We start from the raw sequence: 52126 nt of genomic DNA, 5'->3' as shown, positions 1-52126 counted from the left end.
GCCGTTATCTTCATAGCTTCCTGCATCGGGGCGGTCTGGGGATTGGGCAAGCTGGCAAAGCAGGGGGCTCTCAAAGAGCGCCTGCTCTATTTAATTCAGGGAGCCTATCTTACCTTTGTGGGGGGCATAAAAGGAGCCCTGGCGCTAGAAAAAATACCCGAAGATATAAACGCTCCTATACCCGAAGATGCCATTCCTTTTGGGACCTGCCTGGCGGCCGGGTTGTGGGTGTTTATGTTTCTGGCTTCATTTTAGCGTGGGAGGTGGTTGAAAATCTTCGGCAGGAACAAAAATTACGGTTCCGGGCGTTCGATACCTGTCCCGGTTATCCTGGCCATTATTTTCGGCCTGGGGGTGGCCGTAACTTCGGGGTTATATTACCAGCGGTACATCAACACCCACCAGGCGATGACCCAGGTTATAGTTCCGGCCCACAACATCAACGCCTACAGCCTGATCAAAGCCGGCGATCTTACCTGGCGACAGGTACCGGTGGGCGCCGTTGAGCCTGGAACGGCGCGAAAACCGGACGATCTGATCGGCAAGGTGGCTTTGGCGGAGCTGTACCAGGGCGAGCAGGTGCGCCTGGAACGGGTAGGAGAAGCTGCTAATGAAGACAGGCAGGTGATCGCCGTCAATATTGACCTGGCCAGGAGCGGCGGGGGATATTTCTCTCCCGGAGACCTGGTGGACGTGTACTTTGCGGAGACGGAAAATGTGCCCGGGGCCATGCTGGCAAGCAACGCCAGGCTTCTCCAGTTAGTAGACGTCCAGGGTAACCCTATTGTTCCCAACCAGCAGGCGGGGCTGCTGCAGCAGGCGGCGCAGGCGCCGAAGACGCCGGCCGTCGCCGTGCTTGCGGTAAACCCTTCAGACGTTGCCCAGGTAGTCCGGGGGGCGGCCACCGGGTCGAAAGGGATTGTTCTGGTCAAAAAAATGAAACCGTGAGGTGGAAAAGATGCTTGGCATTTTTAGAGGCGAGAGGGTTGAGAAAGCGGAGGAAAAAGAGAAGAGACAGGAGTTCAGGCTGGGCAAACGCACTTTGAAAGAGGCTACGAAATTCGTCCAGGACGTCATTACCAACAGCGAGGTGTGGGGAGAAGAAGCCTTCCGGCATAAAGAAATACTTGAAGACGCCCAGGCAGGGCTACCCGGGGCGATAGAAAAGGCCAGGAAGCTTATACAAGAAATCCTGGAAAAGTACCAGGTGGAAGTAGAGGGGATGACGAGGGAGCAACTGGCCAGGGAAATATTCAGCTATGCCTGGGGGCTGGACGTGCTGGAGCCGGTGTACTACGACCCCGAAGTGGACGAGATCCGGGTCAACGGTCCTTCTGCCGTTTTTATCCAGAAGCGGGGTAAAAACTTAAAGACCGGCATTAAATTTAAAGATACCGAGCACGTCAAAAAGATCATCGCAAGGCTCCTGTTCCACGACCGGGGCGTAGCCCTGACGGCCTCAACGCCCATAGTCGAGTCCATCCGTAAGGACGGCACCAGGCTGACGGCCACCTGCCCGCCCGTAACCCGGGAGTGGACCATGGTCTTAAGGAAGCACGACACCTTCAAAATGACCCCGGAAAACCTCATCAGGGCAGGCACTTTGAACCAGGAACTGCTGGACCTCTTGATCACCCTGGTCAAGGGCCGGGCCAACATCCTTATCTCCGGCGGCGTCGGCAGCGGCAAAACTTCCTTGATGCGCTTTTTGATCAACTATATCCCCGAGGCATTGCGATTAGTAACTCTGGAAACAGACGTGGAACTGCGCCTATGCGAGCACTACTGCGGCCGGGACATAATCGAGCTTGAGGAACACGCCGATTTAAACTGCGATATGAAAAAGCTTTTCCGGACGACCCTGCGTTACTCTCCGGACATCATCATGGTGGGCGAGATCCGGGGTATGGGCGAGGCGGTGGAGGCCATCAAAGCCTGCACCCGGGGCCATCACGGCTCCATGGCGACGATCCATTTCAGTTCGCCATATGAAGCCGTGACTGGCTGCGCCAAGATGATGCTGGAGGAAGGACTGAACCTTCCCCTGGAGATAGCCGAGACCTGGGTGGCCGACGCTTTTGATGTGATTATCCAGATGTTCGCCGACACCACCAAAGGGATGAAAAAGATCGTCCAGGTCACCGAAGTGTGGACGGAGAAGGCAGGCGTCAAGTTTCGCGATCTAGTCGTCTGGCGGCCCGGCAAATATGACTATTTTGACGGCGATTGGGAATTTGTCAACCCTCCCAGCGAGCGCTTGAAGGAGAAGCTGCGCATGTTCGGGGTAAACATTTCCCAGTTTCCTGCCAGGGCGGGGGTGGCCTGATGGATTACATGCGACTTGCCGCGGCGACCGTTTTTGGCGCCGGGCTGGGTTTGAGCGCCGGCGTTTTCAGCTACTATATCCTGCGCCTGGCGAAAATTCCGCACCTGGCCCTGCCGCGGCGGGAAAGGGAGGAAATGCCGCTGGTCCTGCGCCGTTTTTTGAGCAAAGAGAATGAGGAAGACGAACTTCCTCCGTGGCTGAAGCGTTGGTCGGAAAGGACAAGCTTTATGCTCAAGCGCTCGGGAGTACGGATCCCAGTGATGCGCTATCTAGTGGGGCTCCTGGTCGGTGGTGTTGGTGGCTTTGTTGCCGGCGTAATCCTGATGAAAAACCTGCCGGCGGCCGTTATCCTGGCCCTGGTCATCGCCCTGGCCCCGGACGTGGTGCTTATCGGCCGGGTGCAGAACAGGCGCAACAAAATCATCGAGCAGCTGGCAGTGGCTGTGAGAATTTTTGCCGCCGAGTTCGGCGACACCCCCCAGGTGCCCCGGGCTTTAAGCATTACCGCCAGGAAGGTGCCTTCTCCCCTGGGGGATATCTTGCGGCAGGCCGACACGGACCTGGCGGCCGGGAAAAGCATAGACGAAGTTTGTCTTTTCCTTATGAAAGAGCTGGACTTTGAATACGGCAGGATGTTCGTCCAGCTTTTAAGGCTTGCCTGGGACGACGCGGCCGTGCGGCCGCTGTTTACCCGCCTGGCCGGGCGGATCTCTAACCTTCAGGGGTTAATCTACAAAAACGCTTCCGGGATGGCCTACAGCAGGTTTATGGGGATGTTCGTCAATGCCCTGATCCTGCCGGAGTTTTTGCTCATGCGTTCCCTGATCCCCGAAACGGGATATTTCCTGGTCTACAACCCCATAGGCAGGCTCTTGGTGGTGGTCTGCTTCCTGTCCATCCTGGTGGGGATGCTTCTGGACCGGGCGTTAAGCGGGGTGGAAACGTGAGCCTTGTTTTACCCGCCTTTTTCGGCGGCGGCATCGGCCTGGCGGCGGGAGCGCTTTTGCTGCTAATTCTTCGCCTGACCCCTTCAGCCCGGCTTAAAGCCCGGCTGTCTGGTCTGGTAGTGGCCAGGAAGCCGGGAATAACGGCTAAAAAGAAGGAAGAAGGCGGCGGCCGCCGGTTTATCGTCCCCACCCTGGGCGGGGCGGTTTTTTCGGGCTTGATTGCCGGCAGGATGCCCTACATGCTGGCTGCCGTGCCGGTAGGAGCGGCCCTTGGTTTTCTGGCCGGCAAGCTGGCCGTCAAGCTGTACCGGAGCCGCACGCATTTCCAGAGACTGCGGGAAGCCGCGGTGCTTTATGAAAGCATCGACCTCTTCACCCGGGCGGGTTTTACTCCCCGCCAGGCCATGGAGCTCAGTTTGCCGCTGCTTACCCTTTTGAGGCCGGCGGTGGAGAGGTGCATTGCCAGTTGGAGCGGCGGCGCGCTTAGGGCCATTGAGCAGCTGGGCAACGACATTAACCTCAAAGAGGCTGATGTTCTGATTGCAGTTTTAATGCAAATAGTGGAAGGGGGGGTGGCGAAACTCACGGGGGTAATGGAAGAAGAAGCGCTTCGCCTGGACGAACTGCGGCAGAGCCTAGGCGAAATGCGGATCGCGGCCAAGCCTGTTTACTCGACGGTGTACATCTTCCTGCCGGTAGCCGCGCTGGTGGGGATGCTGCTGGGGCCCCTGGCCTTCAGGGCCATCAGCATGATCAACAGTTTGCGTGTTGGTTAAATTTTAAAGAGGAGGTATTTTTAACATGCTTAAAGGCATTGTCGAGTTTTTGAAAGGCGAGAGGGGAGCGGTGACTACCACCGAGCTTATCGGCTACAGCCTGATTATCGCTGGAGGGGTGGCTCTGGTGGGCTTTGGCGCCACGGCCCTCTTCCGGGGCAAGGCCGGGGCTATTTTCAATGCTGTAAAGAACATGAAGGCGATGAGCGGGGCGGTGAGTGACACCTCGACTTACAGCGCCACCCTTACTACCGACAGCGCCACCGGAATTGCCACGGGTGCCACTGGAAACTAAACTTAACTGCGGGCCCCTCCCTGAAAAGGAGGGGCTTTTCTTTTTGATGGGAGGTGTTTTCGAGATGTTCAGGGCTGTTAAGAATTTTTTGCTGGGCGAAAGGGGCGCAATTTTAACAATGGAAAACATCATCTGGGCGCTTGTAATTGCAGGGGCTGCCGCGGGAGTGGGATACGGCGTTTCGGCCGCCCTGCGGGGGCTGGCCGGCAAGAACGTGCTGTTCATCAAATGCTCTGATCCGGCCTATGCCAACGATCCGAGGTGCAGCCAGTTATGATCTGGTGGCCGAACTTCATAATAATAGCTGTTGCGGCGACTGCGCTGTATACGGATTTAAAGACCGGCCTGATCAAAAACTGGCTGACCATTCCCTTCTTCCTTGCCGGGCTGGTGAAAGCTGTCCTTATCGGTCCCGGCGTACTACCGGCCCTGATGGCCGGGCTGGCTGCCATCCCGGCCACCTTTATCTTTCTAAACCCTGGCGAGGGTGACATCAAGCTGGCCGCCGGCATGGGGGTTTGGCTGGGGTCGGAACTGATGCCGGTGTATTTTGTAGGCGCTGGCCTGGCGAGATTGGTTACGGCCCTGGCCGTCAGGCTAAAGATTTATGACTGGAATGTCGCGGCCATGGTGAAAGGCACCTGGATCAGCGAAATCCGTCTGGGGTGTGTGCCAGCCCTGGGATATAAGAACTTCAGGGTGTTTCAACAGGCGGGAGAAATGGCCGGGGCCAATACGGACCTGCCTGTGGTCCCGGGGGCGATATTCGTTTTCGGCGGCGCCCTGGCTGTAACGTTGTTGCATATCTATCTTTACCTAGCAGGGGGAATTTAGATGTGGCGGCGCTTAAAAAGTGTAGTAAAAGACAACCGGGGCTTTACTTTGCTGGAAGCTTTAATCATTGGATTGATAGTAGGCGGAGCGGCACTGGCCATAACCGCGGCGTTGAAGGGCCAGCTGGCGGCGACCCACAACTCGGCCGTCAATACTATTCAAAACTTGACGGGCGGCGGCTTTTAAAGGATGTCCGGGGATCTGTCCTGCTGGAATTTTTGATCGTGTTCCTTGTCCTGGTATTCCTGACCTTCGGCGGGGTGGATTACTGGGTCATCCTGACCAAGCACCAGTACGCAGAACACCTGGTCAATTACTACCTTCAGCGTATGGAGGTTGAGGGTTACCTCTCGATTGCCGACGAAAACGATTTAAAGGCCAGGTTTAACGCCTTTTCCTGCCCGGTGCAGGATATCCAGGGGCCGCGGCAGTCCCAGGGCGCGGCCAGGGTGTTGAGGAATCTGGCCGACCTGGACGCCAGTACCCTCTCCCTTCAGGTCACCTGCAGGCCGGAGCCCCAGCCGCTGCTTATCGGCAGGATTATCGGCGGGATTGTGCCGGGCGGGTTTACGATTAAAGTGGGGGGATCGGCTTTAAGCGAGCGGGTCAGCCCGTAACCACGGACGCGATTGGAAGGGGAGTGGCCGATATGCTGAAGCGGTTGTTAAAAGACAGGTACGGCGCGGCGTTGATATGGTTCTTGATCTTTTTACCCCTACTAATGCTGGCGATGGCCTATTTGACCGACTATATCCAGGCGACGACGGAAAGCGACATCGACGTGCAGCGGGCGCTGGAGATGGCCGTCCGGGCCGCGGCCATGCAGGTGACCCCGGACAGCCAGGCGAATGGGCGACCGCGGATAAACACGGCGGCGGCCCACGCTGTTTTTAGAAGAAAACTTGCCGAAAACCTGGGCCTGGACCCCAATACCCTAACACCTTTAAAAGGTTCGGCTATGAAAACAAGGCCGGACTACGTGCTGGTGGTTTATAACGGCGATGATGCTTATGCCGCCGGCGGGGCGCTGGCGGCCTATAAGTATGTTTTCAGCGGCGGCCTAACGGGCGGCGTGATGGCAGCCGCTGGGTTTCCCTATACTTTCGGGATTACCTCCAGCGATGTTTTGCCTGGAGGCGGAGGCACTTTGCAAACTTCTCTGGATATGCCGGGAGTAGTAGCTGTTATCAATACCTCTGTCACCAAGATTTTAGGCAAAAGTTCAATCACGCCGGTAAGATGGGCGGCGGCGAAAATAGTTTGCCCCAATGGAAGATGCAGGCCGTAAAAATTGTTCACTCAAAGGGGGATGAGGTCGTGCGCTTAAGTATTAGCCAGCTTTTACTGTGTATAAGCGCTATATTGACAATTACTCTTAATACATTTTTTAATGGTTTTCTTCATCTGGTTTCATGGCAGCTGTATGTTAATGTCATAAATTCGATTTTTGCCGGTTTATTGTTGGTAGTTTTGCTGGTATTTGGCAAGAAGAAAAAAGCTGCTGCGGTGTTTGCTGTTGCATGGCTAATATCGTCTTTGCCGTTATTGGCGATGAAAATGTTTCATCCGGTTTTTCCCATTTATAAGTTTTTGCTTAGCATCTGCGTGTGTTTTGGGGGGCTAGCAGGCTGGTTTCTTTGGGTTGAGGATTCGTCCTGCAATAAAAAGTGGCAAGCTCTGCCGGCTGCCGCATTTTTAATTTTGGTGGCTTTTTGTGGAGGTTACATACCTACAACAGATACAGCTACTGGAAATCAATCTGTTGATGTTAAACATGGTATAATCCAGGTTTTGCCTGTAATTACGGCGCAGGGTGACCCATTTTCCCTTGATCTGCGCCAAAAACCGGCAATCCTAATTGCGCCTTGGAGTGATGAAAGCGATAAAATTTTGCAGCGTATTGGCAGTATTGATGCAGATAAAAGACCTTATATCGTAGGAGTATATTTGGATCAGAAAAATCTTCATGCAGATATGCAGAAACTGGAAGAAAAAATCAATGATTTTGCTAAAGGTTCGGAAGTGTACTTTATGCTAGAGCCGCCGCCTTTCAAAGGAACGCCGGCCTTTCTTTACGTCTATAACAATGAGCTTATGGCGGCAAACACTGCTTCGTCAGTCAATGGCATGCTGGAGCTTTGGGATAAAGTGCTTTCGAGCGGCAGCCGAGCAACCAAATGAGCGGAAAGGAGTGGTGCTATGAATTTTTTTACCTAAAATTAAAGAAGCTGGCCCGGACTTTAGTTTCTTTTTTTGTTGCTTTACTTTTGCTTTTACAAATGCCTTCTCTCGCCTGGGCTAGTTGTTATCCACCTTCGGTAATGGCTATTCCTCTTATTTTTGCAGACGTTTCTGGACCATCCCGTGCCCATTTTGGAGACAGAATTTCTATGCGTTATTCCTGGGATGTCGAAATAACTATTTATGTGATGCAGTATTGTGAAAGCTGCACTTATAACCCCTGGCTGGGGTATTGGTGCATGCCTTACTTTAATAACTACAGTTATTCTTCACACGGAAAAGATACTTTTAGATATGACCTGGAAGCCAGATGGTACGATGGCAATATGTTTTATTCTTTTAATATGGAAGATAATGGGACCTGTTATGTACCGCTAACGCCCTATGACGCCAGCGGCTGGTGTGATGTTCAGCTTTTAATTCCAAGTTATATGCCTGAAGGGAATTACAGCATTCTCTTTTATTGGGCTGGAAGTTACGATGTCCCATCAGACTCCTATTTTGGGGGCACAGAAACGGAATATTACGACACTTTAGCGGCGACTAATAAGACCATCACAATTTACAATAACGCTCCGACGCTTTCACTTCAGGCGCCATCTTCAGCTTATTCAGGACAGGTTATAAGAATATGGGCTACCGCAACGGATCCGGACGGTGACCCGATAAATTCCTACAAATGGATTATAGATGGCAAAGACACGTCGAGTACCCAAACGCCTTATATAGATATTTCTTGGGCAACGCCAGGGCAGCACAGCATATCGGCTCAGGCGCAAGATATTTACGGCAAATGGAGCTCGCCAGCTAACGCAACAGTGACCGTCACGGCCAACCGCCCGCCCGTGGCAGTGTTGAAGATAGCAACTCCGGCTATATATGCAGGAGGTACGGTCACGACCGACGGCACAGGATCCTATGACCCTGATCCCGGAGACGCCATCGCCGTCGCCATGTGGTATTATCAGAAGCCTGGCGGTAATTGGGTCGGACCGGTGACGCAGAGCGTCCAGGGGTCTTCCGGCCTCACCTGGACGTTAAATCCAGACGTGAGCGGCCAGTGGAACGTTAAATTGATCGTCAAGGACTCGCACGGTACAGAATCTGCCCCGGCCTACGCCTCGTTCGACGTCCTCGACGTGCCGCCGCCCATAATCGATGGTGGAGGTTCGTGCTACACCACGCCTACGCCCAGAATAAGCTGGACTTTCTCACAGCCGCAGAGTGCCTATCAAGCGGTAATCCGTTCGAGTAGCGGTAACGTTGTTTACGACACCGGCAAAGTCATAAGCAGCCAGAATTCCTTCAACGTGCCACCGGGTGTACTCTGGGCCAGCGGCGACTACCGCTTCACCGTCCAGGTGCGGGCGTGGAACGCCGCCGGCTACGCATCAGGGTGGTCGGCCCCGGCCGGGTTCTGCGTTACGGCTTTCGAGCGGCCGCGGGTAGTCGAGATAGTCAATCCTCCGCCCGGGCAAACGGCGCCGACACTTTCCGGCCCAATCTTGATCGCGCCTGGCACCAGAGCCGCAAATCTGCCGAGGATTCAGGCCGGTAGTAAAGTGGGCGTTGAGGTTGACGGCATAGGGATCGATTCCCTTGTCTCGGCTGTGTTCCCATACCTGAATCGGACAGCCGTCGTAGGCAGCGGGACGCCGCGGGTGACGAGCTGTATTGGGACCAATAAGACCTGGCTGATCGAGTTCTGGACGGACGCCAGCAAGGCCGTTGTACCTGACGGGATAATAGTTAAGATGCAGCTTGACGGTCGCGGCGCGGACGGAGGGGCCGTCAATTTCGGGCTGCCGCCTTACGCGGACGGCGTGGCCGTCATCTCAGACACCGCCTACAGTGATTGGTTTGTGGTGCTACAGGGAAGAAATACGTACTAAAATTTTCAAGCCGGGAGATCGAGTTCCCGGTTTCTTTATTTTAGGAGGCCGTTAGATACTTTAAAGGAGCGTGATTTGATGCTTGCAATTCAAACCGACCCTCAACCGGCGGCCCTGGCCATCGACGTTGGCTTCGGTTATACCAAAGCGGTATCTTCAGCAGGCGGTAAAGTTATTTTCCCTTCAGTTGTCGCCCCGGCAAGTTCTCCCGACGCCTTTGACAGGCTGGATAAAAGCGATACCGGCTACCGGGTAAGGATTAAAAAGGGTATAGACGGTCCTGTAGAGGAATGGCTGGTAGGCGAACTGGCCCTGAAGGAGGGGCGGGAGGTGCAGTATTTCCAGGACTGGGAGAAACACAGCCACCCGGCCCATGACGCCGTATTGCTGGCCGCCGCTGTTTTAACCTGGAACTGGCCCCGGGCCGGTAGCGGCATAATGGGGATCAGCAACCCTGCCCTGGTAGTAGGGCTGCCGGTGGATATCTGGCGCGACGAGCTGCAGCGGGAAGGTTTGAAGAAGCACTTGGCGGGATTGGTAGCCGAGGTGAGCGTCAACAGGAATGACCCGGTACGGGTGACCTTCAGCAGGGTTTATGTCTACCCCCAAGCGGCCGGCGCTTTCCTAACCGTCCCCGATCTTCCCGATAGCGGCATCGTGGCCCTGGTAGACGTGGGGCAGAAAACCACCGACAGCGCGGCGATAGAGATTGCGGGCGGCCGGCAGAGGCTGGTGAAAACCATGTGCTTCAGCATCAATAAAGGCATGGCGGCCCTGGTGGAAGCTGTACGGGAGGAATTCCGGCGGCGGACCGGGGCGCCCCTGCCGCCCCAGCAGGCCTGGGAGACGGTAAAAAGCGGTTCCCTCTGGTACCGAGGCAAGCAGGTTGATATGACCCCGACGATTAACAAGGCCCGGGCGGAGATAGCCCGGGCCATAGCCGACCAGGTGCTGGCCGGGTGGGGCGAGAGGGCCGACTTTGTCAGGAAAGTATACCTGGCCGGCGGCGGAGTATTAGACTTGCCGGATTTAGAAAATATGTTTCCGACGGCTGCGGTGCTGCCCGATCCCCAGTGGGCCAACGCCCTGGGGTTCTTAAAAGTAGCGCGGGGACTGGCAGGATAATAGGCCTGTACGTACAGCACAAGTCCAAGTATCTCAATGTTTTAAGCCTTATTTCATGGCTTAAAAAACGTACAAATAGCGGGGGGCTGGCAGGCCGGGTGACGGTGTACGTACAGGAGGGGCAAAAATGGTCCGTGAAGGCATGAAAAGACTGGACATATGGCTTCCGTACAACCATCCTATATGGGATTACCTGCCGGGCTTGAGAGCAAAAAAGGCCAGGGAATGGCTGGACATTGCCGCAATGCTGGAGACGCGCCTGGCAAGGCTGGAAGAAAAAATCGATGCGGTACTGGAACATGGTGCCGGGAACCCGCCGGTACAACAAGCAGTGGAGAAGGAAACAGCTATTGACCCCGGTTTATTTCTAGACTTGTGAGAGGTGGTGGACGAATGTGGGGGAGAAGAACCCGTTTGTGCCGGTACATGTGCAGGTATCGGGGCTGGTCCTTATACCAGAAAGCGAGATTATGGTAATGAAGCTGCCCGGGCAGCCGCCCGTAACGGTTTACTATATCGGTCCCGCCCAGATTGAAAAGGTGGAAGAATACTTTGCCGGCGAACGGAAACTGTACAGCCCCTGGCGGGAAGGCGGTGATTCCTTTGCTCAAAAAAGGAGACGTCGAAGCGGTAATAAGGCACCCCGAAAGGATACGGGTCTACTACCAGCCGGTGGTGAACCTTACGTCCGGGCGGCTTTGGGGATATGAGGCTTTGGTACGGGGTGAGGGAATTCTTACCAAACCGGGGCGGCTCTTTAAAAGCGTCGCGGCCTGGGGGCTTTTGGGAGAGCTTGATACGGCCTGCTTTAAGGCGGTCCTGGCCGGCGGCTACCCGCCGGAGGGTTACTTAAGTGTTAACGTGACGGCGGCAGGGTTGGTTGATATTGACGCTGGCGACTATGCGAACCCCCGCCTGGTCATCGAGTTAACCGAGTATGGCTGCAGAGATATACAGCAATTGACGGGAACTTTGAGCGCCTGGCGGGGAAAGGGAGCAATGATAGCCATAGACGATGTTGGGCCGGATATAGGCCAGCTTAGGGCGGCGCTGCACCTGCGGCCTGATTTTGTAAAAATAGACCGTTCACTGGTGAGGGGTTGCGACTGCAATGCTTCCAACCGCCTGCTGCTGGCCCAGGTTCTGGAGGTATGCCGTTACCTGGGGGCAGAGGTAATTGCTGAGGGTATCGAAAAGCCGGGCGAGTTAAAAGCATTAAGGGACCTGGGCGTAGAGTACGGACAGGGCTATCTATTGGGTAAACCGCAACCTGGCTGGGGGAAGGTTTGCGTTATGGCCGGCGGGGTTTGACGGTGGAACCATGGGGGCCGCCGCAACGTTTACGCCTTTACGGGCTAGCGTAGCGGCGGTCCCGTAAAAGGCAGCAGAGGTTAGCAGCAGGAACGATAGAGCGTACCTGCTGCTTTGATTTAAAGCCTGGCCTTCCGGCCGGCCCAGGCTTGTACCGCCGCCCCGGCCGGTCCGGCAAGGGTCCGGCCTGCGGCATAAACGGCCTCCGCCCCGCCCTCCGGGCGGGTCCCCTCCATTTATTCCTCGGCCCGGCCCTGCGGGCCGCCCTTGCCTCCCGGCCGGGCGGCAAGCTTGTCTGTTAAGGCCGGAAGGCCAGGGGCCGAAGGCCGGATAAAAAATAGGGAGGCGATTAAAATGTTGGCAAGTAAATGGATGGAAGGACCGGGCAGGATGAGGATAGGGGTTGACATTTGCAATACCATTGCCAATGTCAACGCGGAAATTTTGAGAAGCTATGATGTATCCCTGGAGGTATATCCTTTCCCTGAGCTGCCGGCAGGCTTTTTCTCCACCCCAGAGGGGCTAACGCTGTTGGCCCGGGCGAAACCCCTTGCTGGCGCGGTGGAAGTTCTGAAGAATTACGCACTTCATGGACACGAGATTATATACATTACCAGCAGGCCGGTCATAGCAGCAAATATAACCCGAGAATGGCTTGCGGTCCACGGCTTCCCGCGCGGTTCTATTGTTTTCCTGCCCAGGGGATATAAAAAAGTGTTTGCGACTCATTATGGGATAGGACTGTTCTTTGAAGACGACCCTATAGAGGCGGCGGGACTTCAGGAAGCAGTAGGGCAGGTCTATATGCCGGCCTGGCCCTACAACAGGAATGTTAGGGAACGTTACATACAGAGGTTTACCTCATGGAAGGATATGCAAAACCATAGCGATTGCCATCTGCGGCTCCGTATGGTACTATAACGTATGAGGGTGGAAAAATATGTTATCAGTTCGATATGCATATGAGACATGGAAATAGGCAGAGCCATAGCCGGGGCAGTAACGAAGAGGAAGGAGGGATTTTTCGATATGGATGGAGGGGCTGCTTACAGCCAATATCTCAAAAAAGAACTGGACCGCATAAGCGGGATTATAATTGAAAATTGCCGGCCGGAAAAGATTATTCTTTTCGGTTCCCTGGCACGCGGGAAAGCTAATGAGTACAGCGATCTCGATCTAGTGGTTGTCATGGACACAGATATGAGATTTATGGACAGGTTATTGTTCTTGGCGAAACTTACCAATCCCCGGGTAGGAGTAGATTTCCTGGTATATACACCGGAGGAGTACAGGCGGATGCTGGAGAATGACAACCTGTTCTTGAGGGAAGAGGTAGAAAAAAGGGGAGTTGTGGTATATGACAGGGCGGGAACAAGAATACGAAGCATGGCTTAAGTATGCCGACGACGATCTCAGGGCTGCGGCTGAACTTATCAAGGCGGGGTTATACAATTTGGCTTGCTTTCACGCGCATCAAGCTGCCGAGAAATACTTGAAAGCCTTTCTCGTCAGGCATAAAGTTAACCCTCCCAGGATTCACAAATTGCCCACATTGATAAGCTTGTGCCGGCAAATAGCGGGGGAATTTGAAGGGCTTCAGCAAAATGCCCTGATGCTTGATATGTATTATATTCCTACCAGGTACCCAAATGCTCCGGTTGGTAGTTTACCTGAGGGCTTGCCTAATGAAGCCGACGCCCAAAGAGCTTTTGATATTGCCAAGCAAATCCAAGACTTTATCAAATCAAGAGATTGAATATCGTTTTGGGGGGGCCACAATGACTGGCATGTATGGTAAACCTAGCAAGAAAGCTATAGATATTGTTAAACTATATGCAGAAACTTTGAGAAGGAAGAACCTCCCCGTTAAGTCGGTAATCCTTTTCGGCTCCCAGGCAAGGGGAGACTACGAACCGGACTCTGATATTGATGTTCTTGTGGTTACTGAAAAGCTTGATAAAAAAATCCGTGAAACTATCATAGACGAAGCATTCGAAATTAGCCTTAAAGAAGATATACCGGTAATAGCCCTTGTATATGATCTCCAAGAGTTTCAATCTCCCCTGTTCCGGGCCGGGCCCTTTTATCAAAATATAAGCCGGGAAGGGATTAATATTTTATGACCGATAGCGACCTGAAAAAATTATTTGCCCGGGCTAAAATGGAAAAGGCATGGGAAGCCTGAGATGAAGCGGAATGGGCTTTCAAAGGGCGCAGCAGGTAGTCACAAAGTCGGGCGTAAGGAGCAGCAGCCGAAATGAACGAACTGAACATTTGTCCCATATGTGGTGGAACTTTTGAAGAGAAATCTATCCAGCTTGATTTTCGTTATAAAGGCCGGCTAATCGTGATAGAAGGAGTACCGGCCCAGGTTTGTAAAGACTGCGGCGAACAATTAATTTCCGCCAGGACTTCCAAGGATATAGAGGCTCTATTGGATTCGGATATCAAGCCAATTAAACAAATTAATGTACCGGTATTGCCTTTCCGCCATATTGCCCAAGCTTAAGAAAGTAACCTCCTCCTTGCCGGTGGCCTAAAAGCCGCCGGCTTTTTTTATTGCAGGCAGCGGACAAGGAGGGGGCAATTTGGAAAAGACCTTAATAATCGACAGTCCCGTACTCAAGAAAGGCTTTACTTCGGCGCCTAATGCAGTTTTATACGATTCTTCCCTGTCAATAGGGGCGCGATGGCTTTATATCATTCTTTTGTCTTTCGCCTGGCAAGAAAATGAGTGCTGGCCAGGGCACGAGCGGTTGGCCCAGATTGCCGGCTGCCATAGAAACACAATAGAGAAATACCTGAAAGAACTTAGGACCGCCGGTTTAGTAAGCTGGAAGCGGCGGGGGTTAAACCAGACGAATATATATTACCTGCATGATCCCTCTCAAGCCTTGAAAATAAAGGATGCACACGTAGGTGTGCATCCGGATGCACAAGGACTTGTGCATCAAGATGCACAGCAGCTTGGGCATAAAGAATACTCAGATGAAGAATATGTTGTTGTTGTTAAGGCGGCCTCCGGTCAAAACCCGGCTGGCGAGGGAGGCCAACAAGAAATTGCTAAATGCGTTAGTACGGGAACTGGCGTAGCTGGAGGTTCCGGAACTGGGGGGCCGGAGGTTTTCCCCGTAAATGCCGAAGGAACCGAGAAGAAGCCAGAAATTCCCGTCGGCTGCCAAGCTCGGCCGGAAAGCCCGGTGGTCCTGGAAGCGGATGCCAAAGTCAAAATACAAGATTTATTTATAAAAACCGTAGGGTACCCATTGCCTGAAGCCGTACTTAACGAACTGGTAGGTTACCCGCCGGGATACGTGGAGCAGAAAATCAAGATGCTTGAGAGCGGCAAAGAAAAAGCAAATACGGTGGGCTGGCTGCTGGAGGCCTGCCGGGAGGACTATCGGTATTTGCCGGGGCCGAAACCGGTCAGGAAGGGAAAAGGGAAGTTGCCCAGGCCGCCGGGAACCGGCAAAGAGCATGACAAGTACCGGGAATTATACAGATTAGTCTAATTTATGGCGGGAGGTGTAAGGAGGATGAATACCCATCACAAGTTCTTCCTTGGTGATGCCCTGGAGATCCTTAAAGGGCTGCCGGCAGAAAGCGTCAACTGTTGCGTTACTTCCCCGCCCTACTGGGGACTGCGCGATTATGGGATGGAGGGCCAGGTGGGAGGGGAAGAAACCCCGGAAAAATATATTGCTAGGCTAGTAGGTATTTTTTCCGAGGTCAGGCGGGTGCTCCGGCCAGACGGGACTCTCTGGTTAAACCTGGGCGACTGCTACGCCAGCCCGGGTAAAGAGGGAAAGTGGGATGAAAAGAGGTGCCAGAAGGGGACCGGGCGCCGTCTCTATCATATGCAGGCGAACAGGGGCAGGGTTCCTGGTCTGAAAAACAAAGACCTGGCGGGTATTCCCTGGGCGGTGGCCTTCGCCCTCCGCAATGCCGGCTGGTACCTCCGCAGCGATATTATCTGGTACAAGCCCAACGCCATGCCTGAAAGCGTGGTTGACAGGCCTACCAAGGCTCACGAATACCTCTTCCTCCTGAGCAAATCCGAGAGGTATTACTACGACTACGAGGCTATCCAGGAAGATGCCGTCAGCGGGGATCCCGACAGCCCGCGGGGTTCGGCAGCGGTGATAGGCATTCCCCACAACGGCCGCAGGACACAAGCTGAAACAGGTAACCGTCGTTATACCGGCTTCAATGCCCGGTATCAACCCAGGGAAAAGCGCAATAAACGCTCAGTGTGGATTGTACCGACCAAACCTTTTTCGGAAGCCCACTTTGCTGTTTATCCTCTCGACCTGATCAAACCGTGTATCTTAGCAGGTTGTCCCCCTGGAGGCACGGTCCTGGATCCCTTCGGCGGGTCCGGGACCACATCCCTGGCGGCAAAGCAGTTGGGGAGAAACAGCATTTATATTGACCTGAACCCCGCCTACCTGGAAATGGCGGTCAAGAGGATGCAGTTTGAAGTGCAGGAGTTGTTTGCCACCCACACTTACGAGGTGATATGGGGAAAAAGGCTAGAAACAGTTGCTACTTGATCAAAGCCCATGGAGGTGGCGGGACATGGACACAAAAACTGGACCCGGGGGTACTGCAAAGGCTTTACAAGCACCGGGGGCCAAAGTATGCGCTGCCTGCCGGCATTACTGGGGCAAAAAACGCGGACATTGCGAGATTGCATCCAGAAAAGTTAACCCTTACGGGGCAGCCTGCCGGTTTTTTAAAGAGCAAGGGGATAAGGGAGGATAGGGGGCCGCCGCAACGCCTAAGCCCTTACGGGCTAACGTAGCGGCGGCCTTATCATAAAGACAACAGCGGTAGGCAGCAGGAGCGCTAAAGCGCACCTGCTGCCTTGATTTTAAGCCTCCAGGCCTTCCGGCCAACCTCGAATTATACCGCCGCCCTGGCCGGTCCGGCAAGGGTCCGGCCTGCGGCATAAACGGCCTCCGCCCCGCCCTCCGGTCGGGTCCCCTCCATTTATTCCTCGGCCCGGCCCTGCGGGCCGCCCTTGCCTCCCGGCCGGGCGGCAAGCTTGTCTGTTAAGGCCGGAAGGCCAAGGGCCGAAAGGCCAAAAAGATAAGGAGGCGATACGGATGGCTGTAAAACTGGAGGAAAGCAAGGTCAAGCAGGCAGTGAATAGTTTACTGGCCATGTTTCAGAGTGGGGAACTGCCGGAGAAGGCGGCGCGGACCTTTATCAACGCCCGGGCGGGCTACGGCAAACCGAGCGATAAGTGGAGCCTGGGCAACCGGCTGCTGATGCTCATCGCCGGGACGGAGGACGCCCGGGGCTACCAGCAGTGGCGGGAGGCCGGCAGGCAGGTGAAGAAGGGAGCCAGGGCCTTTTACATTCTGGCGCCGATGACCAGGAAGGTTATCCAGAAAGTGATAGATCCGGAAACCGGGGAAGAAAAACAGGAGGAAAAAATAATCGTAACCGGCTTCCGGGGAGTGCCGGTCTTTAGGTACGAAGATACGGAAGGGGAGCCGTTGCCGCAAGCTGATTATTCCCCGCCGGAACTGCCGCCCCTTTATGAAGTGGCCAGGCGGTTCGGGTTAGAGGTGAAATACCAACCCTTTGCCGGCCAGGCCGTCGGCGCTTTCCGGCCCGGGCAGAAGCAGGTAATCCTTTATTCCCACGACGTAGACGTATTCTTCCACGAACTGGCCCATGCGGTCCATAACACCATCCGGCCGCTAAAAGGAGGCCAGCACCAGGACCAGGAGATAATTGCGGAAACGGTGGCCTGCGTTTTATGCGAGCTATACGGGGCGAAAGGGTACCTCTGGCACGGGTGGGAGTACATCAAGCATTACGCCGGCCGGGACCCAAAGGCGGCCCTGAAGGCGATCATGGCAGTCTTAAGCGAAGTGGAAGAAGTGCTGGAGCGCATATTCAACGCGGCGGGCATGGCGGCGGATAAGGTGGCATAAAAAATAGCAGGCCGGACCAAACCCTTGCCTCCCGGGCAAACAGCCTACCGCCCGGGATACAGGGACTAAAAAGGAGGTAGCAACAATGCCACAGTACGAAGTCAAGGCTCCGAGCGGGAGAAAACTGGTTGTGGAAGCCAAGGATTCCAGCCAAGCGAAACGCCTGGCCTGCAAGAAGTGGGGCATCAAGCCTTCAGATTACTGGTGCGGCGTTACCTCCCTTAAAGCCAGAAAGGTTGACAGATAAAGCCGTAAGCAAAGGAGGAGAGGAGAAATGGGAGCGGCCAGGCTAGAGCTAGAGTATGAGAGTTTTAGAAAAGCATCGCGTCGCGAGCCCTGCCCAATATGCGGCAAAACGGACTGGTGCGGGTTTAACAGCTACCTTTGCAGCTGCATGAGGGTAAGCGAAGGAGCTTTTAAACATATCATCCTCAGCAACGGCCAAGTGGCCCACCTGCACCGGCTGGAGCCGGGAAGGGTCGCTCCCGGCAAGCAATGGGAGGAATTTTTAAACCCGCAAGTCCAGCCGGCGCCGGTAGAAGCGCGCGACAGGGTTTACCGCCATTTTTTAAGGCTGTTGGACCTGTATCCCCGGCACAAAAAGGAACTGTTGCGCCGCGGTTTAAAGGAGGAGGATATCAAGAGAAATGGTTATAAATCCATACCCGAGCATGTAAATCCCTGGATAATATGCAAGAAGTTAATCCACAGCGGTTTGGACTTAGCCGGCATACCCGGATTTTACCGGGCCGAAAGCAAATACGGCGGCAGTTACTGGACGTTCAATTCGTCCCCAGGTTACTTTATTCCCATCCGGGATGCCCAAGGGCGGATCCAGGCCCTCCAGCGGCGGATGGACGACATCAGAAACGGGAAATATATGCTGTTTAGCGGCCACAGTGATCAGGGCGGCTGCTCCTGCGGTACTCCCGCCCATGTAGCCAGGCCTATAGAAGTAAAGGACAGCCGGGTATGGATTACCGAAGGACAGTTAAAGGCGGATATTGCCGCGGCCTACCTCGGCGCGGTGGTCATAGGCGCCCAGGGCGCCACTTCCTGGAAACCGGTGGTCCCGGAGGTGCTGGAACTGGGGGCAAAAGAAGTAGTTATCGCCTACGACAGGGACCAGGAAACCAACAAAGAAGTGGCCAGGGGCAAAAGAATGCTGGCGGCAGAATTAAAGAAACTGGGTATAACGGTCCGGGAGGCGACATGGAGAGCCACGTCGAAAGAGGAAAAAGGGATAGACGACGCCCTGGTGGCAGGGCTGGAGATAAGAGTTGTTTGATTGATTTTGGCGATATCATATGGTACTATGTTTTTGGAGTGGAAAAAGCTGTATATAAACCTGGACAGGTGATTTTATGAAAAAGCAAGCCGAAGCATGGTTAAAAATTGCCGCAGAGGATTTAGATACCGCAAAATATAACTTTGAGGGGAAACGATATTTATGGGCAATATTCCTCTGTCAACAAGCCCTTGAGAAAGCGTTGAAAGCGGTATATTATGAGCGGTATGGGAAAGTGCCGCCGCGCAAACATGACCTGGTAGCTCTTGCAAAAGCCGCCGGCCTTCTTGAGGAATGCGATAACGACATGATCGATTATTTACGACGATTAACGGTATATTATATTGAAGCTCGTTACCCCGAAGAAAAGGCCGAATTAAGCGCCAAATGCACAGAAGAACATACCCGAGACATTATTAAAAAGGCGGAGGAAGTGTTTCAATGGCTGGCAAGCAAGTTGAATTGACGGTAAAAGAGTATGTAAAATTACTCAGGAAAAGCAAGATTAACGTCGCTACCGCCATCCTTTTTGGCTCTTATGCAGAGGGCCGCGCCGGCGAAGATAGCGATATCGATGTGGCCATTATTAGCCCTGACTTGGGGAAAGACAGGATAGAAGAAACCATTATGCTAAAGAAGCTCGCGGAACAAATTGATTACGACCTGTCTCCCCGCCCGTATTCCCTTGAACAATACCGTAATGCCAAGCAGGGGGAGTTCCTGCATGATGAAATCATAAGCAAAGGAAAAGTAATATTGTAATGCACCTGGTAGTAAAACCTGCCGAGTGTTTTTATTTTGCTAGGTGTAAGGTTGCCGGCCTGGTACTACAACAAAAACGTTAAGGGCCGTTACATACAGAGGTTTACCTCTTGGTCTTGGAAGGATATACAAAACCATAGCTATTGCCATCTGCGGCACCATAAGGTACTATAACATTTGATGGTGGAAAAATATGTTATCAGTATAGTATATTCATGAAAGCAGGGGGATAGGCAGAACAAATCAACCAGGGAAGTGATGCAATGTCTCAAGATAGAACTGCAGTCGAGAAGATAATAAAGGACTTCCTCCAGGCGGTAACCTCGCAAGGCATTAAAGTAGACAGGGCTTTCCTTTACGGATCCCACGCAAGGGGCGAGGCCAACGAGAATAGCGACATAGACATTATAGTAATCTCCCGTGATTTTTCTAAAATGCCGGCCTGGCGCAGGTGGGAGGTCCTTGGTAAAGCTGTTGCCCGCATCATGGAGCCGGTAGAACCATTAGCCTATACTCCCGAAGAAATTGAAGCCTTAATGAAACGGGAAGGAAACTTTATCCGCCATATCTTGACCCAACCGGAAACAATAGAGTACCACCTGTAAAGCACCCGGTAGGTGTAAACCTGCGGGGTGTTTTATTTTCTCCAAAGGGACTTTATTGTGCGGGGCAGGACCCGCCAATAATGGACACCCAAATTGACCAGGATCACGTTACCAAAGGTTGGCCTGCTAACGCAGGCCTTCCTGATTCTAGCGGGTCACCTAACTACCAGGGAGGAGCGTTACTTTCCGGCGATGCCGGCGCGCTCCTCCCTGAAGGCAGGTTAAGCGGGCAGTCGCCCGCGATTACACATGCCAGGCAGAGCCTGGCAGTTATTTATAATTCGTGTAATGCTTTTTGTATTTCTTTTTGTGGTTTCTGTCTTTTCTTTGTACTACATTTCGCCTGTCAAATTTTTGTGTTCCACAGATTTTTTGTAATGGAGGTGCGAATACATGAGCAGGTTTTCTAAAATTATCCAAATTAGGGTTACAGACGACCTGGATAAGCGATTGCGTGCTGAAGCTACCAGGAGGGAATTGTCGGTTGCAGTTTTAGTCAGGGATATTTTAGAAAAAGCCCTTAACGAAGAAGCCGCCATCGACGGCCGCGAGGCCCTTGACCGGGCGATACGCCGGGCCATCAAAAAGGATGTAGACCGGCTGGCCGGACTGTTGGTCAAATCCACCATGGCCGGGGCCACGGCCATGTTCCTTAATGTCCAGGTACTTAATGACCTGGGCAAACGCGACGCTGCCGATATTTACCATATTGCCAGGAAGAAAGCGGTTGAATATCTACGTCTACCTGAAAATGATAGTGAGGTTGACCAACCATGAGCAAGAACGTGGTTGTTGTCACCGTGGCCTATTACCAGTTCGGGATTAAAAAGGTGGGCGACAACTATAACTATATCCGGTGGAGAGCCGGTTCCTAACTAAAAAGAGAAGGGTTAGATTGGTGGTGCTAACATGAACCGACAACCAAAACTCATAATAGTACCCTGCACACTTGATGAGGCTAACGCTTTTATCAAGCAATACCATCGTCATCATGGACCAGTTAAAGGACATAAATTTTCTATCGCAGTAGCTGATGAGAAAAACAATATCCGGGGTGTGGCCATAATAGGGAGGCCAGTATCACGGGTACTTGATGATGGATGGACTTTGGAAGTTAGACGGCTGGCTACAGATGGATGTAAAAACGCTTGTTCCGCCCTTTATGCAGCGGCATGGCGGGCAACACGGGCGATGGGATATCGGCGATTAGTAACATATATTCTTACTACTGAGCCGGGTACAAGTCTTCGCGCAGCTGGTTGGCGTTGTATGGGACAGGCTGGAGGCGGGAGTTGGAATCGCCCGAGCAGGCCCCGCGTAGACAAGCATCCGTTACAACAGAAGTTACGGTGGGAAGTATCTGATGGTCCAATAGGAGATTTACTTTTACCCGAGGAAGGCGGCGGGGTTAACGGATGAGCAAAAGCGTGGTCATCGTCAACGTGGCGTACTACCAGCCTGGCACCAAAAAGATGGCCTGTAATTATAACCATATCCGGTATATTGCCACCAAGCCCGAAGCGGACCGGGGCGATCCGGAAGCCTACCGCGTCGGGGATGAAGATTTCCCTGTCGAACTGGGCACCGCTGCCGGACATGTAAAGTACGCGGCGGAAAGGCCCGGGAGTTCCGGCCTTTTCGGACCGGAAGGAGAGCCGGTTCCCGACTGGCAGGAAGTAGGGAGCAAGCTGGACAGGCATAACCTGCCTGTCTGGCGGGTGATAGTTTCCCTGCGGCAGGACGACGCGGAACGCCTGGGCCTGGTGGAGCGGGAAAAGTGGCAGGCTGCCATTGAGAACGGCGTTAACAACGCCATCAAGGCCATGCACCTGGACCCGGATCATGCCCGCTGGGTGGCGGCCTTCCACCGCAAAGAGGGTCATCCCCATTGTCATGTGGTTATTTGGGAGGAAGAACATGGCACCGCCAGGAGGCAGGGCTACCTGGAGCCGGGAGAAAGAAAAGGGGTTTTCCGTTCCTTTGCCCGGGAGGTTTTCCGCGAGGAAAGGGACCGCCTTACGGCAGAAAAGACGGCCATCAGGGACGCGATCAGGGAGCTGGTAGGTAATGATATAACGAAAGTGACAGGGTTTATGCAAGAGGTGCAAATGGCCCGACTGGAAGCCAGGGCTTTTTTGGGCTCCAGCCCCAAGATGCCGCCCGTCCTTACCCCCGGTAGAGAAGAATTGCTGGTGAGGATGCTGCAGGACCTGGCCAGGATTATGCCCGGTAAGGGCCGTATAGCCCTAGCCTATATGCCCGCCGAGGTGAAAGCCCAGGCCAGGGAAATCGCCGACTGGATACTGAAGCAGCCCGGTTTTAGCCAATCCGCTGGGCGCTACCAGGAATTAGCCAGGCAAATCGCCTCCCATTATACCTTAAAACCTGAAGCTCTGGACGAGGCGGCCCGGAAGGCTTATGAAGATATCCGTGACCGTGTGGCCCAGGTGGTGTTGAAAGGCGCGGCTGCTATAAACCGCCTGGAGAGGGAATTAGAGTTCAAAGAAAAAGGGGAAAGCAGGCAAATCCAGGTTGAAAAAAGCCGGATAGCCAACAGCGTCTGGAAGGCCGCCTGGCGGGCCCTGGAGCGCGAGCGCACCCGGGCTGAGGCCCAGGCGCAGCTTTTGGCGGAAAGGGACCTGGAACGCCGCCGGCGCCGGGCAAGGGAAGAAGGAAGGGAGATGGGGATGTTGTGAAAATTAAATTCCGCCATGTCATTTTATTGCTCCTGGTTTTATTGGACCTGCTATTGGTTCCGTTGGTGCTAAAGCTGCCCTTATTTATCAAAGTCCAGGGCTTTAAGCCCGGCCTGGAAGCCTGGAAGAAAGAAACCCTGGCCCGCCCCCTGGCCGGGCCGGCAATACTGGTGAAGGATGAAAAGATGCGTAACACCTGGATATGGCTGCAGCCCGCTTTTGGCGCTGCAGCCATATCCATTTTGTGGCCGGCTACCAGGCGGAAAAGTAAAGCCAGAAATGATATAGGCGGCCCGGAGGCGGCCGGCCAGGGCCAGCACGGCACAGCCCGGTGGCGGACCAGGAAGGAGATCGCCACCACTTTGACCCTCTGGGATCTAACCGGCAAATCTCCGGGCGGCTTCGTGGTAGGGGCGGAAGAGGGGAAGGGGTTTATCGCTTGGCTGGACGCTGGTGATACCCACTGTCTGGTCATCGGGGCCACCCGGAGCGGCAAATCCCGGCGGATCATTATGCCCACCATCTGGACCCTGGCCAATGCTGGGCAATCAATGCTGGTCACCGATCCCAAGGGAGAGCTTCATACCATGACTAGCGGGTATCTGAAGCGCCAGGGTTACAGGGTAGTACTTATCGACTTGCGCCAGCCTTACCGCGGCAGCAGGTGGAACCCGCTGGAGCCGGTGAGCAAGGCCCTCCGGGAGGGGAATATCCCGGCCGCCAGCCAGGCGGCCTGGGATATAGGCAATATAATCACCCACCAGCAGCCCCACTACGGGGACAGCATCTGGCCCCAGGCCCAGGAGAGCCTGACGGCGGCCCTGGCCCTGGCGGTGGCGGACCAGGCCCCCGAAGGAACCAAGCACCTGGCCAGCGCCTACGCCCTGCTGACGGAACTTGGCAGTGGCGGTGGAGAAAAGCTGGACGAATACTTCCGGCGTTTCCCCCAGGGCCACCCGGCCCGGGCGGCCTACGGCGTGGCGGCCCTGTCCGAGGACCGGCTGCGTTCCAGCATCTTTACCGGCACGGCGGCACAGTTGAGGCTTTGGGCCGACCCGGAGGTGGCCTGGCTGACAGCAGCTCAGGACCACGACATAACTATCCTCGGGCTGGAAAAAGCAGCGGTGTTCCTGGTGGTGCCCGACGAGAGGAGCACCAGGAACGTCCTGGCCACCCTGTACATCAGCCAGGTTTACCAGGCCCTGGTGGATACCGCCTATAGTTGCGGCGGCAGGCTCCCGGTCCGGGTTAATTTCCTCCTGGACGAGATAGGAAACCTACCTCCTGTACCTGATTTTGACCACCGGCTCACGGTTGCGGCCGGGCGGGGGATGCGTTTCCTCCTGGCCATCCAGGATTTATCCCAGATTAAGACCAAGTACAAAGAGGCGGCCGGGACCATTACCGGCAATTGCGCTACCTGGGTTTATTTATCTACGACCGATGAAAAGACTGCCGAGACAATCAGCAATATGACGGGCAAATACACGGTGCGGACGGAAAGCTACTCCAGCCAGGTGCGGGCCGCTGATTACTCTTCCGGGACTACGGAAGCTTTAACCGGCAGGCCTTTGCTCCTGCCCGACGAGGTGCGGCGCTGGCCAAAGGGATGGGCTTTAATTCTTCAGGCCAGGGAAAACCCGGCTCGATTGCCCTTGCTGGACCTCTCGGCCTGGCCCATTGCTGGCTATTTAACGCCTGCCGCTACAGAAAAACCTGATCAGGGGGTGATAACGGCCCCGCCGGTGTGGTTACCCGGGCCGATGGCGGGGAGGCAAGAGGCCGTTACAGTTGACCCCGGGGACAATGACGCAGATGTTATCTCTAATCTCTAAAAGGGGGACGAGAAACCATGTTGGAAAAGCTTGCCGGTGTCCTAAAGAAAGCCGGCCCGTATGTGCCCGTCATCCTGCTTGCCTTTGCCAAAGCCGCCTTTGCCGCCACCAGCGGTGGCCAGCCCCAGATTGTCACCGGAGCAATAAACCTGCTTAACGACGTTACTTCCTGGCTGCTAGGCATTATCCCTGCCGGGTCCGGGGCGGCCATCGGCTACCACGCCCTGATGAAGCAGATGTCCGACGGTGACCCGGCCACGGCCGCCGCCCACAACCGGGCTATGCGGAACGTTTTAATTGGCGGCGCCATTGGCGAATCGGCGGTGGGTATCACCAAGGTCTTTTTAAGTTATTTCCAGGGTTAGGTTTATATAGCGCAGGCCCGGCGATACCGGGCCTGTTCCCTTTATGGGGGAGGGAGAGAGTTTGGATATAGTCGCTAACCTCATTATCAATGCCATCAATAAGTTCCTGGCAGGTATCATGGAGAACGCCCTGACTACCTTCGCCGCCTTTGCTGGCAATGAGATGGCCCTGGCGTTACAGATTTTAGACTCGGTATACGTGCAGAGCGCCGTCCACCTGGCCCAGGCAGTAGCCGGGAGCCTGCTGGCCGTCAAGGTGGGGGCCGAAGCATTACAAGTCTATATCCTGCATACCCACGGCGATCCGGGGGCAGACCCGGGAGGGCTGTTAAAGCGCACCGCCATGGCTGCAGCCGTCATCGGCGCCGGGCCCTGGCTGGTGAAGACCGTTTACACCTGGGGCAACGACCTGGCCCAGAGCGTGGCCAACCTCTCGGCAGTGAATCCCAACCCGGCCAACTTTATCGACACCATCGTTTCCGTGGGCACGACGCCCTTCCTGATCATGATTACCGCTATCGCTGCTATCGTTATTTGGGCCTTGATCCTCATCCAGACCGGCATCCGGGCGGTCGAGGTGGCCGCCCTAGCCGCCGTGGGACCGATTATGGCGGTGGGTTTGACCAGGGCCGATGAAGGGGTGGCGGCGGTGTGGTGGCGGGAATTGGTGGTCCTGTCCAGTTCCCAGGCCCTGCAGACCTTCATGATGAAGGGGTTTCTCGCGACCACCATGACCTTTACCTTTAACTCCGACGTGTTGAAGTTGTTCCTTCTGATCGGCTGGCTTTGGGTGGCCTTCAAGACCCCTGCCGTCCTGCGGCAGTTCGCCTACCATACCGGTTTAGGAGGGGCTATGAGCCACGCCGGCCAGACGGCAGGGACCATGTATATCATGCGGAGGGTGTTCATGAGGGGGTAGATTAGCGATGACTGCTCTTTTCGGCGCGGGCGCTCTATTATACCTGATTTTTGTTGCTGGAATATCTTTACTCCCGGGTTATTCCCTCTACCGTTACAGCACCTCTATCATGCGTATATTCTTTGACGGGCTTTTTGCCTCTTTCTGGATGGTATTAGGCGCCGTTTTCTTTGATTTAATGAATTATTCCTTTGGTCCCGGCCAATTTGTCTACAGCTGGCTTACTGTCGCTTCAGGTGGTCTTAGCTCACACTACGTTGCATGTGCCAGCGCGGGCGCTAAATACTGCGGCATCAGGTTTAAAGAATGGGTGTGGCGCTTTTCGGCAGCCTTGCCAGGCCTGGCCCTGGGCTTGCTGATAGGCAGGTTATGGGGCAAGGCATGGGGAGTAATGTAAAAGTTTAAAGGCAGGAGGTGTTAATTTAACGCATGTACCTGATACCCAGAAATGTATCGGCTAAATTCGAGTTTTTCCCCGGCTTCGGCTGGTTTGAGCTGGCGGCAGTAGTTGCCGGGGCTTTAGTGGGTTTGGCGTTGTTTTTCCTTTCCGGCTTGTTTACCAAATCCGTAGTCCGCTTCGTCCTCTTCGTCCTGCCGCCGGGACTGGCCTTCTTCGTCACCAAACAGGGGCCGAACGGCCTGAGCCTCCTGGACCTCATCCAGCAGTGGCGGCGCTGGTCTATGGCCCAGCGGCGGTATCTATACGTGACCAAAGGAGAGTGAGGATATGGCTTTCAAACTACCGGTGAAAAAGAAACCTCCCAAACAGCAACAGGTTGATAATACGGCGGCCAGGAAAGCGGTCCAGGACTGGCTGCCCTGGAAGGACATTGCCGGCGGGGTAATAACCAGGAAAGACGGCCAGGTGGTGGCGGTCTTGAAGGTTGAGCCCTTCAACCTGGCCTTGAAATCGGAGAACGAGAAGATGCGCGTCATTACCGCTGTCCACGAAGCCCTGAACGGCCAGCGGGAGGCCTTCCAAATCCTTTCCCTGGGCCGGCCGGTGGACCTGGACGCCTACCTCAAAGGCTTGCAGGACCTGGCCCGGGAGACTGGCAACCCGGCGCGGAAGAAGCTCCTGCAGGAATATACCCGCTACGTGGCTACTCTAGTGGCCAGCGGGGAGGCGCTGGAAAGAAGATATTACATTTTGCTTCCGGGGAAGGAGCAGGTAGAAGTCCTGCAAAGGGCGCATGAACTGGCAAGCAACCTGGAACGGTCCGGCTTAAAGGTAAGGGTATGCAGCGACCAGGAAATCATTGACCTGCTCTTTGTTTTTACCCATCCTGCCCAGGCGGCTTTTGAGCGGCCGCCTCTATTCGCCGGTCCCTACCTGCCGCCAGTGCTTAGTGGGTGATGATAATCAGTTCCTCCATGGGGTAATGCCTGTCATTTGCCGTTACCAGAGCCAGGTTGTTGCGGAGGGCTACGGCCGCTATGAGGGTATCGGGCAGGCTAAGGGTGATGCCTTTTCTGGCATAAGTGTAACGCCAGCGGCCGGCCAGGCGGGAGGATTCGTAGTCTATGGGGTAAAACTTCAGGCTGGAGAGAAACCGTTCTACTACGAGGAGCTCCTTTTCCCGGGCCCCGGAAAAAACTTCGGCCACAGTTATGGGGCAGGCGGCCAAGGGAGCCTTATCTTTGAGGACTTCAAGAAGGGCGATGGTGTGTTTGTCGCCGCGCAAGAAATCAATTAAGGCCGTAGTGTCCAGCAAAAAGCCTTTGACCGGGGTTTTATTTTTCATCTCGCGACCACCTGGCCAGCCTTTCTTCTGCTTCCTGGCGCAAGTTTCTTACCCATGCTTCGATGCTTTCCCGGTCTCTAAATTCAGGGTATTCGTCAGGGGTAAATACACCCTGGTACTCCTTAAGGGCTTTCGCCTGCTTCAACCGCAGGAGAGCTTCTTCGGTGGCCCTGATAATGAAGTCGCTTTGTTTGCCCCGTCTAACGTGCTTGCTTAAGTCCCGGACGAGGTATTCGGGAAATCTTATAGCTTTGAGACGTGTTTTTTCGGTCATATTAAGACCTCCCGGGAATTTGCTATACATTTAGTATAACATACAGGGGTGATTCGGTAAATGAGCAAGTATAAAGCGCAAACCCAACAAGCGCCCACATTCTTTGGTCTTCTTGATGTTCTGGCTCCACAGGCGCTTGACTTTGGTCCCAGGCAAATAACTTTCGGTGAGCAGCTGGCCAGGGTGATGGTCATAACTGATTATCCCCCGCGGGTAGGCCCGGCGTGGCTGGCCCGGGTGGCTGGGATGCCGGGAGTGGTGGCTTCCATCCACGTGACCCCTACCGACCCGGCGAACCTGGTATTAAGCATCAACAGGGCCATAGGCGAGTACACTGGTCGGCTGGAGCTGGGGGGCAACGCCCTGGTGATGCAGCGCACGGAGCAGGCTCTGAAGGACGCCCAGGAGCTGCTTAGAAAGATTGACCAGGAACAGCAGCAGGTTTTCTACGTGACTGTTGTTCTCCTGGTCCTGGCCCCGGACCAGGAAGCCCTGGACCGGAGGACCAGGCAAGTGGAAGCGGCCTTGGCCGCCGCCGGGATGCGGGGAAGGGTGGCCGTATTCCGGCAGGAAGAAGGATTGAAGGCGGTAGGGCCTTGGGCTTTATTGCCTCCAGGCATCAAAGACGCCGGGGCGAGAAACATGCCGGCGGAGACGGTGGCCGCCAGTTTTCCTTTTACTGCTTCCGGCATTAACGACGTCAGCGGCGTGGTCCTGGGCCGCGACCGGGACGGCGGACTGGTGCTGGTGGACATCTGGCAGCGGGGCGGTGACAGGACGAATTCCAACTGGACCGTCCTGGCCAAGCCCGGGGCGGGTAAATCTTTTGCGGTGAAGATGCTCATTTTGCGAGAACTGGCCCGGGGGGCCAGGGTGATCATCATCGACCCGGAACGGGAGTACCGGGAGATGTGCCGCCTCCTGGATGGGGCCTGGATCAACTGCGCCGGGGGGAAAGGGCGCATCAATCCCCTGCAGGTACGGCCGGTACCCCTGGACGACGAAGAAGGGGAGGAAGAAAGGGTGACCGCCAGGGGACCCCTGGCCCTGCACCTGCAGACTCTGCGGACCTTCTTTTCCCTCTACCTGCGGGATTTAAACGACCTGGAGAGGGCGGCCCTGGAAGAAGCCCTGGTAGAGGTCTACCGCCAGACGGGTATCGGCTGGCAGACCGACCCGGCGGATATACCCGCGGAGAAATGGCCCACCACCAGGGAACTTTACGCCTATGTCGCCGCCCGAGCGGGAGAAAGCCCGGATACTTACGGCCGCCTGGCGGTACTCCTGCGCCGGGCGGCAGAAGGGGCCGACGCTTCCTTATGGGCCGGGCCGACCACGGCATCTGCCGACAGCGACCTGATCATCCTGGATGTCCACGACCTGCAGAACGCGGATGATGCCGTCCGCCGGGCGCAGTACTTCAACGTCCTGTCCTTTGCCTGGCACCAGATTGAAAAGGACCGCCAGGAAAGGACCCTACTGATCGTGGATGAAGCCTGGCTGTTGGTGGATCCCCAGACGCCCCAGGCCCTGGCCTTCCTGCGGGACACCTCGAAACGCATCCGCAAGTACATGGGCGGCCTGGTGGTCATCTCTCAGAACGTGATCGACTTTCTGGCCCCGGAGGTGGCCCGCCACGGCCAGGCGCTGCTTGATAACCCTACCTATAAGCTGCTATTGGCTCAGGGGGAAAAGGACCTGGAAGCCATCACCACCCTGATGAACCTCTCGGAAGCGGAGCATGACCTTCTGGCTTCGGCCAAGCGCGGCGAGGGCTTACTGGTGGCCGGGACCCAGCGGGTGCAGGTGCGGATCGAGGCCGCGCCTTACGAGATGCCCTACCTCACGGGAGGCGGCCAGTGATGGCCGCCCCGGCGGGGATGATTGCCCGGGCGGCCCTGGCCCTCCTGCCGGAGCCGGAGAAGGCCGTCAAGTGGGTGCTAGTTATAATTCTTGTGCCGGTTGCCATATTGACCCTGTTTTTTGCAGGGCCAATCACTATTTGGGAACGGGTGCCCATCGCTTCCCCGGAGCAGGTGATGATTTACGTTAATGCGGCCAAGGTGGTAAGCGACAGCACTAAATCCCCCTGCGACCCGGGGGTTACCGTAGACTGGCAGCCTTTGCTAGCCATTGATGCGGTGCGGTTGGATCAGGACTTCCGCAAGGCCAATTCCGGCAGGGCGGAAGAATTGGCCCGGATGTTTATCGAAAAGTCCGGGAGCTGCCAGGTGTGCGACGGCGGCGACTCGCCGAGTTGTACCAGCTACCCGACCTACCGGCTGCGTTCTCTGGATGAAGTCCTGGATGATTTAAGGTTTAACGCCAAGCAGCGGGAGAAGGTGAAGAACATCCTGCAGGTGGACCTTTCCTTCCTCCTGGGTACGGAGCCGGATGTACCGTCCGGGTGGACGCCAGTGGAGGGAAGCCTCAAGTGGCCTGCGCCGGGCATCAACACCATCACTTCGCCTTTCGGCTACAGGATAGATCCTGTAAACGGCAATGGCAGCTTCCACACCGGAGTGGACATCGCCGCGCCCCTTGAGACACCAGTCCATGCCGCCGCCGACGGTGTAGTGGTAGTGGCCGGGTGGATGGGGAACTTCGGTTATGCTATCTACATTGAGCACGGTGACATGGTAACCATCTACGCCCACCTGTCCCAAATAGCCGTCCAGAGGGGGCAGCAGGTCAAAGCCGGCGACGTGATCGCTTACAGCGGCAGCACGGGCAAGAGCACAGGGCCGCACCTGCATTTTGAGGTCAGGGTACACGGCCAGCCGGTCAACCCGATTAATTACTTTAAGTAAACGAATGGAGGGTGAGAAGATGAATGAGGCAAGCAAATATGAACATACCGTCCAGGTTTATGCCGCCCATCTGGAGGCGGTAGACCTTGCCAGGAAAAACGCCGAAGTGGCCAGGCAGGCCCTGGCCCTTGTAGACCCAGGAAACCTGGCGCTGAAGGTGCCTATAAAGGAATATGCCTTGCTCAAGGCTCAGCGCCTTTTGCTGCTGGCGGAAATTCTTTTTGGAGGGAACCGGGAGGTCTCCCGGCAGGTTATCACTCCGGAATTGGCCCTACTGGCCGGGGCGGTTGCCGTAGGGCAGGGGTATAGCACGGAAAGGGTAATTACGGTGGTGAAAAGGCTTATAGAAAGGGAAAGAAGGGAGTTGTAGGGGTTAAATTCATAGTAATTTTTTGATTGACCCCGATTGCCGCATGGAATCACTGAACTTACAAGAATACCCGTTTTTTTTGTAGAAGTGAATCTGAATATCACGGTTTTCAATGTCGGCAGGGGATAGCCAACCAGTAATCTTTTTAACGCCGAAATTACTGACTATTTGTTCCATTAGATTCAGCAAGAAACTTCCTATTCCTACCCCCTGCTTTGTAACAACAAGATCTATGATGTGAACAGTTTCTCCAGCGATCTCGAAATATAACTGGCCTACCCTTTGTGAGGGGAAAAGTGGGTTAATTACTTCGACTTCACAATCGTCAAAATAGGATGGAGTGTTTGGATGGCCGATCTTTACAATTGCGAGATATAGGGTTCCTTGCTTATCTGTGAATGGGAAAATTCCATAGAAATGAAACCAAGAAAAGCTGTTCTTCAATAGTTTTTCGGTCGCCTCTTTAAATAGTACGGCGACTTCCTTAGTATATTTGGCTCTTTCTTCTAATCGACACTTAAAAGAGGCTTCATAGGTTTTGGTAAAAAGATCTTGCTCAGTATAAAGGCCTAAAACTTTCGCAACCAGTTTTTTGAAAGTATCCTTAAAAATATTTAATTCCTCCCTGGAGGTGACAAAGTGAAGTTGGGCGAGATTTTTATAGGCGAAGTTAGCATTGGCTGGAACAGAGCTACCCATCGGGTATTTTGCTGTATTGAAGATGATTTGCTTGGTAAAGTGATGCCAACTCTAAAACAGACAATAACCCAATACGCTTGTGAAAACCAGGTTCCTTTGATTGCTTCCACAGCAAAAAAAATTACTTTTGCCAACCATGAGTTTACTTTAGAAAACTTTTTAAGGTATATCGACGACACCCACCCAAGTAACGCTTTTATTTTCTTAATTGAACCGGAAAGCGTAATGGATGAAAATAAGGCAAGGGTTTTGTTGGCATTATGGAAGCGTTCGCGAATATTGGCTTTTCCGGCGTTCGCTATATGTCCAATACCCATAGATAACTTTTTCCTTAAACGCTTTAAGGACGGCGCCTTTACAGAGTGCTGGTTTTTTAGTTCTAAGACGCCTTTACCGCTGGGGTTATGGGCGGAAAAAGGATATTCCCAAGTAATAACAGGATCTTTTTGCGCGGGTGTTAATATGGCCTGTATAATGCATTTTCCTGGAAACGGATTAACCCCCGCAGATTGGACATATGCACCCGACATTAAGCTCTCTCGCAATTTTTCTTCAAGTTTTAAAGGGGCAAAGGCTTTCGAATACGCACCAATTTACGTCACACCCTCACGGGATGTCTGGGCTGCAATCCTGTCTCGATATGACGACGGTAAAACTTGGCCGGCGACAGGTAGTGCAAACTGGAGTGCAACCGGCGGTTGTTGTAACGGCTAACGAATTCTACGACCGCCTGATATGCCTCCGCATAGGTCCCAAACTCGCCCATCGACAAGCATTCATCCTCAAGAAGCCGATGGTACGATTCGATATATGCGTTCATATTCGGTGTCTTGGGCGGTATTCTCTCGTGTAGGACATTCCATCGCTCACACTCCGATTCAAACAGATGACTTACAAACTGGGGTCCATTATCCGAACGGATGATGGGTAATGGTAAATTCCTTTGAAGAATCTGACGTTTCCATAATGCTGCTCGAAAAGTTTCAACGGCATGTCTGGCTTCACAGGTTAGACCAATATGATAGCCCACAATCTGCCTGTCATAGACGTCAATGTACGACAGCACAAAGAAAAACCGGTCTTCTCCTGCAATGTACCCGTACTTCACATCGACCTCCCAGAGCTGGTTTGGCGCTGTGATAGTGCGGTTCTGGGCCAAATTCCGCGGGTGTTTCCGACGGAGGTTCCGTTGTGGCCGCAGAATATCCAGTTCCTTACACAGGCGGTATACCTTTTTCTCGTTCACCACCAGCTCATGATCTTGTCGAAGCATATGAGTGAGCTTACGGTACCCGTAGGCGTAACCATCACCGGAAATAGACTCCATAATCCATTCCTTAATCTGTTCATCACTTACCTTGCGGCCGCCCATAGTCAGTGAATGACCAGGAAACGGACGTCCACCTGAAGTGGTATGCGGTTTTGGTTCATTTGTTAATTGATAATAATAGGTGGATCGGGAAACCCCCACTATGCGCAGCACGAGAGTAGCGTTGTACCCGGCTGTGATCCACTTGTGCGCAATGGCTACTTTATCTGCAAGTGAGGGTTGGCTTTTTTTAATAGGTCACGTAATATAGCAATTTCAAGGTCTTTTTCGCCCAGAAGTTGCTTTAGATGGGTATTCTGTTTGTCTAACTCACGGTTCTCTGCAACGAGTCGGGCGTGTTCCTGCTGAGTAACGTGGGTGGCGTTTCCCTTTGGGCTACTGCCTTGCATGGGTTGGCCGGCTTTGTACTGACGAACCCATCGGCTGACAATATTCGGCCGGATATCATACTTCCGAGCAACGACAGAATTATTTCCGGCAGCGATGGCCTGTTCGACGACCTGGCGCTTGAACTCTAGGGTAAATTTCCGACGTTCCACTTGAACAACCTCCTGACCTTATAGTCTCATGAATTTGGAAGATTGTCCAATCTAATTTCGGGGCTTAAGAGGAAACACGTAAATAAAAGACTTATTTAATTATATTCGTCATTCATCGTTCCACATCCTACCAGAGAAAATAAAAAACCTCTAGGGAAATGGTAAAAGTGCCGGAGCAACCCTATATGGCTATAGTGCCTATCCGAAGATACAGGTTTTTACCGGGCTTTATTATTTTTTGATGTTAATTTAGGTGAATGAAAGGAGTAGTTATTATGATACTTGCTTTAATCCTTACCCCGGCCAGGGCGGAGCAGGTGAGAAAAGCCGTGAAAGAACACGGCGAAGTGGTATACGACCAGGCCGGGACTATGGATTCCTTTGGCATTCGTAATGCCCTCCAATCTGCCGCCAGGGTGGCGGCTGACGCCCTGATCCTCGATATAGATGCCGGCCCGGGGCCGGACCTGGTGGCCGCTGTCCAGGGTTACCGCATAGCCAGGCCCTATACAAGGATATTCTTGCTGGCGCCCGGCAGGCAGCCGGGGGATGCGACGGTGGCAAGGCTTGTCGGGCTGGGGGTGTATGACATAATAGACGGCCCGGTTGAGGCCGACTGGGGAGATTTAGTCGCTCAGTCTCTTACTAATACCCCGGCTACTTATGCCCAGGCTGCCAGGTGGCATATCATGACTGGCTTAACTGAAGAAGAACAGGTAAAGGAAAAAGTGGTCATAGAGCAGCGACCGGTAGGGGTGGTGACTATTGCCGTGGCCGGGGCCGCGCCGGGTTTAGGCTGCACCCATACCGCCCTGGCCATAAGCGCTTTTTTAGCCAGGCAGGGCCATAATGTAGCCCTGGTGGAAGACAGCCAGGAGCCGGTAATGCAGGATTACCTAAAAATTATCAAGGCAGGACCCGGGCGGGTAAGCAAAGCCTGGCGTATAAAAGGCTTTGATGTGTTTCCTTTTGCTAAAACCGAGGTTGACAAATTCATAGAAGGGGATGGTAATTTTATATTTGATGAGCTTTTGGCGGAGTTGAGCGCCGGGAGGTATGAATATATTGTCCGCGATTTAGGTGTAGCTGACAAAAAGAGGGCCAGGGAGGCTTTTAGATCCAACCTGGCCGTCCTGGTAGCTAGCGCCGCCAGGTGGCGCTGGGGCGACTTGCTAAAAATTGAGCCGTTATCTTCATTCCGCCTGGCCCTGGTTGCCCCGGCGGAACGGGATGTAAAGGAAATAAGGAGAATCCCGGAGTTAAAAGCATATGTGATGCCGTACCATCCCGATCCTTTCTGTATGCCGGATGAAATACTTACAGAACTTTTGCGGCCGGTATTGCCCCAGGCCAGGGAGAAAAAGAAACCGTTTTGGGTAAGGTGGAGGGTGGTCGCCGTAACGTCTAAACGGCCTTCGGCCTGACGTAGCGGGAGCCCTTTTGTAAGGCAACAGCGGTGGGCAGCAGGAGCGGCTTGCGCGCACCTGCTGCCTTAATTTTAGCCTCCGGGCCTTCCGGCCAGCCTTAGATTATACCGCCGCCCTGGCCAGTCCGGCAAAGGTGCGGCCTGCGGCATAAACGGCCTCCGCCCCGCCCTCCGGGCTGGTCCCCTCCATTTATTCCTCGGCCCGGCCATGCGGGCTGCCCTTACCTCCCCGTTGGCCGACTGTACTTTGCATTTAAGACTGGAAGGTCATAGGTCGAAAGCCAAAACAAGAAGGGGGGTATCTAACATGGCTAAGTATGAGGTGCGGGACTTTAGCAGGTAGGAAGTTAGTAATGGAGGCCGACACTCTACCCAGGTTAAGAAGCTTGCGTGTAAGAAGTGAGGTAGGAAAGTTTCAGACTGTAGGTGCGGGATAACGTCCTTGACGATTAGGGAATTTAAGGAAGCTTGATAAACTGGTAGCCTTTGGCTAAAATGGAGGTAAAGATAGGGGAGCGCAGTGCCGGAGGAAATTGCATAAGCAATGAAACGTTATGCATAGGGAGGGAGTAAGTTGTCCGATGTTATTAAGGCTATTGAAGAAGCAAGGGAAGAGCGTGAAAAAAGGCGAGTAGCTGAACTTCTAGACCCTTTAATCCAGAACGACTGCTATGTAGGAGAAGTTGTTTCCCTATCATATGATGAGGCAATTGTACAAGTTCACGACCATTACCGAGAGCAAGTAGGTGGTTTGCCAAGTCAGTGTTTCCTGGTGGCTACAAGAAAACAACTGGGGCCTACCTACGAATGGAACAATGAAGATGCGAGTGTAATTTTACTCCGGGTTCAAGGCCCCGCTTCTTTACCGCACGACTCAGAAGCTTTTAAGATCCGGGTTGAGGCGGCCCAGCGAACAGCTGAGCAGGAACGTTACTGGGATCGCGATCAGGTTGATTTACATACGCGAAATATACTATCTTTTGCAGGTTTAAAGTGCCGGGTACTGGGTACATTTTACGTGGACCGCCTAGATAACGGCGATCTGGTACGGCGTTTTGGCTCAGATATTTCTAATTACTACGCCGCGTATGCCCTGAAAGTCTACAAAGCTACAAAAAAGGCTCTTGAGATTATTGCCAACTACCGCGATCCAACCCGTCTTGCTGATCACCCACTTCGCGAGGAGAAAGTGGAGATTGGAAGAGTTAGATACGCATCTTCAGACCGCAAGGGACATGGGATTGATGAGGTAAGGGTCAACCTCAATCCGACGGATTTGCTCCGTCAAAAAACCGCTCTCTTTGGTATGACGCGTTCGGGCAAATCAAATACCGTTAAAATCATGGTTAGATCAGTGTTCGAGCTACGGTACAGGAATCTGGATCATGGCAGAATCGGCCAAATTATCTTTGACTATAACGGAGAGTATGCGAACGAAAACGTTCAGGACCGTGGGGCGCTAAAGAACCTATGGCAACTTCATCCAAGTGGTGTAAGAGAAGACATCGTAACGTATGGTACTGAAGCTCATCCTAACGACTCTGATAGGCGGTTGATGAAAGTAAATTTTTATGAGGATAGGATGCTTGCTTTGGGAAAATCGATTATTGATAACGAACTAGCCAGTGAGAAAGGGATACGCTACGTAGAGGCTTTTAGAAGTGCATCGCTGGAGGAACCAAGAGAGGGAGCTGATCCCGGTACGGTGACTAGGTACCGACGCCGGTGTTTGGCATATCGTGCTCTACTCGCTAAGGCTGGATTCGCTGTCCCCAGAAATCATATTCCCCGTGGAAAAGGATTATTCGGAAGCGATTTTATTAAAGCTATGAAGCAGAGCGAGAAAGAGCAAATTGCGAAATTTGCCGCGACGGTGCTTGAAAATGTTAGCAGAGGTGATAGAGTTACCTGGGAGCAACTTGCCGAAGCACTGATTTTTCTGTACGAGTTTATTGTGCATGATCCGATATATAAGACCTTCAACAATGAGTATATAAATAAAAGCTCCTCAGGTTCTGCTTGGGCGGAAGAGGACCTTCTCGGGATTCTAGGAATGTTTGCACAGAAGAATGGTCCAATGTTGGTTCGCCGTGCCATGAAGTTCCATACTGATACTGTTGACCGAGACTTTGCGGAAATGATTATAGATGACCTCCACAAAGGACGGCTGGTAATTATTGACCAATCTCTTGGTAACCCTGAGTTTAACCAAAGGCAAGCTGACCGCGTAATGGAGAGCCTCTTTCGAATTCACCAGCAAATTTTTTCCACGGGTAAAAATCCGCCAGATGTAATTGTATATGTGGAAGAAGCACATAACCTTCTGCCGAGCGGTGCAGAGTTTGACCCGCAGGACCCACGGAGCATATGGCTCCGTGTGGCTAAAGAGGGGGCAAAGTTACATATAGGGTTGGCCTATGCGACACAGGAAGTTTCGAATATCCACAAGAGTGTTCTAAAAAATACCAGTAATTGGTTTATCGGGCATCTCAATAACACTGAAGAAGTAAGGGAACTGGCGAAGTTTTATGACTTTGCAGATTTTCAGGCGTCCATCCTGAGGGCGCAGGATCAGGGTTTTCTGCGGCTTAAGACGCTCTCTAACCCTTACGTAGTACCGATTCAGGTTGACCGGTTCACAGTACCTTAAAGGGTGGGTTAGGAAGAAACCGGGAGTACAAGTATTTTAAGCAGGAGTTGAGTGGTAATGCCTTACGAGAGCGAACACACTAGTTATATCGCTCTCTCGAGAATAGCTAACAGCGAAAAGGTTCAAGGATTTCTTGGGCAGTGTATTGTTCGCCCGCCTGAGCAAAGAGCACTTGCAGATAATGCGGAAGGATTAACTCGTGTAGAAGGGTTGCATCCCGAGTGCCTTCCGCGTTTTGTTGTTGCAATTGATGGAAGCTCAACGAGGGTACCTGTAGAAAACGGCTTTCCAGGAGCGGAAGTAGGCTTTGTATCGATAGCTTTGGTCCTTTTGGATCTTGAACAAATTAAGTATTTGTCCGAGGAAAAGTTTCCGCCGCCGCCAAGAGTCGATCGAACGGTGCGAACGGGAGCAGGTGAGTTTGTATTACCTGGCTGCAATGTGCACCGCAGGGACGATCTGGACCCCAAACACTCTTTTCGTCGCCAGCTTTTCGAGGCATTGAATGATATACGGACGGTTGAAGAAGGCGAGTCCTTACTCGAAACCTATCAAGCTCTACTTGAGTATAAAAGCTACACCAGAGATGCTCAGTGTCCATATGAAGATTGTAAGAAAGAGGATCGGACGTTGGAACGTAAGCCCGGTGCCTACGTATGCTCCTGTAGCTTAAATCGTCCCCTTTATTCTACGGATGGACTTCGGATCCATGAAGCCTTTAATCCCACAGGGCCAAGTGGCGAAGCATATGGCGAGGTTATGCAGGTTGTGGAACGGCTTCTTCTGGTTAACTTCCTGAGAACTTTGGAGCAAAAGGGCTGGCTAGATAGTTTGTCTCAGATCGCTCTTATAATCGACGGACCACTCGCGGTATTCGGGCATCCGGCCTGGTTGAAAGATGCAATTACTAAGGAACTTCGGCGAATAAACGAAGTGGTTAAAAAAGTTACTGGCTTTGATCTTTTGCTCTTGGGAATCGAGAAATCCGGTGCTTTCATGGACCATTTTATCCGTCTAGATACACACGTCGGCGGCTCACCGGGACTATTTCCTCCAGGAACAGCCTTGCTTCTGACCGACCGATATATTAAAACTCATATAGTCCTATCCGGGAGTGAGCGGCCGTATGGATACCAGACTTACTTTGGTAGGAAGTTCTTTTATAAAACGCGTTCGGGGGCGCGGATTGTTGGAATGACACCATTTTTCCGGGAAGCTGACGCCGATCTTTCGGTGGCCCGCGCTGAGCAGTTTCCGAGACTTGGAGAGGTACTTGCGTTGCTAGACCTTCTGGTGTCGTCACGATATCCTGATGCTCTGGTACCGCTCGTAGAAGCACATGCACGGGCAACAATTGCTAGGGGACTAGGAATGCGCGTCCTAGAGGAGTTAGTTAGGGGGTTGGTGTGCAGTCATGACTAGACTAGAAACGCCAACTGTACCACGTAGCGCTGCACGTTGGCTTTCTTTCGGCCCCTATTACGCGATGTTTCCGGTGGACTTCGTATTAAGAATTGTGCATTCCTACACTGCACCAGGAGACGGGGTTCTTGACCCTTTTGCCGGGCGGGGGACAAGTGTATCTGTAGCTATGGCATTGGGACGTTGGGGGTTCGGTGTGGAAATCAACCCGGTTGGATGGTTATACGGTAGGGTTAAAATTGCTCCTGCGGATGTTGAAGCAGTTATTCGGCGTCTTGAAGAGGTGGGGATGAAGGCGGGAGAATACGAGGAACAGGCAGAGGCACTACCCGAGTTTTATCATTGGTGTTTTTCAGCGCCCGTTCGTCGTTTTCTCTTAGCGGCCCGGGATCTTCTCATATGGAGGGAAGATCCCGTTGATTGCACCTTAATGGCCTTTATACTTCTTTACCTCCACGGCAAGCGCGGCCAAGCTCTTTCTAACCAGATGCGCCAGCAAAAATCCATGGCACCGGATTACTCGATTCGCTGGTGGAAAGAGCGTGGGATGCAACCTCCTCAGTTTGAACCAGTGGAATTCTTGGCTAAGCGTATTCGGTGGCGCTACGCGTGGGGCACGCTTAAAGGGTACGGCACAGGCGAAATTCAATTGGGGGACGCGCGCGATGTCCTACCAGCTCACACCCCTCCTCCAGGAAGAAGGTATCGCTTATTGCTTACCTCGCCTCCATATTACGGCCTTACCTGTTATTACTACGACCACTGGCTTCGATACTGGTTGCTGGGAGGGCCACAGTTTCCTAGGGAGGTCAGCGAGCAGTGGGCAAAAGAAAGCCGGTATAACAACCAAAAAAAGTACCGCGAACTTCTGCAAACTGTATTTGCGGCCGCGGCAGAACTTCTTGCCCCAGATGCTGTCATCTATGTGCGTACAGATGCCAGAGAGTTCACTTTGCAGGTAACAGAAGAAGTACTGCGGGAAATTTTTTCTAGAAAGCGTATCCACCGGATGCATGAGCCATTTATGCGTCAACCTCAAACAGCTCTCTTCGGGGATCACGGACCAAAGCCGGGTGAGGTAGATTTAATTCTAACAGATTGACGCGGTTGGCAGCAGGAACGCTAAAGCGTACATGCTGCCTTAATTTAAAGCCTGGCCTTCCGGCTGGCCTCGGATTATACCGCCGCCCTGGCCGGTCCGGCAAGGGTACGGCCTGCGGCATAAACGTAAGCGTCAAATACAACCCACCTTGGCATCATACCCAACTTTAGGAGATAATCCTCTTCAGAAAATACTCTGAGGAGGTTATTTATTATGACCAAAGCCGAACGGCAAAAGTTGTGGGAGGACCGGATAACCGCGTACCAGAAGAGCGGACAGAGTGTCAAGGAGTGGTGCGCCACACAAGAAGGCGTCAGCCCCAGGCAATTATGGTACTGGCTGCGGAAATATAAAAACCAGAATGAAGTTTCCCCGGTGATAACAAACCGGTGGCTGCCGGTAGAAATAAGCCAGAAAGGTTCCCGAGAACAAGCTCTATTGGTCAAAATAGGACCGGCCACCATTGAGGTAAGACCCGGCTTTGATCCCACCCTGCTTTCTCAGGTGATTAAGGCGCTGATAGCATTATGCTAAACGAAACAGGCATCGACCGGGTTTATCTCGCCTGCGGTGCCACAGATTTACGCAAGTCCATTGACGGGTTAGCGGTGCTGGTCAAGGAAGGGTTCGAGCTGGACCCCTTCTCTTCTTGCCTTTTCGTTTTCTGTAACCGCAATAGGGATAAACTAAAGATCCTCCACTGGGAGCACAATGGGTTCTGGCTTTATTACCGCCGGCTGGAGAAGGGCAAATTCCTATGGCCGGGAGGAACCGCTTCTTCCACCATCACCATAAGCCGCCGGGAACTCCGCTGGCTGCTTGACGGTCTCCCCTTAAAACAGCCTAAAGCCCATCCCGAGGTAAAAGCACGCACCATCGTGTAATAGGAATCGCCAGAAAGAAATATTTTCACTTTGTGGTTGATTCTAGAGGAATTCGACGAGTTTCGTCGAATTTTTTATTTATGAATACTACTTCGCAATCTATCGCTGCCATGACTATAGAAGAGCTGCAAGAGCGCTGTGTTCAGCTGGAAAAGCTATGTATGCAGCTGGAACAACAAAACGCGGAACTGACCGCCAAGCTAAACTGGTTTATGGAACAGTTTCGTTTGAGTAAAAAGCGGCAATTCGGTGTTTCCAGCGAACGGACTGAACCTTTACCTGAGCAGCTCTTGCTTTTTAATGAGGCGGAAGTGGAAGCCCGGCCGGAAGAAAGAGAACCTGATTTAGAAACCATCACCTACCAGCGCCGTAAAGGGCGTACCCGCCGGGAGATGAACCTGGAAGATCTGCCGGTAGAAGTAGTAGAGCACCGCCTGCCGGAAGAAGAGCAGGTCTGTCCTGCCTGTGGCGGTCCTTTACATGAGATGAGCACCGAGCTCTTAAGCCCCGAAATTAGATTGGACAATCTTCCAAATTCATGAGACTATAAGGTCAGGAGGTTGTTCAAGTGGAACGTCGGAAATTTACCCTAGAGTTCAAGCGCCAGGTCGTCGAACAGGCCATCGCTGCCGGAAATAATTCTGTCGTTGCTCGGAAGTATGATATCCGGCCGAATATTGTCAGCCGATGGGTTCGTCAGTACAAAGCCGGCCAACCCATGCAAGGCAGTAGCCCAAAGGGAAACGCCACCCACGTTACTCAGCAGGAACACGCCCGACTCGTTGCAGAGAACCGTGAGTTAGACAAACAGAATACCCATCTAAAGCAACTTCTGGGCGAAAAAGACCTTGAAATTGCTATATTACGTGACCTATTAAAAAAAGCCAACCCTCACTTGCAGATAAAGTAGCCATTGCGCACAAGTGGATCACAGCCGGGTACAACGCTACTCTCGTGCTGCGCATAGTGGGGGTTTCCCGATCCACCTATTATTATCAATTAACAAATGAACCAAAACCGCATACCACTTCAGGTGGACGTCCGTTTCCTGGTCATTCACTGACTATGGGCGGCCGCAAGGTAAGTGATGAACAGATTAAGGAATGGATTATGGAGTCTATTTCCGGTGATGGTTACGCCTACGGGTACCGTAAGCTCACTCATATGCTTCGACAAGATCATGAGCTGGTGGTGAACGAGAAAAAGGTATACCGCCTGTGTAAGGAACTGGATATTCTGCGGCCACAACGGAACCTCCGTCGGAAACACCCGCGGAATTTGGCCCAGAACCGCACTATCACAGCGCCAAACCAGCTCTGGGAGGTCGATGTGAAGTACGGGTACATTGCAGGAGAAGACCGGTTTTTCTTTGTGCTGTCGTACATTGACGTCTATGACAGGCAGATTGTGGGCTATCATATTGGTCTAACCTGTGAAGCCAGACATGCCGTTGAAACTTTTCGAGCAGCATTATGGAAACGTCAGATTCTTCAAAGGAATTTACCATTACCCATCATCCGTTCGGATAATGGACCCCAGTTTGTAAGTCATCTGTTTGAATCGGAGTGTGAGCGATGGAATGTCCTACACGAGAGAATACCGCCCAAGACACCGAATATGAACGCATATATCGAATCGTACCATCGGCTTCTTGAGGATGAATGCTTGTCGATGGGCGAGTTTGGGACCTATGCGGAGGCATATCAGGCGGTCGTAGAATTCGTTAGCCGTTACAACAACCGCCGGTTGCACTCCAGTTTGCACTACCTGTCGCCGGCCAAGTTTTACCGTCGTCATATCGAGACAGGATTGCAGCCCAGACATCCCGTGAGGGTGTGACGTAAATTGGTGCGTATTCGAAAGCCTTTGCCCCTTTAAAACTTGAAGAAAAATTGCGAGAGAGCTTAATGTCGGGTGCATATGTCCAATCTGCGGGGGTTAATCCGCGAGGTGCGGCAAGAGCTCAAAATTATCCCGGCCCAGGTGAAAGTGGTCAAACATGTGCGCTACGTCTATTCCTGCCGCCGCTGCGAGAAAGAAGAGATAAGTACCCCCGTTGTCACGGCACCGATGCCGGCGCCTGTACTTCCCGGAAGCCCCTTATCTCCCTCCCTCCTGGCCTATATCATGACCCAGAAATACGGGGTAGGCTTACCCCTCTACCGCCAGGAGCAACAGTTTAAAGGTTTGGGTATAGACCTTTCCCGGCAGACAATGGCCAACTGGGTACTTCATGGAGCTAACACCTACTTAACCCTTATTTACGACCGTCTCCATGAACACCTGCTTACAAGAGACATCCTCCATGCCGACGAGACCACCTTACAGGTGCTGCAGGAACCCGGGCGGGAAGCCACCACCAAATCATATCTCTGGCTTTACCGTACCGGGCGGGAAGGACCGTCAATTGTCCTTTATGATTACCAGACCACCCGGGCGGGCAAACACCCCTGCCGGTTTCTCAAAGGTTTTAAGGGCTACTTACACGTTGACGGCTATGACGGCTACAATGGACTTACCAATGTCACCCTGGTGGGTTGCTGGGCCCATGCCCGGCGCAAGTTCGACGAAGCTCTAAAGGCTCTACCGGAAGATAAACGTAACAAACCGGTAGCCGCCCGGGAGGGGCTGGAGTTCTGTAATCGCCTTTTTGCCATAGAGCACGAACTTAAAGACAAAACTCCGGAAGAACGCCATCATCTCCGCCAGGTGCGCAGTAAACCCGTCCTGGACGAATTTTTAACATGGCTTAAGAAGCAGAAAGCGCAGGTGCTGCCTAAAAGTGCCTTTGGGCGGGCGGTTTACTATTGTCTGGACCAATGGGATAAACTCGTCGCCTTTTTACAGGACGGGCGTCTGGAACTCGACAACAACCGCAGCGAACGCTCCATCAAGCCCTTTGTCATCGGCCGCAAGAACTGGTTGTTTGCCAACACCCCGCGGGGTGCTAAAGCCAGTGCCATTACCTACAGCATTATAGAAACGGCCAAGGAAAACGGGTTAAATCCATTCCACTACCTCATTTACCTCTTTGAAAGACTTCCCAACATGGACATTAAGGACAAAGATGCCCTGGATGAACTCCTACCGTGGTCGAAAACCCTGCCTCATGTCTGCCGGATGGATAATTAAGCTTGTTTGCCCCCACTTAGGCAAGGTGGGGGTTATTTATTCTTCGGCAAAAGGTGGGTTGTATTTGACGCTTACGCATAAACGGCCTCCGCCCCGCACTCCGGGTGGGTCCCCTCCATTTATACCTCGGCCCGGCCCAGCACTAAATTTCCTTGAGTGCTGGGTCGCCATTGCCTCACGGCCGGGCGGCAAATTTTACAGTTAAGGCCGGAAGCAAAGGACTGAAGGCTTGGATGGGAGAATGGATGGTAAAAGGCAGGGGTTTATAAGATCAGGGGAGTATAGCAGGTAACGTTGAGGTAATGTTGATAAACTGGTAGACCTGGGGTAAAATGGTGATGAGAGAGGTTGCACTTAATGCTCCTGGCCTGGGAGGGAACAATTATGGATGAAAAATTAGTACAGTCTATGGTGAAACGTATACAGGAGAAATTTAATCCCGAAAAGATAATAGTTTTCGGCTCCTGGGCGAGGGGAGAAACTGGACCTGACAGCGACGTAGATATTCTGGTCGTTATGGACTGCGCCCGGGAACAAAAACGGCAGATGCAAGTGGCAATTCGTAAAGAACTACGGGATTTTAAAGTGCCTAAAGATATTATAGTTGCCAATCCTGCTGATATTAGCAGGCATAAAGACTCGTGGTGGACCGTTTATCATCCAGCCCTTAAAGAAGGGGTGGTGCTGTATGAACAATGAGGAAAGGAAACAGGAAGCCCTTAGATGGTTGAAAAGGGCCAAGGGAGACTTACGGGTAGCAAGGCTAACATTAGGGGATGAGGAAGGGCCTGAATATGGTTTGGCCTGCTACCTGGCGCAACAGTGCGCTGAAAAGAGCCTGAAAGCAATTCTTATCAGCATGGGGATAAAGTTTTCATATAAACATGACCTGGAGTATCTTGTCGAAATTTTACCGGCTGAAAATAAGGCTGCCTTTTCCGAAATGGAACTTGAATGGCTAAGTAACTGGGTTACTGAAGGACGTTACCCTGGCGACTGGCCTGAAGCAACTCAAGAAGATGCAAAAAAGGCCATTGAAATGGCGGAAGCCATTTACAACAACATTTCCGAGAATTTGAGAGATGAATAAAGTACCGGTGCGCCGGTGCTTTGTCATTGAAATAACACATAAAGCCATCAGTGCCGGCAAAAGTAGACTGAGCGATGGAAAATTTTTTAAGCTTTCCTATCGTGGGAACCTCGGGACGTTACGCCTGTGGAGCTAACCCGTTGGGGTTACGATGAAGCGGGAGTTACTACCGAAACCCCTCCCTAACCACGGATGTGTTTGGGAGGGATAGTTCACGGAAGGGAAATCTGATGCGTGATAAAACATTAGATTACTATCTTAACCTCAACTATGAGGTATCCCTTCGCCGCCTTAAAGAGGAGGAGGGCGGCGGATGGCTGGCCAGCATACCCCTTTTGCCAGGTTGTATGTCGGACGGGGAAACTCCGGCTGAGGCCCTGGCTAATCTGGAGGATGCCAAAAGGGGTTGGATAGAAACCGCTTTGGCGTTACAACGAGATATTCCCGAACCGGATAACAATGAAAAATATAGCGGTAAGTTTACTGTACGCCTTCCTAAATCCCTCCACAGGGCTATTGCCGCCAAGGCGCAAGAAGATGGTGTTAGCCTTAATCAAATGGCTATTTATCTCCTTTCTTTGGGGCTAGGTAAATCGGCAAGAAGAAGGCGGGCAAAATAAAGGCCAAAATACAGGCGGCTTTTCTATAAAAAAATATAAGAAATTCACTTCTGGTAACATAAAATATTCCCCTAACTAAACATATATACTTCAATAAGGTAAAAATTAAGGGTGACAATTTAGCTCGCTTATATTAAACTAAATGAAAAAGGTTAAGGAGGCCAGGGCAATGAATGCTTTAAAAAAAAGAAGCATTTATGTCGTGGCTATAACAATTATTTTAGGGTTAGTAATTCTAATAACGCGTTATCCTCATTGGTTCCTGGAAAATGGAACACTATTACTAGGGTGGATACTTTTTCTTTTTAATTGGCTTTATTATCATGTGGATCAAATTTACTGGTTAGTCCAAAAAGGCAAATATACTATTATAAATCCAGATACAACTTGGGATTTATCAATAAGATATAGTGTGAAAAAAATAGATCCTATTACTATATCTACGCTACAAAAGCATATTACAAAAGCTGCTATCCTAGATAGAGCAATTATTAGAACATTAAGCTTAAACCGGTTTGAAGTTAAAGCTGATGAACTTAATATTGAAATTTATTTTGACATGGATAATTCAACTATAGAAGTTCTTTTTAGTAAAATTCCTGTTTCGTTTCGGGGGTCCCAAAGAACAATTGAAGAGCGGATATTACCTATTATAGAAAACCTTGAAAATGACTTGGCTGTTATTACCAAAAAATACTGGCTAACTGTTTATTTTGGGGAACTGAATCCATATTTTGGATTATATATGAGGCGCTTACATCAAAAAAACATTTCTGAGATGCATGTTAAAATAAATGATAATAATAAAGGAACACTGGAATTATCCAAACAAAAGTTAACCATCATGACAGAAACTCTTAATACGCTTAATGAGAAGGCCCGTAAATACCTTACTCTATCTGAGATGCCTGTGTAGGAGCAATAAAGGTTTCATAAACATGTGTTACTAGCGATATTTCGTCTTCTTCAAACTCTAAGTTTTTAGATATAATGATTGCCCCTTCTTTTGTTATACCTACTCGAATTTCTGGACCTCCTGGGGGCCATGAAGTATTGATATAGAGAACACTTATTTGACCGCTGCTGGCGGCCTTTTTAAATTCTTCACTTTTGTCTACATGGTTTCCGAAGTAACCTGCACTATGGACATATTGTTGCTTTAATTCACAAAACCATGCTCCAGTTATAGGTGGAAGAAGTGAGGCCATATCTGCATAGTTAATTTGAATGGGTGGCCAATACTTATCGAAACCAGTATCAGAAAGGAAACCATGTACAACATGCTTTTTGGCGCATATATAAAGTAATGAATGTTTATGGATGTGGTAAAAAGGAAAGTCGTGAGGTTCATAGTAAAAATTAAATGTTTGCCCGTTGGCCCGTCCAAATTTCATTACTTTTAATTCGTAGTGAGCCTTATATTTATCTACTCCATCCATAAATGAGGGTTTAATAAGTTCATAGCTAGCGTTTGAAGCTTCATCACTTCCGGGAATAACTTCTTGAACAGGCAAATAAAAGGTTTCTTCTGGCCGGTATTTTTTTATTATCCTAATAGCAAAGCTTTTTGGCAACTAATGACACCTGCCTTTAACTCAACTTTATCCTTATTTATGGGCCAAAAGAAGTGGCATAAATCTGGTTTTATCCTCGAAGGGGTACTTCATGCCCACCTCTAATCTCGCTCTACTCGAATGGCTCAAATCTTAGACAGAAACAGAATGAGGTAACACCTGTTTGCCGTTTCATCCGCCGCACGCATAACTATAAAAAATTTAGGCATCTCCCCTCGCTGGACCTCAATCCTTACCGACAAATAAATACATATGCACCCTGGAGCCCACCAGCCGGCCGGCGGACTTGCCGTTAAAAATATCGGCACTGGGTAACATACCTACTTACAGTGGTTATAAGAAAGGCAAGGGCGGCGGCAAAAAAACCTCTCCAATTAAAACGGTAAATCTTCTTCGCTAATTTGTAAGTCATCTTCTTCGGTTTTTGCTCTTATTGCCAGCAAGTTGCCCTCCTGATCAAACTCCGTCACTACTTCCCGCGAAAGAAGTTCCTCCAGCATTATGTATAAAGTAGCATCATCGCAAGGCTTTAGGATACCTGCCTTAAAAAGTGTTGTTTCGTTTCCACAGTATTCGCAGTAGCGGGCATCGGCGACATTGTGGGCATGGCACTCGATACAATCATTATATAGGTATAGCCCGCACATTTTACAGTAAGATGCACCTTCCGAGAAATCCGTATTGCCGCATCTAGGGCAAATAGTGAATCGCATATTTTCGTCAAGGTTAATTCTCAATACGTCTTTTTGCATGGTATAAACCTGCCCTTTCTCTTCGGCTACTGCTACCGTAGCTATGGCCATCGCAAGTTCCTTTTTGGCGCGTTGCTGTTCACAAAATAGCTGTTCAATTTTGGCTTTGGGATAGATATGTAGTTCATCTAATCGATTTATTACAGCTTGCCAGGATACTTTGAAGATATTCTTTAACCGAGCTATTTCGCTAATAGTTAATGGAAATCTTACGGCTTGACGAAATTTATCTTCAGGCATCAAATATTCCGAAGTAAATATATTGGCCTCCCGGTTTAATATCCAGTGTTCAAAAGGCAGCAGGTTGTCAACATCGAATTCTTCATGATGCTTGAGCACAATATGTGCCGTTTCATGGCCATAAGTCCAATTATCGCGACCTTCAGGAAGATCGCGATTGACATATACCTCGTACTTCCCATTTCCCAAGGAGCGGGTAAATCCTTCCTCATGAATAAAGTCAGGGTCTTGGGAAGAGCTAAAAATCTTTAACACTGCGACACGCTTTAAAACCCGCCTGGCGTCAATGCCATTGTATTCTACTAACCCTAGTTGTTGCCGGAAAAATCTGGCGGCTGCTATCGCCCGTGCCTTCCTAACCCTTCTTGGTCTTTTCTTACCCATCAAATATCATCCGTATCCTCTATTGCTGCTTTAATGATTCTGGCAATGCGCCGGCGTTCTTCAGGTGTTGGTTTCTTCCCGCAGCGTCGCAGCACGTCTGTTACTTCGGGCCAATCTTCTTCTATAGTAGAACGATGCTGGCCAGGGTTAGGGTCGTCTGTCCTACCTAAGAGGTAATCCACGCTGACGTTAAAAAAGTCGGCAAGGAGTTGAAGGGTGGTAGGATCAGGAACAGCCCTATTAATTTCCCAGTTAGCTAAGGTGGCTCTATTTACATGGATGATAGAAGCCAATTCATCTTGGGTTAAATCCTTTTTCTTTCTTAATTGTTTAATCTTATCACCTAATGTGCTCATAAGCCACACCTCTAATTGCATAATAAATCTTTTTGTGTAACCACACAACTTATGTGCAAAACTTAAACTTTTTTTCAAAAAAGCTATTGACTTGTGCAGATGATACACTATAATAATGTGTAGAAGGCACACAGAAACAGGTGATGAAAATATGAGAGTGGAGCTTTTGAAAGCCAGAAAGGCAAAAGGATTAACCCAAGAAAAAGTAGCCCTCGCAGTTGGAATAGACCGAACAGTATATACGCGTATTGAACGGGGGGTTCGAATACCCACTGTAGATGTGGCCATAAAAATAGCATCTTTGCTAGGGAAACAGGTAGAGGAAATTTTTTTACTAGAAGATGTGCATGAGACACACAATTCTAACGGCACCCTAATTCCCTCTGGTACAGAAGGGAAATAAAGAATCAAGCAACTTGAGTTTAATTGTGGTTATATTCGCTGTTTCGCGTTCCATATCCTTCCAAAGGAAAACATAATGTCATCAGGGAGAGGATTAAATTGCCGGACCCGCCCTATATGGTCGTAGTCTGCCCATCGGGAAATGTGAAAAACCCCGTGGCAGGCCGCTCCTTGTAGACCTAGAGAAGCTTAAAGATTTCCATGCCGCAGGGATGACCGATGTTGAAATAGCTGATGAATTAGGAGTTAAACGAAGTACAGTAGCTACGGCCAGAAAACGTCTGGGACTTACTGCTACCGTAGGGTTGGCGAATATGGTAGTACCACGATATGAAAGTTTTTAATAACGCCGGGGATCATCAGAGCGGCCAACGAGGTAGTCGAGGGAGACATTGAAGAAGTCGGCTAAGGTAAGTAACATATCAATACTAGGTGCTTTTGTTCCACGTTCAAGATTACCGATTGTACTCTTAAGTGAGCCGATAGAGTCGGCAACATCTTTGAGTGAAAGATTTCTGGCCTTTCGTAGCAAACGTAACCGTTGTCCAAAAATAATTTTATTAAACACCGGAAATTACTCCTTGATGGTGTTCTACAAGAACACTATAATAACTTTAGGTAGGTGTTCTATAAGAACATCACCACAAAGTGATAGATATGGTAGTAAAAATGCGTCAATTACGCATAAAACGGGGAATGTCGCTATCACATACAGCAAAACATATCGGGATAACAAAAAATGTATACGCCAATATAGAATCAGGTCGTCGTAACCCCTCCTGGGAGATGGCCCAATGCTTGGAGCAATTTTTGGGTATCCCGGTCAGTAAATTGTTGGCACGGGAAGAGGAAAAACATCATGATTTAATGATTAAATGATAATATTCTCCACGACAGGCAACAAACCTCTGGGTAATTTGCCTAAAAGCATAAAAAAATATCTAGGGAGAGGATTAAATTGCTGGAAGAGCATTATATGGGTGTAGTGTGCCCATCGGGAAATGTGAAAAACCCCGGCGGCCGACCGCGGGTGATAGACCTCGAAAAACTCAAAGAACTCCATACTAAAGGAATGACCGACGGTGAGATAGCGGCGGAAATAGGAATGGAGCGGACAACAGTGGCTAAAGCGCGTAAGCGCTTAGGCTTGCCAGCTAACAGGAAGGTAGGGGGGCATGGGAAGGTAGGAGTAGCGTACAACGAAGAAGAGGCCGCTATCATGGCCTGGCTGCAGTACCAGCAAGCCGTAAACGCCGCAGAGATGTCGGCCAGGAGGGTGCAGGTGGGCGGTGGGGACTGGCTTAAGTGGGCAGGGAGCGCATATGAACTTGACAGTAACCGTAATAAATACATATGCACACTGGAGCCGACAATCCGGCCGGCGGACCTGCCGTTAAAAATATCAGCACTTGGTAATATACCTGTAGCCACCGGGTTCAAGAAAGGCAAGGGCGGCGGCAAAAAACCTATCCTTCCATAAAATACCGGGTTATACCCGGTTTTTTGTTTTTCAGGACATGCCGGGCGAACAAGCCGTCGTGCATATTTTCATAGGGAAAGGGGGAGTGCTTATGCAAATAGGGCGGCCTGTACCCAGGATAAGAGTTATTCCCGTGGGGAATGTTTCCGATCATAGAAGGGCCTATGCCCGGGTGGTTGATATTATACGCCAGGCCTGCCCTGACAGGCAGGAAAATCAGCAAGATATGTTGAAGGAAATAAACATGAAACCTACTTTGGGGAAGAAGAAAGATGAAGGCCGTGATTTACGCTAGGGTAAGCACCCAGGACCAGGCTCTCGGTTTTTCCCTGGCCACCCAAAAAGAACTCTGCGAGAAGAAGGCCAGGGCTTTAGGGGCTTTAGAAGTCGAAGTCGTAGAAGACGCCTATACAGGTACGGAATTAAACCGCCCTAGCCTGGATTATGTGAGAAAGCTCGTAGCTGCCGGAAAAGTGGACCTGGTAGTTGTCTATGACCCCGACAGGCTTTCCCGCAACCTTACAGATTTGCTCATCCTTTGCCGGGAATTTGATAAGGCAGGGGTAAGGTTGGAGTTTGTTAACTTTGACTGGCAAAAGACGCCCCAGGGTATGCTCTTCTTGCAGATGCGGGGGGCCTTTGCCGAATTCGAGCACGCGCTCATCAAGGAGCGTACCCAG

69 protein-coding genes and 2 pseudogenes (2 of these 71 running past the window's edge) are annotated in these 52126 nt (G+C 51.8%); 62 read left to right on the top strand and 9 right to left on the bottom strand.

Annotation, left to right across the window (positions count from 1 at the left end; genetic code table 11):
- From MHFGQ_RS08590 to MHFGQ_RS08400, 39 genes are all read left to right on the top strand, one after another.
- Positions 1–255 carry the 3' portion of a prepilin peptidase gene (locus tag MHFGQ_RS08590; RefSeq protein WP_106005529.1) on the top strand. 273 nt of this gene lie to the left of the window's left edge, so the window shows 255 of its 528 coding nt (coding positions 274–528); the start codon falls outside the window, past its left edge; the stop codon is at positions 253–255.
- Positions 256–267: 12 nt separating this feature from the next.
- Positions 268–948, top strand: a complete 681-nt coding sequence (cpaB, locus tag MHFGQ_RS08585) for a Flp pilus assembly protein CpaB (RefSeq protein ID WP_106005528.1) — start codon at positions 268–270, stop codon at positions 946–948.
- Between the two features lie 10 nt (positions 949–958).
- A complete protein-coding gene (locus MHFGQ_RS08580; RefSeq protein WP_106005527.1) occupies positions 959–2326 on the top strand; it encodes a CpaF family protein in 1368 nt (455 codons plus the stop codon).
- Positions 2326–3273, top strand: coding sequence for a type II secretion system F family protein (locus MHFGQ_RS08575; protein WP_106005526.1), 948 nt, complete (start codon positions 2326–2328; stop codon positions 3271–3273). The genes MHFGQ_RS08580 and MHFGQ_RS08575 overlap by 1 nt, the downstream gene beginning before the upstream one ends.
- The gene (locus MHFGQ_RS08570; RefSeq protein WP_106005525.1) at positions 3270–4049 is read left to right on the top strand and encodes a hypothetical protein; all 780 of its coding nucleotides are present in this window, start codon (positions 3270–3272) and stop codon (positions 4047–4049) included. Before MHFGQ_RS08575 ends, MHFGQ_RS08570 begins: the two co-directional genes overlap by 4 nt.
- Before the next feature lie 25 nt (positions 4050–4074).
- Positions 4075–4344: a hypothetical protein gene (locus MHFGQ_RS08565; protein WP_106005524.1), complete on the top strand. Its 270-nt coding sequence runs from the start codon at positions 4075–4077 to the stop codon at positions 4342–4344.
- Positions 4345–4408: 64 nt separating this feature from the next.
- Positions 4409–4621: a hypothetical protein gene (locus tag MHFGQ_RS08560; protein WP_106005523.1), complete on the top strand. Its 213-nt coding sequence runs from the start codon at positions 4409–4411 to the stop codon at positions 4619–4621.
- A complete protein-coding gene (locus tag MHFGQ_RS08555; protein ID WP_106005522.1) occupies positions 4618–5178 on the top strand; it encodes a prepilin peptidase in 561 nt (186 codons plus the stop codon). The genes MHFGQ_RS08560 and MHFGQ_RS08555 overlap by 4 nt, the downstream gene beginning before the upstream one ends.
- Positions 5179–5364, top strand: a complete 186-nt coding sequence (locus MHFGQ_RS08550) for a type II secretion system protein (RefSeq protein WP_170066279.1) — start codon at positions 5179–5181, stop codon at positions 5362–5364. It begins immediately after the preceding gene.
- A gap of 38 nt (positions 5365–5402) precedes the next feature.
- Entirely contained in the window at positions 5403–5795 is a 393-nt protein-coding gene (locus MHFGQ_RS08545) for a hypothetical protein (protein ID WP_170066278.1), read from the top strand.
- A 32-nt stretch (positions 5796–5827) separates the two neighbouring features.
- Entirely contained in the window at positions 5828–6466 is a 639-nt protein-coding gene (locus MHFGQ_RS08540; protein ID WP_106005520.1) for a TadE/TadG family type IV pilus assembly protein, read from the top strand.
- Positions 6467–6495: 29 nt separating this feature from the next.
- Entirely contained in the window at positions 6496–7359 is an 864-nt protein-coding gene (locus tag MHFGQ_RS08535; protein ID WP_106005519.1) for a hypothetical protein, read from the top strand.
- Positions 7356–9311, top strand: a complete 1956-nt coding sequence (locus tag MHFGQ_RS08530) for a hypothetical protein (RefSeq protein ID WP_146127142.1) — start codon at positions 7356–7358, stop codon at positions 9309–9311. Before MHFGQ_RS08535 ends, MHFGQ_RS08530 begins: the two co-directional genes overlap by 4 nt.
- Before the next feature lie 78 nt (positions 9312–9389).
- Entirely contained in the window at positions 9390–10436 is a 1047-nt protein-coding gene (locus MHFGQ_RS08525; protein WP_106005517.1) for a ParM/StbA family protein, read from the top strand.
- Between the two features lie 127 nt (positions 10437–10563).
- Entirely contained in the window at positions 10564–10815 is a 252-nt protein-coding gene (locus MHFGQ_RS08520; protein WP_106005516.1) for a hypothetical protein, read from the top strand.
- Positions 10816–10852: 37 nt separating this feature from the next.
- Complete coding sequence (locus tag MHFGQ_RS08515) at positions 10853–11146, top strand: hypothetical protein (RefSeq protein ID WP_170066277.1); 294 nt, start codon at positions 10853–10855, stop codon at positions 11144–11146.
- Complete coding sequence (locus MHFGQ_RS08510) at positions 11040–11747, top strand: EAL domain-containing protein (protein WP_170066276.1); 708 nt, start codon at positions 11040–11042, stop codon at positions 11745–11747. Before MHFGQ_RS08515 ends, MHFGQ_RS08510 begins: the two co-directional genes overlap by 107 nt.
- Positions 11748–12119: 372 nt before the next feature.
- Positions 12120–12668, top strand: a complete 549-nt coding sequence (locus tag MHFGQ_RS08505) for a 5' nucleotidase, NT5C type (protein WP_343105499.1) — start codon at positions 12120–12122, stop codon at positions 12666–12668.
- 108 nt (positions 12669–12776) lie between these two features.
- On the top strand, positions 12777–13142 hold the full coding sequence (locus MHFGQ_RS08500; protein WP_106005513.1) for a nucleotidyltransferase domain-containing protein: 366 nt from the start codon (positions 12777–12779) through the stop codon (positions 13140–13142).
- A complete protein-coding gene (locus MHFGQ_RS08495; protein WP_106005512.1) occupies positions 13105–13503 on the top strand; it encodes a HEPN domain-containing protein in 399 nt (132 codons plus the stop codon). Before MHFGQ_RS08500 ends, MHFGQ_RS08495 begins: the two co-directional genes overlap by 38 nt.
- 22 nt (positions 13504–13525) lie before the next feature.
- Positions 13526–13870, top strand: coding sequence for a nucleotidyltransferase domain-containing protein (locus MHFGQ_RS08490; protein WP_211292898.1), 345 nt, complete (start codon positions 13526–13528; stop codon positions 13868–13870).
- A 134-nt stretch (positions 13871–14004) separates the two neighbouring features.
- Complete coding sequence (locus tag MHFGQ_RS08485; protein ID WP_106005511.1) at positions 14005–14256, top strand: type II toxin-antitoxin system MqsA family antitoxin; 252 nt, start codon at positions 14005–14007, stop codon at positions 14254–14256.
- A 79-nt stretch (positions 14257–14335) separates the two neighbouring features.
- Positions 14336–15259 carry a helix-turn-helix domain-containing protein gene (locus tag MHFGQ_RS08480; RefSeq protein WP_170066274.1) on the top strand — a complete coding sequence of 308 codons (924 nt, stop codon included), beginning with the start codon at positions 14336–14338 and terminating at the stop codon, positions 15257–15259.
- A 24-nt stretch (positions 15260–15283) separates the two neighbouring features.
- A complete protein-coding gene (locus MHFGQ_RS08475) occupies positions 15284–16300 on the top strand; it encodes a DNA-methyltransferase (RefSeq protein ID WP_106005509.1) in 1017 nt (338 codons plus the stop codon).
- Positions 16301–16855: 555 nt separating this feature from the next.
- Complete coding sequence (locus MHFGQ_RS08470; RefSeq protein WP_106005507.1) at positions 16856–17695, top strand: ArdC-like ssDNA-binding domain-containing protein; 840 nt, start codon at positions 16856–16858, stop codon at positions 17693–17695.
- An 85-nt stretch (positions 17696–17780) separates the two neighbouring features.
- Positions 17781–17942: a hypothetical protein gene (locus MHFGQ_RS08465; protein ID WP_170066273.1), complete on the top strand. Its 162-nt coding sequence runs from the start codon at positions 17781–17783 to the stop codon at positions 17940–17942.
- 27 nt (positions 17943–17969) lie between these two features.
- Positions 17970–18983: a DUF3854 domain-containing protein gene (locus MHFGQ_RS08460; protein WP_170066272.1), complete on the top strand. Its 1014-nt coding sequence runs from the start codon at positions 17970–17972 to the stop codon at positions 18981–18983.
- A 76-nt stretch (positions 18984–19059) separates the two neighbouring features.
- Entirely contained in the window at positions 19060–19449 is a 390-nt protein-coding gene (locus MHFGQ_RS08455; RefSeq protein WP_106005506.1) for a HEPN domain-containing protein, read from the top strand.
- Positions 19425–19745 carry a nucleotidyltransferase domain-containing protein gene (locus MHFGQ_RS08450; protein ID WP_106005505.1) on the top strand — a complete coding sequence of 107 codons (321 nt, stop codon included), beginning with the start codon at positions 19425–19427 and terminating at the stop codon, positions 19743–19745. The genes MHFGQ_RS08455 and MHFGQ_RS08450 overlap by 25 nt, the downstream gene beginning before the upstream one ends.
- A 263-nt stretch (positions 19746–20008) precedes the next feature.
- The gene (locus MHFGQ_RS08445) at positions 20009–20350 is read left to right on the top strand and encodes a nucleotidyltransferase domain-containing protein (protein WP_106005504.1); all 342 of its coding nucleotides are present in this window, start codon (positions 20009–20011) and stop codon (positions 20348–20350) included.
- Positions 20351–20743: 393 nt separating this feature from the next.
- A complete protein-coding gene (locus MHFGQ_RS08440; RefSeq protein WP_141265362.1) occupies positions 20744–21127 on the top strand; it encodes a ribbon-helix-helix protein, CopG family in 384 nt (127 codons plus the stop codon).
- Between the two features lie 132 nt (positions 21128–21259).
- A complete protein-coding gene (locus MHFGQ_RS08435) occupies positions 21260–21769 on the top strand; it encodes an XF1762 family protein (protein ID WP_106005503.1) in 510 nt (169 codons plus the stop codon).
- On the top strand, positions 21766–23046 hold the full coding sequence (gene mobP3, locus MHFGQ_RS08430; protein ID WP_106005502.1) for a MobP3 family relaxase: 1281 nt from the start codon (positions 21766–21768) through the stop codon (positions 23044–23046). The genes MHFGQ_RS08435 and mobP3 overlap by 4 nt, the downstream gene beginning before the upstream one ends.
- A gap of 2 nt (positions 23047–23048) precedes the next feature.
- The gene (locus tag MHFGQ_RS08425; protein WP_106005562.1) at positions 23049–24881 is read left to right on the top strand and encodes a VirD4-like conjugal transfer protein, CD1115 family; all 1833 of its coding nucleotides are present in this window, start codon (positions 23049–23051) and stop codon (positions 24879–24881) included.
- A 17-nt stretch (positions 24882–24898) separates the two neighbouring features.
- Complete coding sequence (locus MHFGQ_RS08420) at positions 24899–25246, top strand: hypothetical protein (protein ID WP_245907839.1); 348 nt, start codon at positions 24899–24901, stop codon at positions 25244–25246.
- A gap of 61 nt (positions 25247–25307) precedes the next feature.
- Complete coding sequence (locus tag MHFGQ_RS08415) at positions 25308–26165, top strand: conjugal transfer protein TrbL family protein (protein WP_277997023.1); 858 nt, start codon at positions 25308–25310, stop codon at positions 26163–26165.
- A gap of 7 nt (positions 26166–26172) precedes the next feature.
- The gene (locus MHFGQ_RS08410; RefSeq protein WP_106005500.1) at positions 26173–26562 is read left to right on the top strand and encodes a hypothetical protein; all 390 of its coding nucleotides are present in this window, start codon (positions 26173–26175) and stop codon (positions 26560–26562) included.
- A gap of 32 nt (positions 26563–26594) precedes the next feature.
- Complete coding sequence (locus MHFGQ_RS08405) at positions 26595–26888, top strand: PrgI family mobile element protein (RefSeq protein ID WP_106005499.1); 294 nt, start codon at positions 26595–26597, stop codon at positions 26886–26888.
- A 4-nt stretch (positions 26889–26892) separates the two neighbouring features.
- Positions 26893–27522, top strand: a complete 630-nt coding sequence (locus MHFGQ_RS08400) for a hypothetical protein (RefSeq protein ID WP_245907838.1) — start codon at positions 26893–26895, stop codon at positions 27520–27522.
- Here the strand turns inward: MHFGQ_RS08400 and MHFGQ_RS08395 are convergent.
- Positions 27512–27910 (bottom strand): type II toxin-antitoxin system VapC family toxin, encoded by a 399-nt coding sequence (locus MHFGQ_RS08395; RefSeq protein ID WP_106005498.1) that lies wholly within the window; start codon positions 27908–27910, stop codon positions 27512–27514. The two genes, MHFGQ_RS08400 and MHFGQ_RS08395, sit on opposite strands and share 11 nt — an antisense overlap.
- Positions 27900–28184: a hypothetical protein gene (locus MHFGQ_RS08390; RefSeq protein ID WP_106005497.1), complete on the bottom strand. Its 285-nt coding sequence runs from the start codon at positions 28182–28184 to the stop codon at positions 27900–27902. Before MHFGQ_RS08390 ends, MHFGQ_RS08395 begins: the two co-directional genes overlap by 11 nt.
- A 60-nt stretch (positions 28185–28244) precedes the next feature.
- Between MHFGQ_RS08390 and MHFGQ_RS08385 the strand changes: the two genes are divergently transcribed.
- The 3 genes from MHFGQ_RS08385 to MHFGQ_RS08375 are packed head-to-tail and all read left to right on the top strand — an operon-like array spanning position 28245 to position 31364.
- Complete coding sequence (locus MHFGQ_RS08385) at positions 28245–30047, top strand: VirB4 family type IV secretion system protein (protein ID WP_106005496.1); 1803 nt, start codon at positions 28245–28247, stop codon at positions 30045–30047.
- Positions 30047–30994, top strand: a complete 948-nt coding sequence (locus MHFGQ_RS08380; protein WP_245907837.1) for a M23 family metallopeptidase — start codon at positions 30047–30049, stop codon at positions 30992–30994. Before MHFGQ_RS08385 ends, MHFGQ_RS08380 begins: the two co-directional genes overlap by 1 nt.
- 19 nt (positions 30995–31013) lie before the next feature.
- The gene (locus MHFGQ_RS08375; RefSeq protein WP_106005495.1) at positions 31014–31364 is read left to right on the top strand and encodes a hypothetical protein; all 351 of its coding nucleotides are present in this window, start codon (positions 31014–31016) and stop codon (positions 31362–31364) included.
- Positions 31365–31373: 9 nt separating this feature from the next.
- Here MHFGQ_RS08375 and MHFGQ_RS08370 read toward each other — a convergent pair whose 3' ends face one another.
- A complete protein-coding gene (locus MHFGQ_RS08370) occupies positions 31374–32063 on the bottom strand; it encodes a GNAT family N-acetyltransferase (RefSeq protein ID WP_106005494.1) in 690 nt (229 codons plus the stop codon).
- On the opposite strand from MHFGQ_RS08370, the gene MHFGQ_RS08365 reads away from it, so the two are divergent.
- Positions 32004–32777 carry a hypothetical protein gene (locus MHFGQ_RS08365; RefSeq protein ID WP_146127141.1) on the top strand — a complete coding sequence of 258 codons (774 nt, stop codon included), beginning with the start codon at positions 32004–32006 and terminating at the stop codon, positions 32775–32777. The two genes, MHFGQ_RS08370 and MHFGQ_RS08365, sit on opposite strands and share 60 nt — an antisense overlap.
- On the opposite strand, the gene MHFGQ_RS13985 is transcribed toward MHFGQ_RS08365, so the two are convergent.
- Together MHFGQ_RS13985 and MHFGQ_RS08360 are read right to left on the bottom strand one after the other, a co-directional pair.
- On the bottom strand, positions 32662–33534 hold the full coding sequence (locus MHFGQ_RS13985; RefSeq protein ID WP_425463825.1) for an IS3 family transposase: 873 nt from the start codon (positions 33532–33534) through the stop codon (positions 32662–32664). The two genes, MHFGQ_RS08365 and MHFGQ_RS13985, sit on opposite strands and share 116 nt — an antisense overlap.
- 56 nt (positions 33535–33590) lie before the next feature.
- The gene (locus tag MHFGQ_RS08360; RefSeq protein ID WP_011391837.1) at positions 33591–33932 is read right to left on the bottom strand and encodes a transposase; all 342 of its coding nucleotides are present in this window, start codon (positions 33930–33932) and stop codon (positions 33591–33593) included.
- Between the two features lie 275 nt (positions 33933–34207).
- Between MHFGQ_RS08360 and MHFGQ_RS08355 the strand changes: the two genes are divergently transcribed.
- The 14 genes and pseudogenes from MHFGQ_RS08355 (at position 34208) to MHFGQ_RS08290 (ending at position 47174) form a co-directional block, all read left to right on the top strand.
- The gene (locus MHFGQ_RS08355) at positions 34208–35356 is read left to right on the top strand and encodes a hypothetical protein (RefSeq protein WP_106005106.1); all 1149 of its coding nucleotides are present in this window, start codon (positions 34208–34210) and stop codon (positions 35354–35356) included.
- Between the two features lie 576 nt (positions 35357–35932).
- Complete coding sequence (locus tag MHFGQ_RS08350; protein WP_211292875.1) at positions 35933–38008, top strand: helicase HerA domain-containing protein; 2076 nt, start codon at positions 35933–35935, stop codon at positions 38006–38008.
- A gap of 57 nt (positions 38009–38065) precedes the next feature.
- A complete protein-coding gene (locus MHFGQ_RS08345) occupies positions 38066–39430 on the top strand; it encodes a DNA double-strand break repair nuclease NurA (RefSeq protein WP_106005105.1) in 1365 nt (454 codons plus the stop codon).
- The gene (locus MHFGQ_RS08340) at positions 39423–40532 is read left to right on the top strand and encodes a DNA methyltransferase (protein ID WP_106005104.1); all 1110 of its coding nucleotides are present in this window, start codon (positions 39423–39425) and stop codon (positions 40530–40532) included. Before MHFGQ_RS08345 ends, MHFGQ_RS08340 begins: the two co-directional genes overlap by 8 nt.
- Positions 40533–40745: 213 nt before the next feature.
- Positions 40746–41066, top strand: coding sequence for an IS66 family insertion sequence element accessory protein TnpA (gene tnpA / locus MHFGQ_RS08335; protein ID WP_106005103.1), 321 nt, complete (start codon positions 40746–40748; stop codon positions 41064–41066).
- Complete coding sequence (gene tnpB / locus MHFGQ_RS08330) at positions 41060–41416, top strand: IS66 family insertion sequence element accessory protein TnpB (RefSeq protein ID WP_106005102.1); 357 nt, start codon at positions 41060–41062, stop codon at positions 41414–41416. Before tnpA ends, tnpB begins: the two co-directional genes overlap by 7 nt.
- A gap of 80 nt (positions 41417–41496) precedes the next feature.
- Positions 41497–41916: pseudogene (locus MHFGQ_RS08325) on the top strand (IS66 family transposase); the annotation flags it as partial.
- A gap of 68 nt (positions 41917–41984) precedes the next feature.
- Complete coding sequence (locus MHFGQ_RS08320) at positions 41985–42326, top strand: transposase (protein WP_011391837.1); 342 nt, start codon at positions 41985–41987, stop codon at positions 42324–42326.
- Between the two features lie 44 nt (positions 42327–42370).
- Entirely contained in the window at positions 42371–43255 is an 885-nt protein-coding gene (locus MHFGQ_RS08315; protein ID WP_425463813.1) for an IS3 family transposase, read from the top strand.
- A 105-nt stretch (positions 43256–43360) separates the two neighbouring features.
- Positions 43361–44548, top strand: a pseudogene (gene tnpC, locus MHFGQ_RS08310) (IS66 family transposase); the annotation flags it as partial.
- A gap of 384 nt (positions 44549–44932) precedes the next feature.
- Positions 44933–45247: a nucleotidyltransferase domain-containing protein gene (locus MHFGQ_RS08305; RefSeq protein ID WP_106005557.1), complete on the top strand. Its 315-nt coding sequence runs from the start codon at positions 44933–44935 to the stop codon at positions 45245–45247.
- On the top strand, positions 45237–45638 hold the full coding sequence (locus tag MHFGQ_RS08300; protein ID WP_106005556.1) for a HEPN domain-containing protein: 402 nt from the start codon (positions 45237–45239) through the stop codon (positions 45636–45638). Before MHFGQ_RS08305 ends, MHFGQ_RS08300 begins: the two co-directional genes overlap by 11 nt.
- 230 nt (positions 45639–45868) lie before the next feature.
- Positions 45869–46258, top strand: a complete 390-nt coding sequence (locus MHFGQ_RS08295; protein WP_106005555.1) for a type II toxin-antitoxin system HicB family antitoxin — start codon at positions 45869–45871, stop codon at positions 46256–46258.
- Between the two features lie 169 nt (positions 46259–46427).
- Entirely contained in the window at positions 46428–47174 is a 747-nt protein-coding gene (locus MHFGQ_RS08290; RefSeq protein WP_106005554.1) for a hypothetical protein, read from the top strand.
- On the opposite strand, the gene MHFGQ_RS08285 is transcribed toward MHFGQ_RS08290, so the two are convergent.
- From MHFGQ_RS08285 to MHFGQ_RS08275, 3 genes are all read right to left on the bottom strand, one after another.
- Positions 47149–47832, bottom strand: coding sequence for a hypothetical protein (locus tag MHFGQ_RS08285; protein WP_106005553.1), 684 nt, complete (start codon positions 47830–47832; stop codon positions 47149–47151). The two genes, MHFGQ_RS08290 and MHFGQ_RS08285, sit on opposite strands and share 26 nt — an antisense overlap.
- 374 nt (positions 47833–48206) lie before the next feature.
- On the bottom strand, positions 48207–49208 hold the full coding sequence (locus tag MHFGQ_RS08280) for an ImmA/IrrE family metallo-endopeptidase (protein WP_106005552.1): 1002 nt from the start codon (positions 49206–49208) through the stop codon (positions 48207–48209).
- On the bottom strand, positions 49208–49564 hold the full coding sequence (locus MHFGQ_RS08275) for a helix-turn-helix domain-containing protein (RefSeq protein WP_170066284.1): 357 nt from the start codon (positions 49562–49564) through the stop codon (positions 49208–49210). Before MHFGQ_RS08275 ends, MHFGQ_RS08280 begins: the two co-directional genes overlap by 1 nt.
- Before the next feature lie 151 nt (positions 49565–49715).
- Here MHFGQ_RS08275 and MHFGQ_RS08270 point away from each other — a divergent pair, with 151 nt between their 5' ends.
- Positions 49716–49967: a helix-turn-helix transcriptional regulator gene (locus MHFGQ_RS08270; protein ID WP_106005550.1), complete on the top strand. Its 252-nt coding sequence runs from the start codon at positions 49716–49718 to the stop codon at positions 49965–49967.
- A 339-nt stretch (positions 49968–50306) separates the two neighbouring features.
- Here MHFGQ_RS08270 and MHFGQ_RS08265 read toward each other — a convergent pair whose 3' ends face one another.
- On the bottom strand, positions 50307–50534 hold the full coding sequence (locus MHFGQ_RS08265; RefSeq protein ID WP_106005549.1) for a helix-turn-helix domain-containing protein: 228 nt from the start codon (positions 50532–50534) through the stop codon (positions 50307–50309).
- Between the two features lie 89 nt (positions 50535–50623).
- On the opposite strand from MHFGQ_RS08265, the gene MHFGQ_RS13980 reads away from it, so the two are divergent.
- From MHFGQ_RS13980 to MHFGQ_RS08250, 4 genes are all read left to right on the top strand, one after another.
- On the top strand, positions 50624–50845 hold the full coding sequence (locus MHFGQ_RS13980; RefSeq protein WP_146127144.1) for a helix-turn-helix domain-containing protein: 222 nt from the start codon (positions 50624–50626) through the stop codon (positions 50843–50845).
- A 79-nt stretch (positions 50846–50924) separates the two neighbouring features.
- Entirely contained in the window at positions 50925–51446 is a 522-nt protein-coding gene (locus MHFGQ_RS08260; RefSeq protein ID WP_170066283.1) for a hypothetical protein, read from the top strand.
- A gap of 91 nt (positions 51447–51537) precedes the next feature.
- On the top strand, positions 51538–51741 hold the full coding sequence (locus MHFGQ_RS08255) for a hypothetical protein (protein WP_170066282.1): 204 nt from the start codon (positions 51538–51540) through the stop codon (positions 51739–51741).
- Positions 51719–52126 carry the 5' portion of a recombinase family protein gene (locus MHFGQ_RS08250; protein WP_343105498.1) on the top strand. It continues 1200 nt past the right edge of the window, so only the first 408 of its 1608 coding nucleotides appear in the window; the start codon lies at positions 51719–51721; its stop codon lies beyond the right edge, outside the window. The genes MHFGQ_RS08255 and MHFGQ_RS08250 overlap by 23 nt, the downstream gene beginning before the upstream one ends.

Source organism: Moorella humiferrea (genome assembly GCF_039233145.1).
Classification (GTDB): Bacteria; Bacillota; DSM-521; order Neomoorellales; family Neomoorellaceae; genus Neomoorella; species Neomoorella humiferrea.
Note: the sequence above shows the minus strand (reverse complement) of the source record. Positions and strands in the feature narration are given on the sequence as shown.

What these genes read in the sequence shown, in the direction of transcription:
- MHFGQ_RS08580 (WP_106005527.1), top strand. Translation starts at nt 959, where the DNA reads ATGCTTGGCATTTTTAGAGGCGAGAGGGTTGAGAAAGCGGAGGAAAAA.
- MHFGQ_RS08575 (WP_106005526.1), top strand. Translation starts at nt 2,326, where the DNA reads ATGGATTACATGCGACTTGCCGCGGCGACCGTTTTTGGCGCCGGGCTG.
- MHFGQ_RS08565 (WP_106005524.1), top strand. Translation starts at nt 4,075, where the DNA reads ATGCTTAAAGGCATTGTCGAGTTTTTGAAAGGCGAGAGGGGAGCGGTG.
- MHFGQ_RS08560 (WP_106005523.1), top strand. Translation starts at nt 4,409, where the DNA reads ATGTTCAGGGCTGTTAAGAATTTTTTGCTGGGCGAAAGGGGCGCAATT.
- MHFGQ_RS08555 (WP_106005522.1), top strand. Translation starts at nt 4,618, where the DNA reads ATGATCTGGTGGCCGAACTTCATAATAATAGCTGTTGCGGCGACTGCG.
- MHFGQ_RS08550 (WP_170066279.1), top strand. Translation starts at nt 5,179, where the DNA reads ATGTGGCGGCGCTTAAAAAGTGTAGTAAAAGACAACCGGGGCTTTACT.
- MHFGQ_RS08540 (WP_106005520.1), top strand. Translation starts at nt 5,828, where the DNA reads ATGCTGAAGCGGTTGTTAAAAGACAGGTACGGCGCGGCGTTGATATGG.
- MHFGQ_RS08530 (WP_146127142.1), top strand. Translation starts at nt 7,356, where the DNA reads ATGAGCGGAAAGGAGTGGTGCTATGAATTTTTTTACCTAAAATTAAAG.
- MHFGQ_RS08525 (WP_106005517.1), top strand. Translation starts at nt 9,390, where the DNA reads ATGCTTGCAATTCAAACCGACCCTCAACCGGCGGCCCTGGCCATCGAC.
- MHFGQ_RS08520 (WP_106005516.1), top strand. Translation starts at nt 10,564, where the DNA reads ATGGTCCGTGAAGGCATGAAAAGACTGGACATATGGCTTCCGTACAAC.
- MHFGQ_RS08505 (WP_343105499.1), top strand. Translation starts at nt 12,120, where the DNA reads ATGGAAGGACCGGGCAGGATGAGGATAGGGGTTGACATTTGCAATACC.
- MHFGQ_RS08500 (WP_106005513.1), top strand. Translation starts at nt 12,777, where the DNA reads ATGGATGGAGGGGCTGCTTACAGCCAATATCTCAAAAAAGAACTGGAC.
- MHFGQ_RS08495 (WP_106005512.1), top strand. Translation starts at nt 13,105, where the DNA reads ATGACAGGGCGGGAACAAGAATACGAAGCATGGCTTAAGTATGCCGAC.
- MHFGQ_RS08490 (WP_211292898.1), top strand. Translation starts at nt 13,526, where the DNA reads ATGACTGGCATGTATGGTAAACCTAGCAAGAAAGCTATAGATATTGTT.
- MHFGQ_RS08485 (WP_106005511.1), top strand. Translation starts at nt 14,005, where the DNA reads ATGAACGAACTGAACATTTGTCCCATATGTGGTGGAACTTTTGAAGAG.
- MHFGQ_RS08475 (WP_106005509.1), top strand. Translation starts at nt 15,284, where the DNA reads ATGAATACCCATCACAAGTTCTTCCTTGGTGATGCCCTGGAGATCCTT.
- MHFGQ_RS08470 (WP_106005507.1), top strand. Translation starts at nt 16,856, where the DNA reads ATGGCTGTAAAACTGGAGGAAAGCAAGGTCAAGCAGGCAGTGAATAGT.
- MHFGQ_RS08465 (WP_170066273.1), top strand. Translation starts at nt 17,781, where the DNA reads ATGCCACAGTACGAAGTCAAGGCTCCGAGCGGGAGAAAACTGGTTGTG.
- MHFGQ_RS08460 (WP_170066272.1), top strand. Translation starts at nt 17,970, where the DNA reads ATGGGAGCGGCCAGGCTAGAGCTAGAGTATGAGAGTTTTAGAAAAGCA.
- MHFGQ_RS08455 (WP_106005506.1), top strand. Translation starts at nt 19,060, where the DNA reads ATGAAAAAGCAAGCCGAAGCATGGTTAAAAATTGCCGCAGAGGATTTA.
- MHFGQ_RS08450 (WP_106005505.1), top strand. Translation starts at nt 19,425, where the DNA reads ATGGCTGGCAAGCAAGTTGAATTGACGGTAAAAGAGTATGTAAAATTA.
- MHFGQ_RS08445 (WP_106005504.1), top strand. Translation starts at nt 20,009, where the DNA reads ATGTCTCAAGATAGAACTGCAGTCGAGAAGATAATAAAGGACTTCCTC.
- MHFGQ_RS08440 (WP_141265362.1), top strand. Translation starts at nt 20,744, where the DNA reads ATGAGCAGGTTTTCTAAAATTATCCAAATTAGGGTTACAGACGACCTG.
- MHFGQ_RS08435 (WP_106005503.1), top strand. Translation starts at nt 21,260, where the DNA reads ATGAACCGACAACCAAAACTCATAATAGTACCCTGCACACTTGATGAG.
- mobP3 (WP_106005502.1), top strand. Translation starts at nt 21,766, where the DNA reads ATGAGCAAAAGCGTGGTCATCGTCAACGTGGCGTACTACCAGCCTGGC.
- MHFGQ_RS08420 (WP_245907839.1), top strand. Translation starts at nt 24,899, where the DNA reads ATGTTGGAAAAGCTTGCCGGTGTCCTAAAGAAAGCCGGCCCGTATGTG.
- MHFGQ_RS08410 (WP_106005500.1), top strand. Translation starts at nt 26,173, where the DNA reads ATGACTGCTCTTTTCGGCGCGGGCGCTCTATTATACCTGATTTTTGTT.
- MHFGQ_RS08405 (WP_106005499.1), top strand. Translation starts at nt 26,595, where the DNA reads ATGTACCTGATACCCAGAAATGTATCGGCTAAATTCGAGTTTTTCCCC.
- MHFGQ_RS08400 (WP_245907838.1), top strand. Translation starts at nt 26,893, where the DNA reads ATGGCTTTCAAACTACCGGTGAAAAAGAAACCTCCCAAACAGCAACAG.
- MHFGQ_RS08395 (WP_106005498.1), bottom strand. Translation starts at nt 27,910, where the DNA reads ATGAAAAATAAAACCCCGGTCAAAGGCTTTTTGCTGGACACTACGGCC.
- MHFGQ_RS08390 (WP_106005497.1), bottom strand. Translation starts at nt 28,184, where the DNA reads ATGACCGAAAAAACACGTCTCAAAGCTATAAGATTTCCCGAATACCTC.
- MHFGQ_RS08385 (WP_106005496.1), top strand. Translation starts at nt 28,245, where the DNA reads ATGAGCAAGTATAAAGCGCAAACCCAACAAGCGCCCACATTCTTTGGT.
- MHFGQ_RS08380 (WP_245907837.1), top strand. Translation starts at nt 30,047, where the DNA reads ATGGCCGCCCCGGCGGGGATGATTGCCCGGGCGGCCCTGGCCCTCCTG.
- MHFGQ_RS08375 (WP_106005495.1), top strand. Translation starts at nt 31,014, where the DNA reads ATGAATGAGGCAAGCAAATATGAACATACCGTCCAGGTTTATGCCGCC.
- MHFGQ_RS08370 (WP_106005494.1), bottom strand. Translation starts at nt 32,063, where the DNA reads ATGGGTAGCTCTGTTCCAGCCAATGCTAACTTCGCCTATAAAAATCTC.
- MHFGQ_RS08355 (WP_106005106.1), top strand. Translation starts at nt 34,208, where the DNA reads ATGATACTTGCTTTAATCCTTACCCCGGCCAGGGCGGAGCAGGTGAGA.
- MHFGQ_RS08345 (WP_106005105.1), top strand. Translation starts at nt 38,066, where the DNA reads ATGCCTTACGAGAGCGAACACACTAGTTATATCGCTCTCTCGAGAATA.
- MHFGQ_RS08340 (WP_106005104.1), top strand. Translation starts at nt 39,423, where the DNA reads ATGACTAGACTAGAAACGCCAACTGTACCACGTAGCGCTGCACGTTGG.
- tnpA (WP_106005103.1), top strand. Translation starts at nt 40,746, where the DNA reads ATGACCAAAGCCGAACGGCAAAAGTTGTGGGAGGACCGGATAACCGCG.
- tnpB (WP_106005102.1), top strand. Translation starts at nt 41,060, where the DNA reads ATGCTAAACGAAACAGGCATCGACCGGGTTTATCTCGCCTGCGGTGCC.
- MHFGQ_RS08305 (WP_106005557.1), top strand. Translation starts at nt 44,933, where the DNA reads ATGGATGAAAAATTAGTACAGTCTATGGTGAAACGTATACAGGAGAAA.
- MHFGQ_RS08300 (WP_106005556.1), top strand. Translation starts at nt 45,237, where the DNA reads ATGAACAATGAGGAAAGGAAACAGGAAGCCCTTAGATGGTTGAAAAGG.
- MHFGQ_RS08295 (WP_106005555.1), top strand. Translation starts at nt 45,869, where the DNA reads ATGCGTGATAAAACATTAGATTACTATCTTAACCTCAACTATGAGGTA.
- MHFGQ_RS08290 (WP_106005554.1), top strand. Translation starts at nt 46,428, where the DNA reads ATGAATGCTTTAAAAAAAAGAAGCATTTATGTCGTGGCTATAACAATT.
- MHFGQ_RS08280 (WP_106005552.1), bottom strand. Translation starts at nt 49,208, where the DNA reads ATGGGTAAGAAAAGACCAAGAAGGGTTAGGAAGGCACGGGCGATAGCA.
- MHFGQ_RS08275 (WP_170066284.1), bottom strand. Translation starts at nt 49,564, where the DNA reads ATGAGCACATTAGGTGATAAGATTAAACAATTAAGAAAGAAAAAGGAT.
- MHFGQ_RS08270 (WP_106005550.1), top strand. Translation starts at nt 49,716, where the DNA reads ATGAGAGTGGAGCTTTTGAAAGCCAGAAAGGCAAAAGGATTAACCCAA.
- MHFGQ_RS13980 (WP_146127144.1), top strand. Translation starts at nt 50,624, where the DNA reads ATGGTAGTAAAAATGCGTCAATTACGCATAAAACGGGGAATGTCGCTA.
- MHFGQ_RS08255 (WP_170066282.1), top strand. Translation starts at nt 51,538, where the DNA reads ATGCAAATAGGGCGGCCTGTACCCAGGATAAGAGTTATTCCCGTGGGG.